Origin of the sequence: Bacillus sp. FSL M8-0266 (assembly GCF_038613425.1) — a bacterium.
In the GTDB taxonomy this organism is placed as follows: Bacteria; Bacillota; Bacilli; order Bacillales; family Bacillaceae; genus Bacillus; species Bacillus pumilus.
This window is the reverse complement of record NZ_CP152015.1, coordinates 3,509,651-3,565,914: the sequence shown is the minus strand read 5'-3', so window position 1 is coordinate 3,565,914 and position 56,264 is coordinate 3,509,651. Positions and strand designations below refer to the sequence as shown.

The 56,264-nt window shown below is 41.1% G+C and carries 62 protein-coding genes and 1 pseudogene (2 of these 63 running past the window's edge); 40 read left to right on the top strand and 23 right to left on the bottom strand.

The window, feature by feature from the left end; translation table 11 throughout:
- A protein-coding gene (locus MKY83_RS18420; protein ID WP_268508602.1) for a Rap family tetratricopeptide repeat protein crosses the window boundary here: on the bottom strand, positions 1-1,065 show its 5' portion. 21 nt of this gene lie to the left of the window's left edge; the window shows 1,065 of its 1,086 coding nt (coding positions 1-1,065); it begins with the start codon at positions 1,063-1,065; the stop codon falls past the left edge of the window.
- A gap of 527 nt (positions 1,066-1,592) precedes the next feature.
- On the opposite strand from MKY83_RS18420, the gene MKY83_RS18415 reads away from it, so the two are divergent.
- The 3 genes from MKY83_RS18415 (at position 1,593) to MKY83_RS18405 (ending at position 3,796) form a co-directional block, all read left to right on the top strand.
- Positions 1,593-2,357 carry a transporter substrate-binding domain-containing protein gene (locus tag MKY83_RS18415; protein ID WP_065097770.1) on the top strand — a complete coding sequence of 255 codons (765 nt, stop codon included), beginning with the start codon at positions 1,593-1,595 and terminating at the stop codon, positions 2,355-2,357.
- Positions 2,358-2,426: 69 nt separating this feature from the next.
- Complete coding sequence (locus MKY83_RS18410; protein ID WP_003215015.1) at positions 2,427-3,071, top strand: amino acid ABC transporter permease; 645 nt, start codon at positions 2,427-2,429, stop codon at positions 3,069-3,071.
- Positions 3,068-3,796, top strand: a complete 729-nt coding sequence (locus MKY83_RS18405) for an amino acid ABC transporter ATP-binding protein (protein WP_003215369.1) — start codon at positions 3,068-3,070, stop codon at positions 3,794-3,796. Before MKY83_RS18410 ends, MKY83_RS18405 begins: the two co-directional genes overlap by 4 nt.
- A gap of 77 nt (positions 3,797-3,873) precedes the next feature.
- Here MKY83_RS18405 and MKY83_RS18400 read toward each other — a convergent pair whose 3' ends face one another.
- On the bottom strand, positions 3,874-4,257 hold the full coding sequence (locus MKY83_RS18400; protein ID WP_003214664.1) for a VOC family protein: 384 nt from the start codon (positions 4,255-4,257) through the stop codon (positions 3,874-3,876).
- Between the two features lie 119 nt (positions 4,258-4,376).
- Here MKY83_RS18400 and MKY83_RS18395 point away from each other — a divergent pair, with 119 nt between their 5' ends.
- Positions 4,377-5,558, top strand: coding sequence for a class I SAM-dependent rRNA methyltransferase (locus MKY83_RS18395; RefSeq protein WP_065097779.1), 1,182 nt, complete (start codon positions 4,377-4,379; stop codon positions 5,556-5,558).
- A gap of 38 nt (positions 5,559-5,596) precedes the next feature.
- Here MKY83_RS18395 and MKY83_RS18390 read toward each other — a convergent pair whose 3' ends face one another.
- The gene (locus MKY83_RS18390; protein ID WP_044140267.1) at positions 5,597-6,277 is read right to left on the bottom strand and encodes a CidB/LrgB family autolysis modulator; all 681 of its coding nucleotides are present in this window, start codon (positions 6,275-6,277) and stop codon (positions 5,597-5,599) included.
- Positions 6,271-6,654 (bottom strand): CidA/LrgA family holin-like protein, encoded by a 384-nt coding sequence (locus MKY83_RS18385; protein WP_012011691.1) that lies wholly within the window; start codon positions 6,652-6,654, stop codon positions 6,271-6,273. The genes MKY83_RS18390 and MKY83_RS18385 overlap by 7 nt, the downstream gene beginning before the upstream one ends.
- Before the next feature lie 165 nt (positions 6,655-6,819).
- Here MKY83_RS18385 and MKY83_RS18380 point away from each other — a divergent pair, with 165 nt between their 5' ends.
- The 4 genes from MKY83_RS18380 (at position 6,820) to MKY83_RS18365 (ending at position 9,713) form a co-directional block, all read left to right on the top strand.
- Positions 6,820-7,707 (top strand): LysR family transcriptional regulator, encoded by an 888-nt coding sequence (locus MKY83_RS18380; protein ID WP_003214744.1) that lies wholly within the window; start codon positions 6,820-6,822, stop codon positions 7,705-7,707.
- Positions 7,708-7,724: 17 nt separating this feature from the next.
- On the top strand, positions 7,725-8,549 hold the full coding sequence (gene thiM / locus MKY83_RS18375) for a hydroxyethylthiazole kinase (RefSeq protein ID WP_044140266.1): 825 nt from the start codon (positions 7,725-7,727) through the stop codon (positions 8,547-8,549).
- Entirely contained in the window at positions 8,536-9,204 is a 669-nt protein-coding gene (thiE, locus tag MKY83_RS18370) for a thiamine phosphate synthase (protein WP_044140264.1), read from the top strand. The genes thiM and thiE overlap by 14 nt, the downstream gene beginning before the upstream one ends.
- A 134-nt stretch (positions 9,205-9,338) precedes the next feature.
- On the top strand, positions 9,339-9,713 hold the full coding sequence (locus tag MKY83_RS18365) for a nuclear transport factor 2 family protein (RefSeq protein WP_044140263.1): 375 nt from the start codon (positions 9,339-9,341) through the stop codon (positions 9,711-9,713).
- 26 nt (positions 9,714-9,739) lie between these two features.
- On the opposite strand, the gene MKY83_RS18360 is transcribed toward MKY83_RS18365, so the two are convergent.
- The 3 genes from MKY83_RS18360 to MKY83_RS18350 form a co-directional block, all read right to left on the bottom strand.
- Positions 9,740-10,078, bottom strand: a complete 339-nt coding sequence (locus tag MKY83_RS18360; protein ID WP_044140262.1) for a DUF4288 domain-containing protein — start codon at positions 10,076-10,078, stop codon at positions 9,740-9,742.
- Between the two features lie 335 nt (positions 10,079-10,413).
- Positions 10,414-11,958, bottom strand: coding sequence for a cation acetate symporter (locus tag MKY83_RS18355; protein ID WP_044140261.1), 1,545 nt, complete (start codon positions 11,956-11,958; stop codon positions 10,414-10,416).
- Positions 11,955-12,269: a DUF485 domain-containing protein gene (locus tag MKY83_RS18350; RefSeq protein WP_044140260.1), complete on the bottom strand. Its 315-nt coding sequence runs from the start codon at positions 12,267-12,269 to the stop codon at positions 11,955-11,957. Before MKY83_RS18350 ends, MKY83_RS18355 begins: the two co-directional genes overlap by 4 nt.
- A 331-nt stretch (positions 12,270-12,600) precedes the next feature.
- Here MKY83_RS18350 and MKY83_RS18345 point away from each other — a divergent pair, with 331 nt between their 5' ends.
- Entirely contained in the window at positions 12,601-13,218 is a 618-nt protein-coding gene (locus tag MKY83_RS18345; RefSeq protein ID WP_065097780.1) for a YkgJ family cysteine cluster protein, read from the top strand.
- Between the two features lie 259 nt (positions 13,219-13,477).
- Entirely contained in the window at positions 13,478-13,855 is a 378-nt protein-coding gene (locus MKY83_RS18340) for a hypothetical protein (protein ID WP_044140257.1), read from the top strand.
- A 466-nt stretch (positions 13,856-14,321) separates the two neighbouring features.
- Here the strand turns inward: MKY83_RS18340 and MKY83_RS18335 are convergent, their stop codons facing one another.
- Positions 14,322-14,900, bottom strand: coding sequence for a hypothetical protein (locus MKY83_RS18335; protein WP_126268974.1), 579 nt, complete (start codon positions 14,898-14,900; stop codon positions 14,322-14,324).
- Between the two features lie 607 nt (positions 14,901-15,507).
- Between MKY83_RS18335 and MKY83_RS18330 the strand changes: the two genes are divergently transcribed.
- The 3 genes from MKY83_RS18330 (at position 15,508) to MKY83_RS18320 (ending at position 17,419) form a co-directional block, all read left to right on the top strand.
- Complete coding sequence (locus MKY83_RS18330) at positions 15,508-15,675, top strand: hypothetical protein (protein WP_155758699.1); 168 nt, start codon at positions 15,508-15,510, stop codon at positions 15,673-15,675.
- A 342-nt stretch (positions 15,676-16,017) separates the two neighbouring features.
- Entirely contained in the window at positions 16,018-17,145 is a 1,128-nt protein-coding gene (locus MKY83_RS18325; RefSeq protein WP_065097782.1) for a RapH N-terminal domain-containing protein, read from the top strand.
- Entirely contained in the window at positions 17,135-17,419 is a 285-nt protein-coding gene (locus MKY83_RS18320; RefSeq protein WP_044140254.1) for a hypothetical protein, read from the top strand. The genes MKY83_RS18325 and MKY83_RS18320 overlap by 11 nt, the downstream gene beginning before the upstream one ends.
- Positions 17,420-17,666: 247 nt before the next feature.
- On the opposite strand, the gene MKY83_RS18315 is transcribed toward MKY83_RS18320, so the two are convergent.
- From MKY83_RS18315 to MKY83_RS18305, 3 genes are all read right to left on the bottom strand, one after another.
- Positions 17,667-18,335 (bottom strand): glycosyltransferase family protein, encoded by a 669-nt coding sequence (locus tag MKY83_RS18315; protein WP_044140253.1) that lies wholly within the window; start codon positions 18,333-18,335, stop codon positions 17,667-17,669.
- Positions 18,328-19,017, bottom strand: a complete 690-nt coding sequence (locus MKY83_RS18310; RefSeq protein ID WP_044140252.1) for a class I SAM-dependent methyltransferase — start codon at positions 19,015-19,017, stop codon at positions 18,328-18,330. The genes MKY83_RS18315 and MKY83_RS18310 overlap by 8 nt, the downstream gene beginning before the upstream one ends.
- A gap of 298 nt (positions 19,018-19,315) precedes the next feature.
- A complete protein-coding gene (locus MKY83_RS18305; RefSeq protein WP_003215413.1) occupies positions 19,316-19,456 on the bottom strand; it encodes an anti-repressor SinI family protein in 141 nt (46 codons plus the stop codon).
- 456 nt (positions 19,457-19,912) lie between these two features.
- Here MKY83_RS18305 and MKY83_RS18300 point away from each other — a divergent pair, with 456 nt between their 5' ends.
- Complete coding sequence (locus tag MKY83_RS18300) at positions 19,913-20,296, top strand: GtrA family protein (protein WP_034620336.1); 384 nt, start codon at positions 19,913-19,915, stop codon at positions 20,294-20,296.
- A gap of 27 nt (positions 20,297-20,323) precedes the next feature.
- Complete coding sequence (locus tag MKY83_RS18295) at positions 20,324-20,581, top strand: hypothetical protein (protein ID WP_003215318.1); 258 nt, start codon at positions 20,324-20,326, stop codon at positions 20,579-20,581.
- Between the two features lie 35 nt (positions 20,582-20,616).
- Here MKY83_RS18295 and MKY83_RS18290 read toward each other — a convergent pair whose 3' ends face one another.
- Complete coding sequence (locus MKY83_RS18290; protein ID WP_003214606.1) at positions 20,617-21,462, bottom strand: AraC family transcriptional regulator; 846 nt, start codon at positions 21,460-21,462, stop codon at positions 20,617-20,619.
- Between the two features lie 176 nt (positions 21,463-21,638).
- Here MKY83_RS18290 and MKY83_RS18285 point away from each other — a divergent pair, with 176 nt between their 5' ends.
- From MKY83_RS18285 to qoxD, 8 genes are all read left to right on the top strand, one after another.
- Positions 21,639-22,823, top strand: coding sequence for a galactokinase (locus MKY83_RS18285; protein WP_080772969.1), 1,185 nt, complete (start codon positions 21,639-21,641; stop codon positions 22,821-22,823).
- The gene (gene galE / locus MKY83_RS18280; RefSeq protein WP_044140251.1) at positions 22,823-23,815 is read left to right on the top strand and encodes a UDP-glucose 4-epimerase GalE; all 993 of its coding nucleotides are present in this window, start codon (positions 22,823-22,825) and stop codon (positions 23,813-23,815) included. The genes MKY83_RS18285 and galE overlap by 1 nt, the downstream gene beginning before the upstream one ends.
- A gap of 34 nt (positions 23,816-23,849) precedes the next feature.
- Entirely contained in the window at positions 23,850-25,370 is a 1,521-nt protein-coding gene (gene galT / locus MKY83_RS18275) for a UDP-glucose--hexose-1-phosphate uridylyltransferase (RefSeq protein WP_065097783.1), read from the top strand.
- Between the two features lie 4 nt (positions 25,371-25,374).
- The gene (locus MKY83_RS18270; RefSeq protein WP_065097784.1) at positions 25,375-26,457 is read left to right on the top strand and encodes an aminopeptidase P family N-terminal domain-containing protein; all 1,083 of its coding nucleotides are present in this window, start codon (positions 25,375-25,377) and stop codon (positions 26,455-26,457) included.
- Between the two features lie 516 nt (positions 26,458-26,973).
- Positions 26,974-27,930, top strand: a complete 957-nt coding sequence (qoxA, locus tag MKY83_RS18265; RefSeq protein WP_106066372.1) for a cytochrome aa3 quinol oxidase subunit II — start codon at positions 26,974-26,976, stop codon at positions 27,928-27,930.
- A 27-nt stretch (positions 27,931-27,957) separates the two neighbouring features.
- On the top strand, positions 27,958-29,916 hold the full coding sequence (gene qoxB / locus MKY83_RS18260; protein WP_003215069.1) for a cytochrome aa3 quinol oxidase subunit I: 1,959 nt from the start codon (positions 27,958-27,960) through the stop codon (positions 29,914-29,916).
- Positions 29,916-30,533: a cytochrome aa3 quinol oxidase subunit III gene (gene qoxC, locus MKY83_RS18255; protein ID WP_034321973.1), complete on the top strand. Its 618-nt coding sequence runs from the start codon at positions 29,916-29,918 to the stop codon at positions 30,531-30,533. The genes qoxB and qoxC overlap by 1 nt, the downstream gene beginning before the upstream one ends.
- A gap of 1 nt (position 30,534) precedes the next feature.
- Positions 30,535-30,915, top strand: a complete 381-nt coding sequence (gene qoxD / locus MKY83_RS18250; protein ID WP_007497818.1) for a cytochrome aa3 quinol oxidase subunit IV — start codon at positions 30,535-30,537, stop codon at positions 30,913-30,915.
- Between the two features lie 55 nt (positions 30,916-30,970).
- Here qoxD and MKY83_RS18245 read toward each other — a convergent pair whose 3' ends face one another.
- Complete coding sequence (locus tag MKY83_RS18245; protein ID WP_003215279.1) at positions 30,971-31,237, bottom strand: spore morphogenesis/germination protein YwcE; 267 nt, start codon at positions 31,235-31,237, stop codon at positions 30,971-30,973.
- 476 nt (positions 31,238-31,713) lie between these two features.
- Between MKY83_RS18245 and MKY83_RS18240 the strand changes: the two genes are divergently transcribed.
- The 3 genes from MKY83_RS18240 to MKY83_RS18230 all read left to right on the top strand — a co-directional run bounded on the left by MKY83_RS18240 (position 31,714) and on the right by MKY83_RS18230 (position 34,843).
- Complete coding sequence (locus MKY83_RS18240; RefSeq protein ID WP_185108040.1) at positions 31,714-32,925, top strand: FtsW/RodA/SpoVE family cell cycle protein; 1,212 nt, start codon at positions 31,714-31,716, stop codon at positions 32,923-32,925.
- A 110-nt stretch (positions 32,926-33,035) separates the two neighbouring features.
- A complete protein-coding gene (gene nfsA / locus MKY83_RS18235) occupies positions 33,036-33,785 on the top strand; it encodes an oxygen-insensitive NADPH nitroreductase (protein WP_065097787.1) in 750 nt (249 codons plus the stop codon).
- A 56-nt stretch (positions 33,786-33,841) separates the two neighbouring features.
- On the top strand, positions 33,842-34,843 hold the full coding sequence (locus MKY83_RS18230) for an LLM class flavin-dependent oxidoreductase (protein WP_106066026.1): 1,002 nt from the start codon (positions 33,842-33,844) through the stop codon (positions 34,841-34,843).
- A 324-nt stretch (positions 34,844-35,167) separates the two neighbouring features.
- Here MKY83_RS18230 and MKY83_RS18225 read toward each other — a convergent pair whose 3' ends face one another.
- Positions 35,168-37,594: a S8 family serine peptidase gene (locus tag MKY83_RS18225; protein WP_185108038.1), complete on the bottom strand. Its 2,427-nt coding sequence runs from the start codon at positions 37,592-37,594 to the stop codon at positions 35,168-35,170.
- A 499-nt stretch (positions 37,595-38,093) separates the two neighbouring features.
- Here MKY83_RS18225 and MKY83_RS18220 point away from each other — a divergent pair, with 499 nt between their 5' ends.
- The 7 genes and pseudogenes from MKY83_RS18220 to MKY83_RS18190 all read left to right on the top strand — a co-directional run bounded on the left by MKY83_RS18220 (position 38,094) and on the right by MKY83_RS18190 (position 44,545).
- Complete coding sequence (locus MKY83_RS18220) at positions 38,094-38,372, top strand: hypothetical protein (protein ID WP_044140240.1); 279 nt, start codon at positions 38,094-38,096, stop codon at positions 38,370-38,372.
- A 52-nt stretch (positions 38,373-38,424) separates the two neighbouring features.
- Positions 38,425-39,258 carry a PRD domain-containing protein gene (locus MKY83_RS18215; RefSeq protein ID WP_185108036.1) on the top strand — a complete coding sequence of 278 codons (834 nt, stop codon included), beginning with the start codon at positions 38,425-38,427 and terminating at the stop codon, positions 39,256-39,258.
- Between the two features lie 254 nt (positions 39,259-39,512).
- Complete coding sequence (locus MKY83_RS18210; protein ID WP_106066984.1) at positions 39,513-40,901, top strand: sucrose-specific PTS transporter subunit IIBC; 1,389 nt, start codon at positions 39,513-39,515, stop codon at positions 40,899-40,901.
- Between the two features lie 19 nt (positions 40,902-40,920).
- Positions 40,921-42,378 (top strand): sucrose-6-phosphate hydrolase, encoded by a 1,458-nt coding sequence (locus tag MKY83_RS18205; RefSeq protein WP_185108027.1) that lies wholly within the window; start codon positions 40,921-40,923, stop codon positions 42,376-42,378.
- Between the two features lie 500 nt (positions 42,379-42,878).
- A pseudogene (locus tag MKY83_RS18200) lies at positions 42,879-43,070 on the top strand (septation ring formation regulator EzrA); the annotation flags it as partial.
- 65 nt (positions 43,071-43,135) lie between these two features.
- Positions 43,136-44,251: a hypothetical protein gene (locus tag MKY83_RS18195; RefSeq protein WP_185108025.1), complete on the top strand. Its 1,116-nt coding sequence runs from the start codon at positions 43,136-43,138 to the stop codon at positions 44,249-44,251.
- Positions 44,252-44,296: 45 nt separating this feature from the next.
- On the top strand, positions 44,297-44,545 hold the full coding sequence (locus MKY83_RS18190; protein WP_185108023.1) for a DUF2651 family protein: 249 nt from the start codon (positions 44,297-44,299) through the stop codon (positions 44,543-44,545).
- 30 nt (positions 44,546-44,575) lie between these two features.
- On the opposite strand, the gene MKY83_RS18185 is transcribed toward MKY83_RS18190, so the two are convergent.
- The 3 genes from MKY83_RS18185 to MKY83_RS18175 all read right to left on the bottom strand — a co-directional run bounded on the left by MKY83_RS18185 (position 44,576) and on the right by MKY83_RS18175 (position 46,267).
- Positions 44,576-44,842, bottom strand: coding sequence for a YesK family protein (locus tag MKY83_RS18185; protein ID WP_342487556.1), 267 nt, complete (start codon positions 44,840-44,842; stop codon positions 44,576-44,578).
- A 125-nt stretch (positions 44,843-44,967) separates the two neighbouring features.
- Positions 44,968-45,114, bottom strand: a complete 147-nt coding sequence (locus MKY83_RS18180; RefSeq protein ID WP_155758700.1) for a hypothetical protein — start codon at positions 45,112-45,114, stop codon at positions 44,968-44,970.
- Positions 45,101-46,267 carry a Rap family tetratricopeptide repeat protein gene (locus tag MKY83_RS18175; protein ID WP_106066987.1) on the bottom strand — a complete coding sequence of 389 codons (1,167 nt, stop codon included), beginning with the start codon at positions 46,265-46,267 and terminating at the stop codon, positions 45,101-45,103. The genes MKY83_RS18180 and MKY83_RS18175 overlap by 14 nt, the downstream gene beginning before the upstream one ends.
- An 871-nt stretch (positions 46,268-47,138) precedes the next feature.
- On the opposite strand from MKY83_RS18175, the gene MKY83_RS18170 reads away from it, so the two are divergent.
- Positions 47,139-47,393 (top strand): hypothetical protein, encoded by a 255-nt coding sequence (locus tag MKY83_RS18170; protein WP_008359596.1) that lies wholly within the window; start codon positions 47,139-47,141, stop codon positions 47,391-47,393.
- A gap of 79 nt (positions 47,394-47,472) precedes the next feature.
- Complete coding sequence (locus MKY83_RS18165) at positions 47,473-47,955, top strand: hypothetical protein (RefSeq protein WP_113767848.1); 483 nt, start codon at positions 47,473-47,475, stop codon at positions 47,953-47,955.
- A gap of 45 nt (positions 47,956-48,000) precedes the next feature.
- On the opposite strand, the gene MKY83_RS18160 is transcribed toward MKY83_RS18165, so the two are convergent.
- Together MKY83_RS18160 and MKY83_RS18155 are read right to left on the bottom strand one after the other, a co-directional pair.
- On the bottom strand, positions 48,001-48,810 hold the full coding sequence (locus MKY83_RS18160; protein ID WP_113767847.1) for a bifunctional hydroxymethylpyrimidine kinase/phosphomethylpyrimidine kinase: 810 nt from the start codon (positions 48,808-48,810) through the stop codon (positions 48,001-48,003).
- A gap of 126 nt (positions 48,811-48,936) precedes the next feature.
- Positions 48,937-49,242, bottom strand: a complete 306-nt coding sequence (locus MKY83_RS18155) for a general stress protein (protein ID WP_065097796.1) — start codon at positions 49,240-49,242, stop codon at positions 48,937-48,939.
- A 128-nt stretch (positions 49,243-49,370) separates the two neighbouring features.
- Here MKY83_RS18155 and MKY83_RS18150 point away from each other — a divergent pair, with 128 nt between their 5' ends.
- Both MKY83_RS18150 and MKY83_RS18145 read left to right on the top strand, forming a co-directional pair.
- Complete coding sequence (locus MKY83_RS18150; RefSeq protein WP_126740954.1) at positions 49,371-50,198, top strand: glycosyltransferase family 2 protein; 828 nt, start codon at positions 49,371-49,373, stop codon at positions 50,196-50,198.
- Positions 50,195-50,875: a uracil-DNA glycosylase gene (locus tag MKY83_RS18145; protein WP_126740953.1), complete on the top strand. Its 681-nt coding sequence runs from the start codon at positions 50,195-50,197 to the stop codon at positions 50,873-50,875. Before MKY83_RS18150 ends, MKY83_RS18145 begins: the two co-directional genes overlap by 4 nt.
- Before the next feature lie 33 nt (positions 50,876-50,908).
- Here MKY83_RS18145 and MKY83_RS18140 read toward each other — a convergent pair whose 3' ends face one another.
- The gene (locus tag MKY83_RS18140; RefSeq protein WP_342488697.1) at positions 50,909-52,150 is read right to left on the bottom strand and encodes an aldehyde dehydrogenase; all 1,242 of its coding nucleotides are present in this window, start codon (positions 52,148-52,150) and stop codon (positions 50,909-50,911) included.
- A gap of 221 nt (positions 52,151-52,371) precedes the next feature.
- On the opposite strand from MKY83_RS18140, the gene MKY83_RS18135 reads away from it, so the two are divergent.
- The 3 genes from MKY83_RS18135 (at position 52,372) to MKY83_RS18125 (ending at position 54,487) form a co-directional block, all read left to right on the top strand.
- The gene (locus MKY83_RS18135; RefSeq protein ID WP_065097800.1) at positions 52,372-52,704 is read left to right on the top strand and encodes a YwdI family protein; all 333 of its coding nucleotides are present in this window, start codon (positions 52,372-52,374) and stop codon (positions 52,702-52,704) included.
- A 33-nt stretch (positions 52,705-52,737) separates the two neighbouring features.
- On the top strand, positions 52,738-54,045 hold the full coding sequence (locus MKY83_RS18130) for a purine/pyrimidine permease (protein WP_065097801.1): 1,308 nt from the start codon (positions 52,738-52,740) through the stop codon (positions 54,043-54,045).
- Between the two features lie 70 nt (positions 54,046-54,115).
- Entirely contained in the window at positions 54,116-54,487 is a 372-nt protein-coding gene (locus tag MKY83_RS18125; protein ID WP_126740952.1) for a DUF423 domain-containing protein, read from the top strand.
- Between the two features lie 40 nt (positions 54,488-54,527).
- Here MKY83_RS18125 and MKY83_RS18120 read toward each other — a convergent pair whose 3' ends face one another.
- From MKY83_RS18120 to MKY83_RS18110, 3 genes are all read right to left on the bottom strand, one after another.
- Positions 54,528-55,145 (bottom strand): cupin domain-containing protein, encoded by a 618-nt coding sequence (locus MKY83_RS18120; protein ID WP_126740951.1) that lies wholly within the window; start codon positions 55,143-55,145, stop codon positions 54,528-54,530.
- A 133-nt stretch (positions 55,146-55,278) separates the two neighbouring features.
- A complete protein-coding gene (gene gerQ / locus MKY83_RS18115) occupies positions 55,279-55,821 on the bottom strand; it encodes a spore coat protein GerQ (protein ID WP_065097803.1) in 543 nt (180 codons plus the stop codon).
- Between the two features lie 223 nt (positions 55,822-56,044).
- Positions 56,045-56,264, bottom strand: the 3' portion of a protein-coding gene (locus MKY83_RS18110) for a YIP1 family protein (RefSeq protein ID WP_260564464.1). 446 nt of this gene lie beyond the right edge of the window; only the last 220 of its 666 coding nucleotides appear in the window; its start codon lies beyond the right edge, outside the window; the stop codon is at positions 56,045-56,047.

Below are 56,264 nucleotides of genomic sequence, written 5' to 3'. Positions count from 1 at the left end.
CGCCTTGTTCCAGAAATAAGTGGATTCTTCATGAAGTCCCAGATCCGTTAAGTAAGCAGCTGCATCCTGACAGATGGCTTCAAGATCGACAAGAAAATTCATAGATTCTAATTGATCACAATAAGACTTGATTTGCTCTATCATGTTGTCTGGCTGAAGCATAAGTGTTTCTAAAATAGATAATTTAAGTGAAATATTTCGTTGCTTTAAAGTTTCTGCTTTTTGAAGTGAAAGCTGTACATAATAGTGGAACAAACCAGGCTTTTTCAGCTTGAATAGTGCTTTTGTGTAGGCATACATGGCTAGTAAGTAGCCGCCTGGAGAAGACGTTTCAAATGTCTCGATCAATAAAGCTTTTTCTAGGAGCGGCACAGCTGCACTGTATTCATTTCTAAGACTTTTAATAAAAGCTGCATTGCAATACGCATGACCAAGTAAATCTGGGTCTTCCATTTGTTCTAGTGAATGAATCACTTCTTCAAATAATGACTCTGCCTCATCATATTTTGATTGATCAGCATAATTCAAAGCGAGCATCATTTGACAGCTGATTGATTTTTTCACATAACATGGATCTGCGTCATAAATAGATGAAGCCATTTTCAAGTGGTGTATGGAGAGGAACGAGGATCTTATATTATAGTAAAGACACCCTGTTTTATAATGAAATTCTGCTTTTTCAATGTCATCGTGGACGAGATCTAATTTATCCTCTGCCAATTTTAAAAGGTGAAATGCCGTATCCTGATTGCCTCTGCGCATTTCATACATCCCTTTAAAGAAATAGAAATAGTAGCTGAGCATGTCATCTGTACGGATTGCATTTTCATCAACAAAAAGACTATGATCCAACGAGGCTGTATCTTCAATGAGATCCTTAAAACGGTACTCTAGCAATTGATAGTAAAGTAAGACGTCTTGATTCTCTTCCATGCGATCAAACGCTTGAAGAATCTCTTCTTTTAGCTGGATCGCACCTTGTATTTCTCTTTTTTTCATCATGACATACCAGTCATTTAACATATTCGCTACATCAACGGACGACAAAACACCTGTTTCTGCCAATTTATATCCTCCTTTCTTCATCTATCCATCTCGTTCGATTTCCGTTCATCTGAATTCACTTTCCATATTCAGTATCTTCTTATATTTTAAGCGCTCTCTCGCAATTTGTAAAACATGTTTTTTGATGTAAATTCAACCAATTGTGAAAGAAATAGGGATCAGGTGCTTTTTTGTATACGCTTACATATTTTTAGGTAAAAAGAGGGTTTTAGAAAAAATATATTACGATATCAATAGAGAGAAGAAGGTCATTCAAGCATCTGTTTTCGTATGTTAGAAAAAACGGTGGTTTTCAAGGTGATCTCTCGTTTTTTGTAAGGTTATCTCACATTATGATTGTGAATCGCTCTTCTTTTAGAATAAAATGAGTTATTCGCAAAAAAGTAAAATTTAAAGAGACTATTGATCTAGGATTGTATGGATCTTTGGTATTGATAAAAAGTATCACACACTATAGCTTTAGCGTGGTATAGTATTATTGGTATTGCGAATATTTAGACAAAACTGACAATAGGGGGTCGTGTTTTATGAAAAAATCGATGTTACTGATCATGGGACTCATTGTTGTGCTCGTCATGGCAGCCTGTGGATCAAAATCGGACAGCGGTTCGGGAGAAGGCAAAGGCACATATAAAATAGGGATAGATACAACATATCCGCCGTTTGAATTTGAAAAGGGCGGTAATTATGAAGGGATAGACGTTGATCTGATTAACGCCATCGCGAAAGACCAAGACTTCAAAGTGAAACTTGAAGCTATGGACTTCTCAGGCATTATTCCAGCAATGCAGGCAGGCCAGCTTGATGTAGGGATGGGCGGGATGAGTATTACAGATGAGCGTAAGAAGAAGGTGGATTTCTCAGATCCGTATTTCGACGCTGGATTGACAGTTGTTGTGAAAAAGGACAGCAGTATCAAATCAATTGATGATTTAAAGGGGAAAAAGCTAGCTGTTAAAAATGGGACGACGGGTGCAAAATTTGCATCAGATAACGCAGATAAATATGGGTATGAAGTGGTTCAATTTAATGACAGCCCATCGATGTTCCAAGAAGTTTCAAACGGAAATGCAGATGCCTTAATAGAGGATTATCCTGTCATTACGTATGCAATTGCACAACAAGATTTAAACTTGAAAACAGTTGGAGACCGATTGAATGGAGACCAGTATGGTATCTCTGTGATGAAGGGGAAAAACCAAGACCTATTGAAAAAGATCAATAAAGGTCTAGAGAACCTAAAGAAAAACGGTGAATATGACAAAATTATCGATAAATATTTGAAGTCATAACACAAGCGAGGCGCGCTTCGAGCGCGCTTTCTTTATGATGCGCTGTATGTGAATTAGGGAGGGAGAAACATGGACACGATTATTAATGCATTTCCGTATTTAATGGATGGTTTGCAAACCACTTTATATATCTTTGTTGTTGCTATCATTTTAGGATTTATCATCGGTTTAATAGTGGCATTATTCCGTCTGTCACCTTTTAAAATCTTAAATTTCATCGCACTCGTCTTTGTCAATGCCATCCGAGGCACACCATTTATCGTACAGCTATTCTTCATTTACTTTGGTTTGAATACACTTGAATTCATATCGCTTGATCGAGTGCCGGCAGGGATTATTACAGTAGCGATTAATGCAGGGGCTTATTTCTCAGAAATTATTCGTGCTGGGATTCAGTCTATTGATAAAGGACAAACAGAAGCTGCACGTTCCTTAGGTTTTACAGGGGGACAAAACATGCGCTTTATCGTCCTTCCGCAGGCATTTCGCCGCATGCTTCCAGCCATTACAAACCAAGCCATCATCAGCTTGAAGGACACGTCTCTCTTATCAATTATCGGAATTGCCGATATTATGCAGCGGGGACAAGTACAGGCATCGGCAACATTTGATCCTTTGAATGTCTGGCTCATTGTCGGTATCATTTATTTCGTGATCATTTATTTACTTTCTCTACTGGCTAGCTACGCAGAAAGGAGATTTGATATCAAATGAGTATGATTACGGTGAAAAATTTAAAGAAATCCTTTGGCGATCACGAAGTGTTAAAGGATATTAATGCAGTCATCGAAGAAAAGGAAGTAGTGTGTGTGATTGGTCCTTCTGGATCAGGTAAAAGCACGTTTCTAAGATGTCTCAATAAATTAGAAGATATTACGGCAGGTGAAGTCGTTGTCCACGGACATACGATTACAGATCCTAAGGTGAATATCAATAAAGTACGTCAAGAAGTGGGGATGGTGTTTCAGCACTTTAATTTATTTCCTCATAAAACCGTTTTAGAAAACATCACGATCGCACCGATGAAGGTAAAAGGTACCGACAAGAAGGCGGCAGTCGATAAAGCGATGGACCTGCTTGAAAAGGTTGGCTTAAAAGACAAAGCCAAAAGCTACCCTAACCAATTATCTGGTGGACAAAAACAGCGTGTCGCCATCGCAAGAGCCTTGGCAATGGACCCGAAAGTGTTATTATTCGATGAACCGACATCTGCTCTTGACCCTGAAGTTGTCGGGGATGTATTAGCAGTTATGAAACAATTAGCCGTCGAAGGCATGACAATGATTGTGGTCACACATGAAATGGGCTTTGCGAGAGAGGTAGGAGACCGCGTGATCTTTATGGATGGCGGATATATTGTCGAGGAAGACAAACCGGAGGCTCTCTTTGGAAACCCGCAGCATGAGCGTACAAAATCATTTCTTAGTAAGGTGTTATAAAAAAAGAGTAAGGGCATATGGATGCTCTTACTCTTTTTCTTTTATGGGGCATAGCCGGTCCCATTTCCTAGGAAATATTAGCGCTGGAAGAATTCGATCCATTCTTGGTCTGGCCCTCTGAAAAAGAAGTAGCAGTATCCATTTGGTAGCGTCGTAATTTCTTCATCAATTAATTCGATTTGCAGCTTTTGAATACGATTGAATTCAGCATGAATATTGTCTGTTGTAAAGGCAAGATGGTGAACCTTTCCTTCAGATGGCAGATCGCTGCTGTACCCTTGGATGAGCTCAATTTCCGTTTCTGCCTCATCTTTAAAGCCGAGAAATGCAAGCTCAATGATTCCGTTTGTATGAGTGATGCGATCCTTTAATTTCATGCCCACGACTTTTTCATAAAAATCAATGGACGTATCAATATTTGAAACCATAATACCTGTATGATCTAATCGTAATGTCGTCAAAAAAAGAGCCTCCTCTATGGTGTGTTGATATTTTTCTCCTCATCTTATCATAATAGAAGTAACGTATACATTCATTATGATAGGATAGAGAGAGTCAATTTAGGATAAGGATGACACGAATGAAAAAAATCTCATTAAAACAAACATTTGCAGAACAAGTGAAAAAGGGATATCCGCTCATTTCTAAAGATGCTGTATCACATGTAAACGGTGTGAAAGAAGGCGAGCTGATTGAATGGGTGGATGAGCGAGGCGCCTTTTTGGGAAAAGGATATTATGGTGTGCAAAATAAAGGGATCGGCTGGGTACTTACTATTGATGCTAACGAAAAAATAGACCACGCCTTTTTTGTCTCCAAGCTTGAGCAGGCAGAGAAAAGCAGAACGCATTTATTTCGTGATGCACAGACGACTGCTTTCCGTGTGTTCAACGGAGAGGGAGATGGCATTGGCGGGTTCACGATTGATCATTATGACGGTTTCTATCTCATCCAGTGGTATAGCGAAGGAGTGTATACATTCAAGGCGGAAGTATTGGCTGCACTTGAGCATGTATATCCAGACTATAAAGGCATTTATGAAAAGAAACGATTTGATACGTCTGGACAGTATATAGAAGATGATGATTTTGTAAAGGGAGAGAAAGGTGAATTCCCTCTCATCGTGAAAGAAAATGGCATGAACATAGCGGTTTACTTAAATGATGGTGCGATGACAGGCATTTTTCTTGATCAACGTCATGTGAGAAAAGCAATTCGAGATCGTTATGCAAAAGGAAAGACCGTGCTCAATACATTTTCTTACACAGGCGCTTTCTCCGTAGCAGCAGCACTTGGCGGAGCGAGCCGGACGACAAGTGTAGATGTCGCAAACCGCAGTTTGAAAAAAACATCTGAACAGTTTGAAGTCAACGATATAGATGTGGACGGGCAGGATATGAAAGTCATGGACGTCTTTAAGTACTTTCCGTTTGCTGCGAAAAAAGGATGGACCTATGATCTTGTCATCTTAGACCCGCCTTCCTTTGCACGCACGAAAAAGCACACATTTAGTGCGGCGAAGGATTATAAGAAGCTATTAAAAGAAGCCATCCAAATCACAGCTGAGAACGGCGTCATTGTGGCATCAACGAATAGCAGTGCATTTGGTATGAAGAAATTCAAAGGATTTATTGCGCAGGCCTTTAAAGAATCAGGGCAAACCTATCGTATCCTTGAAGAATATACACTTCCTGAGGATTTCCGTACGACGAAGAATTATCCTGAAGGAAATTATTTAAAGGTTGTCTTCATACAAGCATAAGAAAAAAGCCATTTTCCGATAAAGGGAAATGGCTTTTTTTATAAGGCAAACGACATGAGGATAGGCGCTGCACATAAAGTAATGATGGCTGAAAGAATCATCGACACACTTGAGATCGTCCCTGAGACGGAGCTCATTTCAAATGCCTTCGATGTTCCTGCCCCGTGTGCACCTGTACCAAGCAGGACGCCCATGGCAATGTCATTATCAATACGGAAATAACGAATGATCATTGGACCGATGATTGACCCAAACAGTGCGGTTAAAATGACGAATACTGCCGTAACGGACGGCATCCCGCCAATCATTTCTGACACACTCATCGCCACTGGTGTTGTGACCGACCTTGGGACAAGACTTTCAATAAGGCCTGTATCCAAATGAAACAACTTCGCGATAAATGCCGTAGATAGAATCGCAATGACAGAACCGCAAGCCACATTCAAAATAATTTCCACTGCATGCTTCTTCAGAATGTGAAAATACTTATAGAGGGGAATGGCGAAAGCAACAGTCGCAGGCTGAAGCATATTCGTGAGCCATTTCCCGCCTTGATTGTATGCGTCGTAAGGAATATTGACGATTAACAGAAAGACGACAAGGACAAGCGGTGTCACAAGTAATGGGGAGACATAGACCTTCGGGTGTCGTTTATACACCGCTTTTGATCCGAGATATAAAAGAACTGTTAAGATCAGAAATAGTGCGCCAACTAACATAGCTTTTTTCGCTCCTTTCTTTTCGCAATCATTTGCGTCATGATACCAGTCGAGAGCATGACGACAAAGGTACTCAGTAAGACGACAAGGACAATACTTGTACCAGATTGAGAAAGCAATGTTCCATAATCAATGACACCAACGGCCGATGGGATAAAGAATAGCAGCAGTTCTCCGAGCAGCCATACGGCACCAAGTTCAATCCACTTTAATTGAATAATTTTAAAATGAAGTAATAAGAAAATGACCAGAATGCCTAAAATCGTACCCGGTATTCTTAAATGCAAAAAGGCCGCGAGCACATTCATCAATTTCGCAAAAACAAACAAAGCCATAATCTGAAGGACAGCAATCAGCGGCGTTTTGAGCAATTTCACTTTCTGTTCACTCCTTTTTCTATATAAATTGTTCACTGTTTCACAAAAACATGACAACGTTCCAATTGATTAGCTTACTTTAAAGTGTACAGCACGTTCAGTTATAGGTAAAATACATATATCGAATAATTAGTATTCCTTTTGTCTATAGGAAGGATGAGTCATGTGGACATTAGACATTTAACATATTTCTTAGAAGTGGCGAGGTTAAAAAGCTTCACAAAAGCATCACAATCTCTTTATGTGTCGCAGCCTACCATTTCCAAGATGGTCAAAAATCTCGAGGATGAGCTGGGGGTGCAGTTGTTTTATCGGAATGGCCGGCAGGTTGAAATGACAGATGCTGGACAAACGATGTATACCCAGGCGAGTGAAATCACACAATCATTTCAAAATTTAACGAGCGAGCTAAATGATCTAATGAATGTCAAAAAAGGGCATATTCGCATCGGGCTGCCGCCGATGATTGGATCGAGTTTTTTCCCGAATGTCATGGGAGAATTTCGTCAGCAGTATCCTGATGTCACATTTCAATTAGTGGAGCACGGCTCTATTAAAGTAGAGGAAGGGGTAGAGGATGGTTCGTTAGATATTGGTGTCATTGTTCTGCCTGCAAATGATAAAATCTTTCATACGTACACCATTATTAAAGAGGACATGAAGCTCGTGACGCATCCATCACATCCGATGGCAGGTCGAGATAAGGTTGATTTAGCTGATTTAAAGGAAGAGTCCTTTATTTTTTTTCGAGAAGACTTTGTTCTGCATAGCCGGATATTGAATGAATGTATGAATGCGGGCTTCCGGCCCAATGTCATTTATGAAACGTCTCAATGGGATTTCATTAGTGAGATGGTAGCCGAGAACTTGGGGATTGGCCTTCTGCCTGAGCGGATCTGCCGTGATCTTGATCCTGAAAAGGTGAAAGTCATTTCCTTAAACACGTCGATCCCATGGCATTTAGGAGTCATTTGGCGAAAGGATCGCTATTTGTCGTTTGCGGCAAGAGAATGGTTAAAGCATACGAAATCCTATGTGTGGGGAGCAGAGTAAAAGGGAGGACGATATGGATGAAAACAAGTGACGTGTCTCATTTATTGGAAAAGGTTCGAGCGGAAAATCCACTCGTCCATAATATCACGAACCAAGTCGTGACGAACTTTACAGCGAATGGTCTGCTTGCTTTAGGCGCTTCGCCAGTCATGGCAAATGCCAAAGAAGAAGTGGCTGAAATGGCGCAATTAGCCGATGCGCTTGTGCTGAATATTGGCACACTGACCAAGGAGACGGTGGAGGCCATGATTCTGGCTGGACAATCTGCCAATAAAAAAGGGATACCTGTTCTATTAGATCCTGTCGGCGTTGGTGCGACAGCGTTTCGAATGAAAGCGGCAAAACAGCTGTTAGAGCAAGTGAACATGACAGTTGTCAGAGGGAACGCTGCAGAAATTGCTCATTTACTTGAAGTGGATGGCTGGGAGTCAAAAGGCGTGGATGCGAAAGCAACGAACGGAGATGTATCGGCACTAGTCAAACAAGCGGCGAGGACACTTCAGACCGTTGTGGTGATCACTGGGAAAGTCGATGTAGTGTCAGATGGAGAGGACGTGTTGTCTATTCATAATGGACATGAATGGCTCACCAAGGTGACGGGGACCGGCTGTTTACTGACGTCTGTCATCGGGGCATTTTGTGCAGCAGGTGAAAGGCCGCTTCACGCGTCGGCAGCTGCTCTATTGTTTTATGGTGTCGCAGCTGAAAAGGCAGCTCAGTACACCCAGAATAAAGGGCCAGGTACGTTTCAAATGGAATTGCTCAATGCACTCTCACACACAACTGGCGATGATGTGTTAACGATAGGGAAAATAGGGGGAATGTCACATGACAAAGGCTGATCAACAGCAAATTAAACAGCAATTATCGGTTTATTTTATTATGGGAACAGCGAATACAAGCCGGCAACCGCTTGATGTTTTGAAAGAGGCGATTCAAGGCGGGATCACCATGTTTCAATTTCGAGAAAAGGGTGAGGGAGCCTTGCAAGGAGAAGAGAAGAAACAATTGGCTCGCCAACTTCAAGTACTTTGCCAAGAAGCGAATGTTCCGTTTATTGTAAATGATGATGTGCAGCTAGCGATAGATCTTGATGCAGATGGCGTTCATGTTGGCCAGGAAGATACAAATGCAGTAGACGTCAGACAAAAAATAGGGAATAAAATATTAGGTGTGTCTACGCATAACCTAGATGAAGTAAAACAAGCCATGAAGGACGGCGCAGATTATGTCGGCATGGGCCCAGTTTATCCAACAGAAACGAAAAAGGATACACGCAGTGTCCAAGGAGTATCATTGATCACGGAAGTGCGTCATCATGGTCTTCATATTCCGATTGTTGGCATCGGGGGCATCACATATGGCAATGCAGCACCAGTCATACAAGCAGGGGCAGATGGTATTAGCATCATCAGCGCCATTAGCCAGAGCGCTGATCCTAAAAAAGCAGCAGAAGAATTGAAAGCACTTGTTGCATCAAAAAAAGTATCTCTTTAATCTGGAGGAGACATGGATTGACTCAATTCATGTCTTTTCTGATTTCGGGGAAAATAGACAGGTGTGAAACAATTGTGTACAATCAAATTGTTCGATTATTGTCGAAATGACAGGTAAATAAAGGAGAATGAACAATGGAAGTGCTCGATACGTATTTTCGCCGCTACGATGAAGCTGGAAAAGGGCAAGAACAAATGGATGAATTGCTCGCATTGTTTTCTGACGATGTCATGATTGTCTTAAATGGTACAGAGAAGCCTGGGATCCAAGCGTTTACACAGTTTTTAAACACATTTTTCCACGTGCATGAAGACATCAAGCATATGTGGGATGGATGGAAAAAAAGAGAAGACGGAAAGTATGAAACGAACTGGGCCGTTTGCGGGAAACTTTCGGATGGCCGTGTTTATACAGCAGAAGGAATTGATATTGCAGAACTGGACGACAAAGGAAAAATCGTTTATTTAGAAAACGTTCCGAAAAATCCAGAGTTATTTCAGCGCTATTAAAAAGCCGGCTCACCTGCCGGCTTCTTTTATTTGTCTAAAGAATAAGCCTCGATGGCTTCTTTCACCGAAGTTTCTTTATCAAAAATAAGGTGGCGGCTGTACACTTCACTTAAATGCAGTGGTTCTTGATCTAAGTCATCTAGAAGCTCAAAGACATCTAATATAGCTGCTAATTTTTTGGTCGTTTGTCCACCTGCCGCATTATCAAAGGTTTCTTCTAGAAAGCTCTTTTGGATGATATCTTTTACTTTACGATGGTTTTTTGCACGCACCAAAATGATCCGTTCTTCAAATATTTTATCGGGCATACTGCTTGGTGATGAGATGGATTCAAATAATAACTTGGCAGAATATATCTGACGCATCAGTAATGTCACTTCTTTCTTGCAGCTTTTTCATTGTACAAATATGAGTTCCTCAACGTGTGAATTGATTTCCAGTATGTGTATATCATGATAACATATGAGTGATGTGGTGTAGGAGAAATAGATCTATAACGGGGGGATAAGCATGAAGAAAGTGATTGATAATAGAGGAGAAGTGCATGAAATTTTGTTGATCATCGTCACCTTATGCTCTCTTATCACGTGTAGAAAATTGGCCAGGTTAGAAAAGTATAAAAATAAGTTGAAGGGTCAATTTATACCTTACTAAGGAAAAGAAGAACACAAAAAAAGCCGGCTCATCAGCCGGCTTTTCCTTAAGAATCAGTATCCATATGCATCCCTGTATGTGCCTTTACTTGTATTTCCGTAAAGGTGTCTTCATCTGCTTTTTCAGAGGAGGAGAAGATCGTGCCTAAGTAAGCGGCAAGAAATCCGAGTGGGATCGAGATAATTCCAGGGTTCGACAGCGGGATGAGCGGATCTCCTGTAAAGATGGCTGCTCCCGATGGGTCCCAGACGCTTGGGCTGAGCGAGACGATAATCAGTGCGCTCAGCAGTCCTACTAAGCTCCCTGCAATGGCACCTGTAGAATTAAATCGTTTCCAAAAGACAGTGAAGATAATCAATGGTAAATTTGCACTTGCTGCCACTGCGAAGGCAAGTGACACAAGGAAAGCAACGTTTAACGATTGGGCAAATAATGCGAGAATGATAGAAAGAATGGCCACGCCGATGGAAGCAAAGCGTGCCGCTTTTACCTGTTCCCGTTCACTCGCTTTCCCTTTGCGGATGATCTGACTATAAAAGTCATGCGCAAAGGCAGACGCGGCGGATAGGACGAGACCAGTTACCACTGCCAAAATGGTCGCAAAGGCAATAGCGGAAACAAAGGCAAATAACAAATCTCCTCCAAGGGCTTGGGCAAGCAGTGGAGCGGCCATATTTCCTGCTGCATCTGCTGCTGTGATCGCTTCTGTTCCAACAAAGGCAGCAGCACCGAAGCCAAGGAAAACTGTCATTAGATAAAAAATACCGATGATCCACGTAGCGGATAGAACAGATTTACGTGCAGAAATGGCATCCTTCACCGTATAAAACCGGATCAAAATGTGCGGCAAACCTGCTGTCCCAAGCACTAGAGCAAGGTTCAAAGACAGGGTCTCTAAAGGCACATCATATTTATTTCCCGGGTGAAGAAATGCCCCACCGAGCGGGGTCGCTGTTTTCATCTCCTCAAACATCTTCAGCAGGCTAAAATCAAACTTTGCAAATACAAGCAGTGAAATAATCAGTGTCCCAAGCATGAGAAGTACAGCCTTTGTAATCTGTACCCAGCTGGTTGCGATCATGCCACCAAACACGACATAAATGGTCATCAAGACACCGACGATCAGTACCGCAATCCAGTAATCAATGCCAAGAAGCAGCTTGATTAATGCACCTGCCCCAACAAGCTGTGCAATCATATAAAAAGTAGAGACTGTGATTGTGTTAAACGCAGCAACTCCTCGAATGGCAGGACGCTTAAATCGTGCAGCGATCATATCGGCCATCGTATATTTCCCTAGATTTCGAAGCGGTTCAGCTACAACGTAAAGTACGACAAGATACGCTACTAGAAAGCCAATGCTATAGAAAAAGCCATCAAATCCATTTAACGCGATCATTCCAGCGATTCCTAAAAATGATGCGGCAGACATATAGTCCCCAGCGATGGCAAGTCCGTTCTGAAATCCAGTCAGACCTCCACCTGCTGTGTAAAAATCGCTCGCATTGCTCGTTTTCTTCGCAGCAAAATATGTGATGACCAATGTGAGCCCTACGATCGCTATGAATAAAATAAAAGCGGTCATGCTCATTCGTCATCACCTCTCGATTCAATTTTTAAAGCGCTTACATATTTGTCGAACTGAGCTGCTTTTCTCGCATAAAGTCCACATAATACCCAAGTCATCACAAATTGTGTGAGGGCGAATAACCAAGCCCATGAGATCGCACCAATTGCCGGCTTGTTCAAAAAGGTGAAGTAGGATGTAGCAACCGGAAGTGAAAAGTAAAAGAGAAAAAAGAAAATCGTCATCGGTACGATAAATCTGCGTTTTTCCTCGAGAAGTTTTCGAAAATCCTCTGAAGCGGCAACCTTCTTATAATGAACTTTTTTGTCTGCCATTGTTTCCTCCTTTGTACGAATTAGGGACAAGGTACTCCAATGCATATGAGACGATCTGGTTGTTTATGACAGTATATCATAAAAAAGGCACCCGAAAAGGGTGCTGAGCCTGATCAAAACATGACTTTATCTTGAGGTATTGTGTTAAGTCGAGAAGGGGCAAGCATTCTATTATATGAAATATCGGCCTTGGAAGAGTGAAATATGGAAAGGTTACTGACCGTCTTGCAGGCGCAAGATGGTATTTTTTGCTTCGTACTGGCTTAGTAATCTATGATAAATTGTTTAGGAAATTAATGGGTTGATCCTGTTGTTAGAGGGGGAAAGGCAAATGGTTAAGGCAATCTCAAGAAATGACCCGTGTTTCTGTGGTAGCGGTAAGAAATATAAAAAGTATCATAAGGACATTCATCCTGAATCAAGGGCTGCACGGCTTATCGAAACACAAAAAAAGTACCAACGAAAAATAGAAGATTATCAAGAATCAACAGGTAATATTCCTCAATGTCAAGAGGGGTGTTATAACTGCTACTATGAGGATTTTTCTATAACTGAAATTGAGTTTGAATTTATTATGCATGAGTTGAAGACTTGGAGCAAAGATCGAGTAGAAAAAATATATGATACTGCTTTGGATCAGTGTGAAACAATTAAAAATGAAAGACCTGACACCTGGAGAAATTTAGAGATATATAAACCAAAAGACGATGGCACAATACTTGCTGAACAAATGAAGAAGCACATGACAGTTAGACTGAATAGCTTTCCTTGTCCACTACTTGATCCAGAAACAAAATTATGTTCAGTTTACGATTCTCGTCCGCTAGTTTGCCGTTCTTATGGTTCAACTCATCATAGAATCAATCAAGCTACTCGTGTTCAGGTATGCGAGTATATACCTCATTCTGTAGAACACGCTGCAATAACTCCTACTGTTGATGCAGTATAATCATTATGATAGCCCAATCAATTTTAATCAGTCACTTGAACAGGCAAACTTATACACTTTAAAAGGATTTAATCTGATTTAAACGAGATAAAAGACAATATTCGTGAAATCGTTTCGCTTGTATAGTTGGCCACACTTTTTCATTCGTGTTTTAGCTCATTTTGGATCTTCCAGGGCAGCTGTTTTGTTCGCATTCTCTCCACACAACAAAAAACTGAAATTCGTTATTTTAACATGAAACTTAAAGGAGGATTTAGACATGGCAACTATTAAAGAACAATATTTAGAGCAGCATACAGAATTTAAACCACCATTTCAAAAGGAAGAAGCAACAATCATTATTCAGGAACAGAGTAGCCAACCGACTTTAGACTTTGCTTTAGCATTGTTGCCGACATTAGGAAAGGTCACACGTATTACGCATTTTAGAAATGGTCAAAAAGTGAGATATTATACGTATGTGGAGACTGTTGCCTATAAATTATTTATTGACCAAGGTTTAGCCAGTAATTATAACGGCGAAGGCAGCCACGCTTTTCAGTCATTTTTAATAAATGTGGGAATTCCAGAAGAAGAGGTTTCTTTCATAACAAAGTCCAATGGTGAAGATGTGGCCGTAATTGAAATAGCTTTATAAAAAGGGTATTTTGAAGTCGAGGATCAAGGAGAAAATCGTATTATGGAATATAAATTAGTACCGGTACACGCCGGCATACCCGAAATGGAATAGTCGCGCGCTATAATCTTTATTGAAACATACAAGGATGGTATGTTAGATAAAGATGATAAAAATTCATTCCAGAGAGGTTTTCAACTGTGCCTTATAGATTTCGGATATAAAATAGTGGAAAAGTGAAAATCAACATAAGAAGCCGTTAATGGCTTCTTTTTTATGTAAAAAGGGTTGTTTTACTAGGAGAAGAATGTGAGGGCTTACCGATCGTCTGCACGCTGCAACACTTTCTATACGCTTACCACTAATTAATGCAGAACCAAAATATTTTCAGGAATTTCAAAAATTTTGTGTTGAAGTCTTATATTAAGAGTAAGCAGGCTCTTACTGGAGCCTGCTTTTTTTATTTATTGTTGCTTAACAGTTATTTTTAAGGTATTTTTACAGTATATGCTAAATTAACAAACATAATATTTACGCCTACATCAACTTTCTTATATTTGTTTTTAACTGCCCATGCAACAGCACCAGAAGTTCCAGCAGTAATAGCCGCAGCTGCTCCAGCACCCCATGGTCCGGCAGCAGCAATTCGACTTGTGTACCAACCGATATATCCGGCTGCAAATCCACCTGCTACTATGGCATTCATGCTTCTAACTTTCGGTCCTAATTTGAGGTGTAAACCTACAAAACCTAAAGTCTGCATGTCACCTTTTTTCTCATTCTCTTCAAAGCTAAATTCTTCTGATTTCATTGAAGTCATTAGTAGACTGTCGTGTTCTGAAATTCCCATTTCCATAAGGGTTTCTTTATCAGCTGTAAAATGAATATTTCCATCCTTATCTAATTCGAAGTAATTAGATAGTTTCTCTGCTAATTCCAATTGTTTTTTATCTACACTGACTGGAGGGGTCTCATTATTACCTTGACTGGCATGACTAATCATTGGAGAAGAGAAACCAAATGTAATAGTAAGCACACATAACACTACTAGAAATTTTTTAAACATACGTACCACTCCTATTTGTTTTTTGGGGTAACGCATACATGATATTTCCTTCTATTGGGGTGGAATACTTAGAGGTTAAGGAGAGTAATAAAATGTATTTATTCTTATTCACTTTGATTTATTGTGTAATCACACAGATGTTGAGTTTTTCCTTTGAGATGTCTTTTGGTGTGTACTTGATAGGTTTAGCTTTAATCAAAGGACTTTCTAGTGTGGAAATTAAAGACATCTTTAATTTCAAAAAGACAAGGGACGTGTTCAAAGAAAACAGATTTATAGATTCTTTGATGGAATTGTTTTCTTTGGTAATAGTGTTTATTAATGCATACATAATTGATTATGAACCATTCTCTCCCTTTGAGTTTGTTTATACTTTTTTCTTGCTTGTAATTCTGTATAGGTTCCTATTTTGGGGGATCATAAGAGAGTCAAAAAAATGGTTGCATAAAGAAGCATAGGAGACATGGATTTATAAGAATCACTCACTTTCTTTGATATATTTCCATGCTACCATTTATTTCTTGATAATTGGTAATGTGATGGAAATTTTCTTTTTGGGTTGCGGTGACCGCAATATAGGTTCTTTTATTAGGGAGGATAATTTATGATGACTGTAATACCAGTATTGATGATGTTAATTGGTGCTTCTTATTTTGCTGTTTATATGAAAAAACGTAAAAATAATAAAGAAAAAGAGATGGGTTATAAAGTTGTTTTTGCCGTTGTTTACTTTTTACTGAGTGTCCCATTTATCAATATGGTCATCACTGGATAATAAAAAACAGGCTGAAGAGCCTGTTTTTTTGTTTCTTAAAATACATGGCGCCTATTTCAAAAACACCACCAAGAGCGTTTATATTCGATTCTAAGCACCTTTATTTATGTTCGGGTATTTATCCATAGTGTGATGCTTCAAGAGCGCTTATATGGGATTTAAATGCACTTGCCATTTTAACTGCTGCGATAGCATCTAAAAACCGATATGTCTTGTGCTCTACTTGCTTAAAAAGTGCTTGCGCCATGCCGAAAATTTTACATATGAATGGATAAATAGGGATTTATTAGGAATTATTGTGCTAACATTTATTAAAAATTGGTTTTCTAGGGGGGATTGTAGATGGCGTCTATACCGTCTCCAGTTGTAGCGATCAAGATAAATGAATGGTATAAGCATATAAAAAGATTCAATGTTAAAGAGGCCCAAATACTAAGAGAAGAGGTTAGAAAAGATATCGATGTCATGGAAGAAGATGAACAGGCGGTTCTTTATTTTCAGTTGATGGAGTTCCGTCATCAATTGATGACAGACTATGTGCAGCCTTCTAAAGAACCACTTGAAAAATCGGATTACTTGAAAGCTGTAGAAGGACAAGGAAAGAAGATGTCAGCCATTCTTGAATACTATTTTAATTTTTTTCAAGGAATGTATGAATTCAAAAATGGTGAGTTTATTAGAGCTATTGTGTTCTATAAGCGCGCGGAAAAGCGCTTGGAGCAAGTAGGGGATGAGTTAGAAAGAGCGGAATTTTATTACAAATTATCAGAAGTGTTTTATCACATGAAACAGACACACGTGTCTATGTATTACGTTGGTCTTTCTTATGATACTTATAAGGCACATAAGAGTAATTCACTTTATATGATTCTAGAAATTAATTGTCTAACTGTTATGGCAGGTAATTTCATTGATTTTGAATGCAGAGAAAAGGCGCTTCCTCATTTATTGTCAGCTTTAGAAAAATCTAAGGCAATTTCTAATAAGCCAATGATTGTGAAGTCATTATTTAATACTGGGTGTTGTTATAAAGGATTAGGTGATTTTAATAGGGCGCTAGCTTATTTTAATCAGGTTATTCTAGAAGGAGAGCCTATTAATGCTACAGAGTTGCTTTTGGTTTATTATGAATTATCGTTATTTCATTTGAGTCAAAAGGAATTTATTGAGGGTGAAAGATTTTTCAAAAGAGGCTTGGAAGAAGCGAAGAATAGAAAAAATGATCTGTTTTTATCGTTGCTGATGGTATTGGAAATTTTATTTTTAAAAACAGCAAACCTAAGTGAAGTCTTGAGCTCGTTGGAAAAATTAGAGAATGAGAGGGGTTATCCATATATGGAAGACCTAGCGCTTGAAGCGGCTCGGTACTATAATGAGAATGGGCGTATGGATGAATCTGTAAAAATGTATGAAAAAGTGATGTACGCCCGAAAACAAATCCAAAGGGGCGACTGTTCATATGAATTTTAAAACGGTTCTTACTGGTTTTTTGAGTGCTTCAGCATTGCTAGGTGTGATCTCTTTATCATCTGTCGATTTTGATGTGAATTCAAGAAATGCTACTTCTCCAGAATCCACTGATCTGACTGTAAGGAATGCTACAGGCAGTAGCGTTACTTCTGAGGATTTTCCTCTTATAACTTTATCTCAACAAGATAACGATTTTGCTGTGAGGAATGGAACCCGTTCTAGTGAAAATCCTGATGTTCGTTTTGGAACACGTGATTCTAGATTATCTACTTGATGAATCAAACAGACCTTTAGGGTCAGGCTGTCGAGAAAATCTCGACAGCTTTATTTTCTCGGAAAGGTTATCGGTTCTACAAATCAGATCCGAAAGCATGTGCTCCGTGACCTTTTCTTGAAAACTGCACAAGATCTCAAAAGCACCAAAAGACTCATTCTCACCTAACATCATGATGTGGAAAATAAAAAAGAATGTAGAAAAACATGAGTTTCTCTACATTCTGGTCACCCGAAAAGGGTGCTTTCTATCGATAATTTGCAAGAAATGTTTGTCTCGCTTTTTCATACGCTTCCGCATCAAAATGATCTCCGCATTTGTGGATGCACCAAGGCTCTTCTTGCCTCGCAATTCCAACCTCATAGCCCTGTTGCATGAATTCAAAGGATTGCGAAACATCATAAAAATGAAAGCCATCAAAGAGGTCCTCACGCCACTTCACATCATATTGCGTCGCCATGAAAAGACCATCAATCGCCGAAGCGTTCATATAATCTTGCGCTTCTGCCTGTTGACGACCACTTTCAAACGAAAGCAGCTGATAGGTGTTGTGACGATATTCAATGACTTTCCCCCTGCAATCAGAACTCTCCCACCAAATCCCATTGTCAGGCACGCTTTCTGCACCTATGACCCCAATCATCCCAAGTGATGGATGCTGTAAAAAAAGCGGGATCAACTCAAGCAGCATATGCTGTTTGACAATCAAGGTATCTTGATGAAGATAAATTTTAAACTGAGCTGGATGAGTGATGGCTTCATTATAAGCAGAGGTCATACTGGATGCATGTCTAATTGGCAGTACCTCCACATGATATCCATGGGGAGCAGGAAGTGAAGCGAGCTGCCGAAAGCAAGCCTGAAACATGGCCTCATCATTTACACATAAAACAAACAGGATGGTGGGGTTACTCATGAAGCTGAACCGCCTCAACCACATACTGATAGGCGGTAGCGGCCTCATGAAAATCTGAACGAATGCCATGCTTCATGAGTAATTCATGTAAATCAATCATTATGCTCTCATAGGAAGGATGCTGTACGCGAATGGTTTCGAGTTCGCGAATACGAAAGCCTGCTGAATGAAAGAGTGCATGAATTTCATGAAGAGTGAAGAAACGTAAATGAGTTTGATCCATTAATCCTGCATCTGAATAAGTGAATCTGCCGGCTAATAATTCTAAAACGGTTGATATGTGACCGATATTCGGAATGGATGACAGGATGGCTCCTTCTTTTTTAAGGAAAGGTTTGACCTTCTTTAAAACGGCCCACGGATCCAATAAATGTTCAAGGACATCTCCGAATATAATGCAGTCAAATTGTTCCTGTTCGTAAGGGAGCGTCATCTGTTCAATATTTCCGCATAGCACATGATCTAGCTCTTGCTCAGCCTCTTTTGCTGCATTCTCAAACGATTCAATTCCATAAATGGTCCGGCCCTTTTGTTTCAGGACTTTTCCAAGCTTGCCTGTGCCGCATCCGATATCCAATAAAGACGTCCATTCCTCACGAATACGGCTGACAATGACCGGGTTCACGCCATGATAATACTGATCCTTTTTTTGGTGATAATAGGAAAGGGAATCTGAACTCACGCTCTACCCACCTTTCTGCTTTCTCATTGTTTTCATGCTTAATATATGGGTGGGGAGCTTGGTTTTATAACGAGAGAAGAACAATTTTTATGAATGGTGGCTAAAAAGGGATCATATAAAGAACGGGAAACGGACTGTCCTCCTAATATAGAAAGACAGAACCCCATGAGTGGAAGGGATTGGTATGAAGGGGTGTTCTACTGTAGCGTATCGTCATGAAAGGATTTTTAAAAGGTCAATTGACAAGTCAGAACTTTTAGCCAAAGCAGTCTGAAAGACAAAGGATAACGGCGTTGATTTACGGTTTGTTTATCATCTTCTGATCACCGTTGGATGTTAAAAAAGCTTGTATTTCTTCGATGGCTAGTCCAATTTTTTTCGCTTCCTGAATCAAATAAACCCACTCTTCGTCAACTCTTCTTTTCACTTGCGTATCCATAATATCCTCCAGTTCAATAAGACATATTCATCTGCAACCAATGACTTGAACAAACCGTCTAGTAACTGTACGTGTGGATGAAAACAGCGCAAAATAGATTTTGTCGAAAAATGATGACATTTAACCTATTTTGTAAAATCTATCACCTACCACGTTCCTAAAAAAATGACTAAAAAACCCATAAATATTGATTTCTTACTTCTAATAATAAACAATTGTAAAGTCAGTTAAAAGATTATAAATTAAAATAATGAAAAAGACCTAAAACATTTGGCTTATATAAACCAATTAGGTTGACATTTGCCATCGAGTAGAACAAATTTCATCTGTGCAGGACGTACATATTGTTCGTTTGGGAAGTTCTTCTCAAGATGGTATTCTAAAAGAAACAGAAACCACCAAGAAGGAATGAAGAAAGACATGTATAGCCTTTTTCAAAAGTATCAAGAAGTTGTCATGTATCTTGTGATGGGTGTGTGTACAACCATTGTCAACATAGTCAGCTTCTACTTATTCGTTGAGATGTTTTCCATGGATTATAAAACAGCTACAGTTGTTTCATGGGTATTTGCTGTTCTCTTTGCTTATATCACCAATAAGAAGTATGTCTTCAAACAAAAGGCTCGTGATACGAAAAGCCTTATGCGTGAGCTTTCTTCATTTTTTAGTGTTCGTCTCATGTCTCTAGGTGTAGATCTAGGGCTGATGATTTTATTTGTGACCCAAATGGCGCTCAATGAAACTGTCGCAAAAATTCTTGTCAACTTTGTGATTGTGGTCGTGAATTATGTCGCCAGTAAATGGTTCGTCTTCAAGAAAACAAAAGAAGATGCGATTTAACACATGAAAAAAGATAGGTGATGTGAAATGAGCAGCAGGCCAGACGAATTATATGATGTCATATATCAACAAACAGAAAAGCAGCATGAACAAGTGCTGAGGCTAGTCAAAGAAATGACCGCACATCCAGAAGCGTTTTCGGAACAAGAAAAGGAAAAGATCAACCGAATGGACATTGCGCTTCAAACAGCAACGGACATTTTGGAAAACTTAATGACACCTGACACGCAAATGACCATTGTTTTAAGACAAGGGAGAATCCATGTTGACCTGACGAAAGCGTAAAAGAAGCAGCCAATTGTGAAAGCGGCTGCTTTTTATTATGCATCGCTTGTTTCCCGCAGTTGCTTTGGAGACATGCCGATTTTCTTTCGAAAGACTTTATTCAAGTAATTCGCATTTCTGTAGCCGCACTGTATGGCGATTTCTTCAATCGAGTATTTTGTTGTTTTCAGTAACGTTTCCGCCTTTTCTAACCGGATATTGGTTAGATAGTGAATAGGTGTGAAGCCAGTGGCCTTTTTGAATTCCCTCGTAAAATGACTTTTGGATAAACGTGCCGCAGCTGCCATATCGTCCGGGCCAATTTCCTCGTGAAAATGATGGCTGGCAAACAAGGCCGCTTGAACGATGGGCTCGGGCCATTTCTCCATTTGTCCCTCAAGCTTTGGCAAATATGAATACAGTTCCATGACAAATTGATAAGCAAGGCTAGACCCCTCAAATGGATTGGTAATCCGTCTTTCACTGGCTTCATCATAAATGGTCTTGAGCAGGCGGATCGGTCTGGAATTCGGATGAAAACGCATGACCTGCTTTCCTTGGTCAATAAATTGGTCAAAGCAAAGATCGCAGGCTTCCCCGTAAAGCGTTAAATAGAGAAATTCCCAATGCTCACTGTCTTCTGGAAAATAATATTGGTAGGCACTTGGGCTTTTCACGAGAAAGGCCTGACCCGGCAATACTTTGAAACGTTTCTCTCCGATTTCAATCATGCCATGTCCAGACAGTGTGAGCTGAAAGATGCACTTGCCCTGATCCTTCCGCTCCACGCCATTCCAGCTATATAACGAAGAAGATTGAACTTCCCAGCCAACAGACCAGATTTGTGCTGGCAATGTCACATCAGAATGGTGAAAACGAAATGCAAATGCTTCTTTCTTCAAATTGGAAACCCTCCTTCACAGCAAAAAACAACCTTTTTCTATTTAGAATCATGTTACACCTCATATCACATCGTACCATTCACAGCAAAAAAAGGGTATTTTTTAACGATTTTTTTACCATTGAACTGATGCTGCTGGGACAACTAAAATAAAAAGTATCAGAAGAGAAAAGGGGAATGGATATGATCGATACGTTACGCGCGGCATTTCACCAGCAATTTGGAGATAGAGAAGAACTGCGCTATTTTTTTGCCCCAGGAAGAGTGAACTTGATTGGTGAACATACAGATTACAATGGAGGACATGTGTTTCCATGCGCGCTTACTCTCGGGACGTATGCTGCTTGTGCAAAGCGGTCAGATGGCCGCGTGAGAATGTATTCCTTGAACTTTGATCGTGATGGTGTGAAAGAATTCAATCTTTTTGAAATCGCTTACGTAGAATCGGACGGCTGGGCAAATTATCCGAAGGGTGTGTTCAAACAGTTTATAGAAGCAGGAATGAAGATAGAAGAAGGCTTTGACATTGTGTACAGCGGCAATATTCCAAATGGCGCAGGTCTGTCTTCCTCTGCCTCCATAGAGCTTGTCACCGCTGTTCTCATCAATGAATGGTATTCATTCAGCGTTTCAAATGTCCGTCTTGCCCTTCTTTCACAGCGTGCAGAGAATGAATTTATTGGTGTCAATTGCGGGATCATGGATCAGTTTTCGATTGCCCTTGGAAAAGAAGATCACGCCATTTTGCTCAATTGTGACACCCTTGCCTTTGAATATAGTCCGTTTCGGCAAGAGGGACTGGCGCTTGTCATCGCCAATACAAACAAAAAGCGGACACTGGCTGATTCCAAATACAATGAGCGCCGGGCAGAGTGTCAATCCGCTTTAAATGATCTTCAGAAAGAAATCGACATCACCCACTTATGTGAGCTCACTGCGGATGAATTTGCAGGGATTGCCCACTTGATTGAAGATGACATCTGCCGCAAACGGGCAAGACATGTCGTGACGGAAAACGAGCGAACGATGAAAGCAGTAAATTTTCTGAAAGATGATAAAATGGAAGAACTAGGTGGGCTCATGAAGGCTTCTCATCTTTCTTTAAAGAATGATTATGAAGTAACAGGACTTGAACTAGATGCACTGGCTGAAGCAGCTTGGCGGCACCCGGGGACGATTGGCTCCCGTATGACAGGTGCAGGCTTTGGCGGATGTACGATCAGCATCGTGAAAGAAGAGCTGCTAGATTCATTTATAGAAGAAACTGGTGCGATATATCAAGAGAAAACAGGTGTTCAAGCCTCTTTTTACACAGCTGGAATTGGAGGCGGCGCAAGAGGACTCACAAAGGGGGAAGTGTGATGACAATTTTAGTTTGTGGAGGAGCAGGGTACATAGGCAGTCATGCGGTGGCGGCTCTTCTAGTGAAAGGCGAACGAGTAGTGGTAGTAGATAATTTGCAGACAGGCCACAAAGAAGCTGTTTTGGAAGGAGCTGTCTTAGAGGAGGGTGATTTACGAGATCACGCCTTTTTAAGACAGGTGTTCAAATCGCATCAAATAGAAGCGGTCATGCATTTTGCGGCAGATTCACTCGTCGGGGAGAGTGTGACAGATCCGCTTAAGTACTATGACAACAACGTCGGCGGAGCAACTGCTTTACTACATGTCATGAATGAATTTGATGTGAAACATATCGTCTTTTCTTCAACTGCTGCTGCATACGGTGAACCGAAGCGGGTGCCGATCGTTGAAACGGATGAAACGAACCCAACGAATCCATATGGAGAAACGAAACTAGCGATTGAAAAAATGCTGAAGTGGTCTGAGCAAGCGTATGGAATAGAGTACGTGGTACTTCGCTACTTTAATGTAGCTGGTGCTCATACAGAAGGACTTGTCGGAGAGGATCATCAGCCTGAGACGCATCTCATTCCAATTATTCTGCAAGTTGCTCTAGGAAAACGGGATCAAATGATGATTTATGGTGATGATTATGAGACAGAGGATGGCACGTGTATTAGGGATTACATTCATGTGATGGATTTAGTAGAGGCACACATCTTAGCTGTTGACCGGCTGCGTGCTGGAAAAGGCAGTGCGACCTACAACTTAGGGAATGGAACAGGGTTCTCCGTGAAGCAGGTCGTAGAAGCTGTTAGAAAAGTCACGGGGCATACCATCCCGGCACAAGTGGCAAAAAGACGCGCGGGAGATCCAGCAAAGCTGATTGCTTCTTCTGAAAAAGCACTGCAAGAATTGGGATGGACACCTCAATATGCTGACCTTCACACGATCATTCAGAGTGCGTGGGATTGGTTTCAGAAGCATCCAGATGGTTACCAAAGTGAATAAAACGTAAAGGCAGGCAAGAGAGGGGACAGAGGGAATGGCGATTGATATTTTTGAAAAGCTGGAACAGCTGATTCAATATGGGATCAATAAAGAGCTAATGACATCACTAGATATCGAATATACGAGAAATCGACTGCTTGAGGTACTCAGGCTCGATGAAGCGGAAGCAAGAACAGTCTCAGGAGAAGAAGACCTTGAAGACATCTTAATGCCGATGCTCGATTGGGCAGTAGAAACAGGGATTATTCCTGAAGGGACAGATACGTATCGTGATTTACTAGATGCGAAAATCATGGGCTGCTTGGTGGCTCCTCCAAGTGTTATCTATGCGAAGTTTGAAGAGAGACGCAAGCAAGAGGGACCGAAGGCAGCTACGAGCTGGTTCTATGAGATGCAGCAGCATGCCCACTACATTCATACAGGCAGGATCGCCAAAAATGTACAGTGGTTTACACCAACAGACGATGGCGTGCTGGAGATCACCATTAATCTATCAAAGCCAGAAAAGGACCCTAAAGCCATCGCTGAAGCGAAGAAGCTCAGTCAAAAGCAATACCCTCTTTGTCTCCTTTGTAAAGAAAACGTTGGGTTCGAGGGGCGGATCAACCATCCAGCGAGACAGAATCACCGGATTATTCCTGTGACACTCTCAGATGAATCGTGGTTTCTGCAATTTTCACCTTATGTGTATTACAACGAGCACTGTATAGTGTTCAAAGGCAAACATGAGCCAATGAGCATCACCAAAAAGACCTTTGAACGACTGCTTTCCTTCATATCTATATACCCGCACTATTTCATTGGATCGAACGCCGACCTTCCGATTGTCGGAGGCAGTATATTAAGTCATGACCATTTTCAAGGCGGTGCGCATGAATTTCCGATGGCGAAAGCAGAGATGGAAGAAGTCTTTTCTCTCAAAGCCTTTCCAAATGTGCGAGCTGGCATTGTGAAATGGCCGATGTCTGTGATCCGACTTCGAAGTAATGAGCGGAAGTCGCTCGCAGACGCAGCAGACTTTATCTTACATGAGTGGAAACTGTATTCAGATGAAGTGGTGGGGGTCATCGCTCATACAGGAGAGACACCTCACAACACCATTACACCTATTGCGAGGCGTCACGGGGATGACTATGAATTAGATTTAGTGCTTCGTAATAACCGTACAAACAAGCAGCACCCGGACGGCATTTTCCATCCGCACGAAGAAGTCCACCATATTAAAAAAGAGAATATCGGATTAATTGAAGTCATGGGCCTTGCTGTGCTTCCTGGTAGATTAGCAGAGGAAATAAGTCAATTAAAAGAGGCTTTGCTATCTGAAAGTCCACTTGAAGAAATCAAAGCCCGTCCTGCTATCATGAAGCACGAGGCTTGGGCGAAGCGGCTGCTTGAAGAGAACACCTTTACAGAGGACAATACCGAAACCATTTTACAAAAAGAAATTGGCTTTATTTTTTCTCGAATTCTCTCGCAGGCAGGTGTGTTTAAAAGAACTGAGCAAGGGAAAACAGCTTTTAACCGTTTTATTCAAATACTTCAAACAGGCAGGTGATTAGATGATTGAACAAGTAAGAGAATTAATGGAAGAAAAGCAGCTTGATGGTGTTTTGATTCAAAAGCGAAATAACTTCTCCTGGCTGACAGGCGGAAGAAGGAATCATATTGTGTTAAATACGCCAGAGGGCGTGTGCCAGCTGCTCGTCTTAAAAGACGACCTCGTCCTCATTGTGAATCAAATGGAAGAAAAGCGGATCATTGAAGAGGAAATGGCGTACGTCGATCATCCGTTTCAAGTGGTCACAATGGATTGGTATGAGGATGAGACCCCATACATTCAAGAACTCACAAAAGGTAAACGAATTGGGACGGACATTCAAATAGATGGATTCGAATGGATCGAACCGGATTTGTCGCATGTTCGCTCGATCCTAACCGCCTCACAGCTCAGACAATATGAAACACTGTGTCATGAAACAGCGGTCATTGTAGAAAGTGTCTGTCAAGAAATCGTTCCAGGGCAGACCGAGCACGAGATTGCTTCGCTTGTTGCTCAAAGAGCCATTACACAAGGGATGACGATAGAAGTCCTGCTTCTGGCAACCGATGACCGGATCCATCAATACCGTCACCCGATTCCAACAGATAAAGCTCTTCAAAAGCACGCGCTTGTTGTTCTCTGCGCGGAGCGGCACGGGCTCGTTGCGAATGTCACAAGGTCTGTTTACTTTGGTCAGCTTCCGAAGGAGCTTGAAGAGAACAAAGAGCGTCTAGCACGAATTGACACGGTCATGAATGCCGCCACTCGTCCTGGGGGAACATTAGGAGATGTTCTGAAAGCAGGTATTGCTCAGTACGAAAAAGAGGGCTTCCCTGATAGCTGGAAAAAGCTTCATCAAGGGGGAAAGACGGGATTTGTATCTAGGGAAATCATTGCTGTTCCCTCATCGAAGGAAGAAATTCAGCTTCATCAAGTGTTTACATGGAACCCTTCATTGCCTGGACTGAAATCAGAGGATACGATTGTTGTAGAAAAAGAGGGCAACCGATTTTTAACGTATACAGGCAAGTGGACGTACATGGACATTGAACATGAAGGGAAGATCTATAGACGACCTGACATCTTAGTGAGAGATGAATAAATGCAGAGTGCCGGCGCTGAGCCGGTTTTTTGCTGGAAGTCTTTAGCGAGATTCCACTAATTCAGCATCATTACCAATTCTTACAGCGTATACACAGAGGATCGATACTTTCTTTTCTTGTGAACTTGCGTTAAAATGAGTAAGGTTTTTGTTAAATGTAGGGATACCTATTTTGAAATTGTTTACCTAGATAAAATTTCATTAAGTTAAATTGAAATTTGACCAAACTTTTTTATTGTGGTAAACCTAAATTTGACAAAGTTCTTGATTGTTTGTCCTTTGCCTTCAACTCTCAACTTTTCAAAATCCTAGAAATTTATTGTGTGTGCAATAATATAAATTTATGTCGAATTTATGACATTTTAATAGAAATCTGTTGAAAAATAAATGAACTTTTGAAAAAAGGGAAGCTAACTGTAACAGATTTTGATAGCATTACAAAGGGAAGAAAAGTTTTCGAAGGCAGATGGCTTTTCACAATTATTCAGCAATTTATACATTATCTAAGGAAGGATGGTGATCTTCTTGTTCAGAGCCATTAAACCTATGCTTTTATTAGCGATGCTCGTGAGTGTTTTTGTATTAGGAGGTTGCAGCAATATCGCTGTTTTAGATCCTAAAGGACCTGTCGCAGCACAACAAAAAGACTTAATCCTTTTATCCATCGGATTCATGCTCTTTATCGTTGGTGCGGTATTTGTACTGTTTACCATCATTTTGGTTAAATACCGCGAGCGTAAGGACGTTGGAAACGCCTCTTATAACCCAGAAATACACGGGAACACGCTTCTAGAAGTTGTCTGGACAGTGATCCCAATATTAATCGTTGCTGCCCTTTCAGTTCCAACTGTAAAAACAATTTACTCTTTGGAAGAGGCACCTCAAGCAACAAGCCATAAAGATCCTCTTGTCGTTTATGCTACAGCTGTTGATTGGAAATGGATCTTTAGCTATCCAGAGGAAAATATTGAGACAGTGAACTACTTAAACATTCCAAAAGATCAGCCGGTTTTATTCAAAATCACTTCTGCTGATACAATGGCATCACTATGGATTCCTCAGCTAGGCGGGGAGAAGTATGCGATGGCTGGAATGGAGATGGAACAATATCTTCAAGCTGATCAAGTTGGCACATATGAAGGAAGAAACGCCAACTTCACAGGCGAGGGCTTTGCTCAGCAAAAATTCAAAGTCAATGCGATGACGCAGTCTGACTATGATAAATGGGTAAGCAAAACGAAAAAAGAAGCACCAAAGTTAACGAAGAAAACGTATGACTACTTGATGCTTCCTGATGCTGCAGATGTGCAGACATTCTCATCAACACATTTATCCTTTGCGAAGCATGGAGAGGATTCTGAATACGCACTCCAAGCACGCAAACGTTTAGGTTACAAATCAGTTTCTCCGCATTCCAAAACAGATCCTTTCGAGAATGTGAAGAACTATAAAAGAAAACTAGATAATGAATAAACTGACTAAGGAAAGGAGGAGGCCGTTATGCATTTGAAATGGGATGAGTTTTTTGTAACTGGAGACCCATTAATTCTTGGTGCGCAAATATCTATCGCTCTTACTTCCATTGCTATCGTGTTTGTTTTAACCTACTTTAAAAAGTGGAAATGGCTCTGGAAAGAATGGCTAACATCAGTTGATCATAAAAAGCTTGGGATCATGTATATCCTTGCTGCTGTGATTATGTTCTTCCGCGGTGGGGTAGACGGACTGATGATGCGCGCACAGCTGGCGCTTCCTAATAATACGTTTTTAGATTCCAACCACTATAATGAAATTTTCACAACGCATGGTACGATCATGATTCTATTCATGGCGATGCCATTTTTAATTGGTTTAATCAACGTCGTTGTACCTCTTCAAATTGGTGCACGTGACGTTGCATTCCCTTATTTGAACAACCTGAGCTTCTGGACATTTATGGTCGGAGCGATGCTGTTCAACATTTCCTTCGTCATTGGAGGATCACCAAGTGCAGGCTGGACGAGTTACATGCCGCTCGCCGGAAATGATTTCTCACCAGGACCTGGACAGAACTATTACTTGCTCGGGCTCCAAATTGCAGGTATTGGTACACTTATGACTGGTATTAACTTCATGGTGACCATTTTAAAAATGCGTACAAAAGGTATGACGCTTATGCGTATGCCAATGTTTACATGGACAACGTTGATCACGTCTGTCATCATCGTATTCGCATTCCCTGTACTAACAGTTGCTTTAGCACTTATGACATTTGATCGTTTATTCGGTTCTGCATTCTTTACACTCGAAGCAGGCGGTATGCCAATGCTTTGGGCGAACCTTTTCTGGATTTGGGGACATCCTGAGGTATATATCGTGATCCTGCCGGCTTTCGGTATTTTCTCAGAAATCTTTGCGACGTTCTCAAGAAAACAGTTGTTTGGTTACAAAGCGATGGTTGTATCGATTGTGGCAATCTCTGTTCTTAGTTTCCTTGTGTGGGTTCACCACTTCTTTACAATGGGGAACAGTGCAGCGGTTAACTCATTCTTCTCGATTACAACAATGGCAATTTCTGTACCAACAGGTGTGAAAATCTTTAACTGGCTCTTTACGATGTATCGAGGCCGTATCAGCTTTACTTCACCAATGCTTTGGGCACTTGGTTTCATCCCGAACTTCGTTATCGGTGGTGTCACTGGGGTTATGCTTGCGATGGCAGCTGCGGATTACCAGTACCATAACACGTACTTCCTTGTATCCCACTTCCACTATGTATTAATCGCAGGTACTGTATTTGCATGTTTTGCTGGTCTTGTTTTCTGGTATCCAAAAATGTTTGGTTACAAGTTAAACGAAAGAATCGGCAAATGGTTCTTCTGGGTATTCATGATCGGATTTAACATCTGTTTCTTCCCGCAGTACTTCTTAGGACTGCAAGGAATGCCAAGACGTATTTATACGTATGGACCAGAAGATGGCTGGACTGCACTAAACTTTATTTCAACAATTGGTGCATTTATGATGGGTGTCGGATTCATCATCCTGTGCTACAACATTTACTACAGCTGGAGACACGCGAAACGTGAAGTGTCTGGCGACAGCTGGGGAGAGGGACGTACTCTTGACTGGGCGACATCTTCTGCAATTCCGCCGCATTATAACTTTGCAGCACTTCCAGAAGTGACAACACCAGATGCATTCCATCATTGGAAGCAAAACAATGTAGACGTTCATCCTGAAAAAGAATTCAAGAAAATTCACATGCCGCACAATTCAGGCAGACCACTTATCATGTCTGCATTCTTCGGACTTGGTGCATTCGGCCTTGTATTTGAATGGTACTGGATTGGCGTTATTGGTTTAATCGGTGTATTCGCAACAATGATTTTACGCTCATTTGAATATGACGATGGCTACTATATTCCTGTTGAAGAAGTGATTGAAACAGAGAAAAAGAATAAGGAGGCGCAGAAGTAATGGGACATAATGATAGCAGCTATGCAAATGCACCGCTTGAATATCAGTCTGAAACGGGACGTTTAAACATCCTTGGTTTCTGGATATTCCTTGGCGCGGAAATCGTGTTATTCTCAACACTTTTTGCGACCTACTTTGTTCTTCATGGCAGAACAGCTGGCGGCGTTTTACCAGCTGAGCTGTTTGATATGAAGCTTGTATTGATCATGACATTCCTGCTATTGGTTAGTTCATTTACATGCGGGATTGCCGTTCATGAAATGCGCCGTGGAAGTACAAAAGGGGTTGTCATTTGGACGATCCTCACACTGCTTCTAGGTGCAGGCTTCGTTGGGTTTGAGATTTACGAGTTCTTCCATTATGTACATGAGGGTGCGAGCATTCATACAAGTGCGTATTGGTCTGCATTCTTTGTACTCTTAGGAACTCACGGATTACACGTATCCATCGGTATCTTCTGGATTACCGGGGTCTTGTTCCAAATTAAAAAACGTGGATTAACTCCACAAACAGCATCGAAGATTTTTATCTCAAGTCTATACTGGCATTTCCTTGATGTTGTATGGATTTTCATCTTCACAGCTGTTTACTTGATCGGATTAGGGGGGCTTTTGTGATATGGCTGGAAAAACACATTCCTCAGCAGAGCACGAACACTTCCCTTGGAAACACGTAGTTGGCTTCATCCTATCCATCGTGCTAACCATCTTAGCATTCTGGATTGCCATTGGAGCTGAAATTGGCAGTTCTGCAAAACTATGGATTATCTTTGGTTTTGCCTTCATTCAAGCGTTCTTACAGCTATTCATGTTTATGCACATGACAGAAAGCGAGAACGGAACTGTTCAAGTCGGAAATACATTGTTTGGTCTGTTTTGTGCGATTATCTTCGTTATCGGATCTGTTTGGATCTTTGCGGCTCACTACAGCCACGGAGAGAACAGCAAAGACGGTTATTCACCTTCTGCACCAAAGCAATCTGAGCATTCAGAGAAATAATAAAAAACCACTCATCTCTCAAAGGTGAGTGGTTTTTATCATGATGTTGTGTTATTTATCTGGTGCTGCTGAATCTTTTGCGAATGAATGGAAGTCCATAAATGAGGAACGCTGCAATGTGTGCCAAAATGACATTAATGGCAAAGAATGCGATCATGAAGGTATGTCCTGCTGGAGATAAACTGCTTGTCATGTAAAGACCGAAGAAAATCCACATAATCATAATGGGTGGAATAGAAGCTAGTGCAATTTTTCTGTTTTCAAGCCATAAAAACAGGGGTGTAGCCGTTGCAATACATAGGTACGCAAAGAACATATCCATCGTATCCAACTCCTTTGTAAGTTGATGTTCAATTCAAATGAGAGGTCAGGATGCAATTGTGTCTGTTTTTAGGAGATATTGTGAACATTTTGTTACAAGTATTATACCACAATTGACTTTGAAGTAAACTCAATAATTGGAAAATGGGCCTTATTCCGTAGAAAGTGGCTTTTTCCTTTTCACTCCGTACAGCTTATGCTGGCTTAATAATTGCTTGTCATATCGCCACATAGGTCATTGAATTTTCCCCTTAATATCTGTAAAATAATCTTTTTAAAGGACTCATGATCGGTTGAATGGTAAGAGTATAGAGGGATTTTTTCCTATTGTTAGGATGAAAAGTATTTCATTTTTTGAAAAATGGTTGGAACCTTTCGGATGTATCTTCCGTCATATTTAAGGTGAGTTGCTTTTGTGAAAAATTCAATCTAATATAAATAAGGGCTTTTATGTTTTGTAATAAGGGTGGTTAGTTCATGAACAAGCAGAATACATCTCCGTACTATCAAGGGGATTTAATTTTTATATTTTTAGCCTTCTTTGCCATCAGTGTCATTTCTATATATGCTGCGGGTCAGTTTGAACAATATGGTAGTGGTGCATGGACAAGGCAAATCATTTATTATCTCATTGGAGCAATTTGCATTGTAGCCATTAATTATTTAGACCTTGAACAGCTTGAAAAGTTGAGTATATACATCTTTCTAGGTGGGATACTTCTTCTAATTATTTTAAAATTGAGCCCCGCTCAGATAGGGGGTAAAGACTTTGCCCCTATAAAAAACGGAGCCAAAAGTTGGTTTATAATTCCAGGGGTTGGAACACTTCAGCCTTCAGAGTTCATGAAAATTGGTTTGATTATGATGCTCGCGTCTGTCATTGGAAAGTCTACACCTAGGGGAAAAAGGACATTAGAAGATGATATTATTCTATTATTAAAAATTGCCGGTGTAGCAGCTGTTCCAGTTGGACTGATTTTCTTACAGGATGCAGGTACGGCAGCTGTCTGTATGTTTATTGTCGTTGTGATGGTGTTTTTATCAGGGGTCAATTGGAAGCTGATTTCTCTCATCGGTTCTGTGGTTGTGCTTTTAGTTGCCGCTGTGTTAGCCGTGATCATACTTTTCCCTGATGTTGCAAAAACAATCGGCATTCAGCAGTATCAGATTAACCGGATTACCGCTTGGCTGCCTGATAGTTCTACGTCAGCCAACCAAGCGCAGACTCAGGATGCGTCTGGGTCTGATAAATACCAAGTAGACCAGGCCATTATGGCTATTGGTGCTGGACAGATTTTTGGGAATGGGGTTAAAAACTTAAAGGTCTATGTCCCAGAAGCACAAACAGATATGATTTTCTCCATTATAGGAGAAGCCTTTGGTTTTATTGGCTGTGCGTTTGTTGTGATCATGTTCTTCTTCTTGATCTACCGGCTTGTCGTGCTGATTGATCGTATCCATCCTTATAGCCGATTTGCGTCATTCTTTTGTGTAGGATATACAGCACTTATTGTGATCCATACGTTCCAGAACATTGGAATGAACATAGGCGTAATGCCTGTAACAGGGATTCCGCTCCTATTTATCAGCTTCGGAGGAAGCTCTGTTTTATCTGTTCTCATTGGATTCGGGATTGCTTATAATGCAAGTGTTCAATTAACGAAATACCAAAGTTATTTATTTAAATAAAACGGGTAAGGGCAGTCTAAGCATAGACTGTCTTTTTTTATTCGAATTTTAATTTTTGAAAAGCCATATGTTTTTGTCTTATGATAGTAGAAGTGAAGGAGGTCTTCGAATTGAACAAAACGATAGAAACGATATTAAATCATCGGTCCATCCGTTCGTTTACAGACGAGCGTTTGTCCGAAGAAGAGGTGCTGACACTCATTAAAAGTGCACAGGCTGCTTCGACATCAAGCTATGTACAGGCGTACAGTATTATTGGTGTGACAGATCAAGAGAAGAAGGCCAAGCTTGCTGAACTGGCTGGGAATCAGCCATACGTTGAGAAGAATGGGCATTTCTTTGTCTTCTGTGCAGACTTGAAACGCCATGATGATATTGCAAAAAAAGCAGGGAAGAATCATCAGGAGGCGCTTGAGAATACGGAAGCCTTTCTCATTAGCGTCATTGATACGGCGCTCGCTGCGCAAAATATGAGTATAGCTGCAGAATCAATGGGACTTGGGATCTGCTATATTGGCGGCCTGCGCAATCAACTGAGAGAAGTCTCTAATTTGCTTGAAACGCCATCATATGTGCTGCCATTATTTGGTCTGGTTGTCGGACATCCAGCGAGTCAATCGTCACAAAAGGAACGACTGCCAGTTGAACTCATTTATCATGAAAATTCATATCAGCAAGATGAAGCACATGTGGATCGTTATATAAAAGAATACGATGACCGTATTTCATCTTATTATGAAGAACGAACAAACGGAGAGAGAACAGATACTTGGTCTAAGCAGATGCTTCGCGGCTTTAGTCAGCCAAAGCGTGCCTTCCTTGGAGAATTTGTGAAAGAGAAGGGCTTTAATCGAAAATAAATAAGACATCCCCCTTTCAATGGAGAGAGGGGGATTTCTGTAAGAGGTGCAGTAAGATGAAATTAAGTATACTGGATCAATCTCCTTTAATTGGAGATGCAACACCTGCTGAAGCCTTGATGCAAACGGTTGAATTGGCAAAGCAGGCAGAGAATTGGGGCTATCACCGTTTTTGGGTATCAGAGCATCACTTTTCAAACCGGCTTGCAGGATCAAGTCCAGAGGTGCTTCTCGGTCATTTATCAGCCGTTACGTCACATATACGTATTGGCTCAGGCGGTGTGATGCTGCCCCACTACAGCGCCTATAAAGTAGCAGAGAACTTCAGGGTTCTTGAAGCACTCGCTCCTGGCAGAATCGATCTTGGAATTGGACGTGCTCCTGGTGGTATGCCCATTTCCTCCATAGCTCTTCATCATGGTGAACGAAAACGTCTAGGTGATCAATATCCTGAGCAGGTAGAAGAGTTGAAGGTCTATTTACACGACCTAGCGGATGAATTTTACCCGCTGCCCCATTTAACCGCTTCTCCGAAGGTAGAGACTGCACCAGAGGTATGGATGCTTGGTTCCTCTGGAGGAAGTGCAAGACTTGCGGCGAAAGCAGGTGCAGGCTATACGTTTGCTCTATTTATCAATGGCGAAGGCGGAGAAGATTCTGTAGAGCAATATATCAACCGGTTTGAACCTTCAGCATTCGGTGATGAGCCGCGCGTCAGTCTGGCGGTCTTCGTTTTATGTGCTGAAACAGAGGAACAGGCAGAAAAACTGGCAGTCAGCTTAGATTTATCCTTACTCGCCAATGAACAGGGGCAAAACCTTGGGGGCTTTCCTTCATATGAAAAGGCACAGGCTTATTCCTATAGTCCATATGAACAAAAACGAGTGGCTGCCAATCGTCAAAGGATGGTGGTTGGGACGCCATCTTCTGTGAAAAAGCAGTTGACGGCACTAACGAAGGCTTATCGTACAAATGAAGTGATCGCCGTGACCATCACTCACCGCATGCAAGACCGGCTCACATCGTATCGTTTATTAAAAGAAGCCTTTGATGCATAACGTATGTATGTCTGTTTACCGTCCACGCAGCCAGTAGAGAGGGAAGAGGAGCATCATGATGAAAATAAACGCGGCTGTCACCAGCAAACTAAGCGGGTAAATGAAGGACACATAGACCGTTAGCTCGCATGCTTGATGAAAAGGACGAGGATGTTTCGCGTGGAAAAGGGTGAGAAAATACACCAAGGTGATCGTTAGAAAAAAAGCAGTAAAAAAAGAAACGATCCATAGCAATATCAACATCAGTCTCTCTTTCCTCCATATATGATCGAAAAGCCTTGATGAGCATATCCGCTCATGCAAGGCTTTTCTTGTGATTCACGTTTATTCAGGGTGAATTTCGAAAGGTTCCTTCGTTTGAACAGTGTCGGATTTCCCTTTCAAACTGGCATACGCAAGCATTGTATACTCACCAGGTTCGAGCTTTTGACCTTGATTGATCGTGCCATTCCATTTTACGCGGTATTCTCCTTTATCAACATGTTGATAAACACCTGCTTCACCTAAATATTCTCCATCTGTCGAGTAGACGAGGAATGCAAGGTTTTCAGCTCCGCCAGGAAGATAGCTGCTAATGACATAGCTTCCAGCACGGTTATCCGGCTCTACAGAAACCGAAGTGACGCGAGGATAATCAGGCTCTTTTACAATCAATAAAGTCGGAATCTCTGTGACCTTTCTGCCATTTTCGCGAAGGGTAATGCTGCCTTGGTACGTTCCTTTTTTCGTTTTACCGTATTTCACTTGTACCGCGGAAGTAAAGGACCCAGTGGAATTCCCTTTGACAGTGATTTTTTTCGTTCCATTTGTGCTGATGCCGCTGCCATCGAATTTGTAATCAATGGTATACGTTTTCGGTGCTTTTGAAAGGTTTTCTACCTTGAATTTCTTCGTTTTGATTTGAACGCCTTTTTCTTTCAAGAAAGTGCCGTAAGAATAACTCGCATCAGAAACGATAGATGACGCTTGGAGTGATTCGATGATGCGAACACTGCCTGTCCCTTGTGTGTTGTGAGGGAATGGACTGCCGTTTGCGTCAAATAGTTTTTCTGCTGTATTCATCAGCAATGCTTTGATTTGTTCTGTTGAGTACGATGGTTTTGCTTGCTTCATGATCGCTGCAACCCCAGCCACATGAGGTGAAGCCATGCTTGTCCCTTGCTTTGAGCCATATCCGTAAGGCTGAGAAGCATCATGCGTTGGGATTGTACTCACAATGCTGACGCCTGGCGCTGATAAATCAGGCTTAATCATCCACGTATCCACAACTGGTCCGCGAGAGGAGAAGTCAGCGACTTGCTCACTAAGTTCTTTGACAAATTGAATGGAGAAAGTTGTTGTATTGTTTCCAGCCTCAATGGCTTTGACAAGCGCCGCTCCTTCAGCTTTTGAAAGCTTAATCGTTGGAAGAGCAAGTCCCGGTACATCGACTGGAATTTCTCCATCGGTGTTGTTATACATCACAACGCCGATTGCACCAGCAGCTTTTGCATTGTCGACTTTATCAACAAAGGCAATGGCTCCTCGTTCGATCACGGCAACCTTTCCTTTCACGTCGATGTCTTCAAATGCTTTTTCGTCACCGATACCTGCATGGACGAGTGTGACTTGTTTTTGGTCAAGTGCTTTTAAATCACTCTCTTGGTAGTAACCCATCACTTTTGATGTAGAATAGTTCGGGAATTTTACATTGTAAAGGCTGTACGGAAGCTGAGTTGCTCCGACAGAAATGGCATCTCTTGACGTGCCGGGAGAACCGACTGTCCAGCTGTTCGGACCACTGTTTCCATTCGATGTGACAGCGACAACGCCTTCAGACATGGCCCAATCGAGTGCGATGCTTGTGGCATAATCAGGGTTATTCACACTGTTTCCGAGAGAGAGGTTCATGACATCTGCTCCATCAGTAACAGCCCGGTCGATGCCTGCAAGGACGTTCTCAGTTGTCCCAGACCCGCCTGGCCCAAGTACACGGTAGGCAAGAAGCGTGGCATCCTTTGCGACACCTTTAATTTGTCCATTGGCAGCAATTGTTCCTGCGACGTGTGTGCCATGGTCTGTTGATTCGCCTCTAGGGTCTCCTTTAGGTGTCTCTTGCGGAGAATAATCGTTATCAACAAAATCATAGCCTTTGTATAAACCGAAGTTTCCTTTTAAATCAGGGTGGGTATAGTCTACTCCAGTATCAATGACAGCGACTTTTACCCCTTTTCCAGAGTAGCCGGCATCCCAAGCTTTTGGGGCACCGATAAATGGAGCGCTTTTATCCATAAGGGGGGAGACATCTTCGTTTGGAAGCTGGATGCTTTCTTTTTTCACTTCATCTGTTTGATATGTAACATCCGGATAAACGGCTTTTACTCCGTCAACTGCGAGCAACTTCGGAATTTCGTTTGCAGGAAGTTTCATAGAGAAACCAGAGAAGACTTTTTCATATTCTTGACGAACACTCGCTTTATCAATTTCTTTGAGTGCTGCATTTTTTACTTTTGTTCGAGATTTTTTGAGGGAGGCCTTTGTTTGAGCTTTGCCTTCTTGCTTTGCTTCAACTAAGGATTTTTCCTTTAATTCAACAATGACAGTGGTATGTTTTCTAGATTTGACATTGATTTCACCGAAGATTTCTGCTTTTTCCAGTTCCACCTGTTTGTTCGATGGAGCGGCACTAGCCTGTTGACCTGTAAAGAATGTGGATAAAATAAAAATAGTGGAGAACAATAGAACAGAAGAACGAGAGATGACCTTTTTCATTAATTTTCCCCTTTCTAGCTGTGTTTTAGGGAGATAGCCTTTCTTTTTGTGGATAAATAGGAAAGATTCACTGCCCGTTATTAAGTATTCAATACGTTGAAAACAATTCCTTTACTAAAATGGTCTTATTTTACATAGTCACAAAGAACTATTTTGTTTATAAAGTCTCACTTATGCACAAACTCCTGTTGATAACTCAATTATTTAGGTACATATATGGAAAACAAAAAAATCTCATACACAAAATCTAGTAATGGGGTGTTGATATGTGGATAAACCCTGTTGATAAGGTGTGCTTATCTTTTGGATATAGTGTGTATAAAATTTTTATTCAAACATCCACTTACATGATGAACTTCTGCACTTTTCAACAAAACTTCTGAAAACTAGTTTGTTTTTTCACCCAGATTGTGACAAATCTCTCTTTTTTCTCGGGATATGATAGGAGCAGTTGTTTTGCTAGAACTGCTAGATTCTAAGAAAAGCGGAGGGATGTTCAGTGAGGAAATTCAAAAACTGGTTGAGTGTATGGTTTGGTTTCATGATGAATGTGCTTGTGAATCCTGGTGTGATGATGAAGCAGCAACGTTTTCAGGCGGCCGCGGTGGATGAACGTTTCTTTCAAGTGGTGAAAGAGAGAGAGCTAGAGAAGCTGGCAGAAGAAAAGAACAAGAAGCGCAGGTCAGAGAAACCGTTTAAGCAAAGTCTGATGATGCTTGATGAGAAGACGACGAGAGAGGCGCGTGCTGGTCCGCTCTTACCTTTACATGAGAGATGAAACAGGGTAAAATCCCACATAAGAAACGTTATCTGGTGGGAGAGGATACCCCTTGAAGATATATAAGATATTGAATAACAATGCAGTGATTGTAAAGGAGGGTGATCAGGAGAAAATTGTGATGGGTCCCGGAATTGCTTTTCAGAAGGGGAAAAATGACGTCGTTCCCGTTCAAAAAATAGAGAAAATCTTTGTTGTGCGTGAAGAAAATGAGAAATTCAAACAAATTCTTGCGACATTGCCCGAAGCGCATATTGAGGTGGCAGAGCATATCATCAGTTATGCGGAGGGTGAACTGATGATGCCGCTTAGTGATCATATCCATATATCACTGACTGACCATTTATCCTTTGCCATTGAGCGTATTCAAAAGGGCATTGTGCTATATAATAAATTGCTTGGTGAGATCAAAGTCTTATATAAGCAGGAATATGACATTGGGAAGTATGCCATTCGTTATGTAAAGGAGCGGCTCGGGGTTGAACTGCCGGACGATGAGGCAGGGTATGTGGCACTCCATATTCATACGGCCAAAATGAATACGGAGTCTATGAAAAAGACCGTGAAATATACAACGATGATCAAAGAAATGATCGAGCATATAGAAAGCTATTTTCAGCATTCAATTGATGAGGATAGTATTTCCTATCAGCGACTTGTGACACATTTGAGGTATGCATTAGGCAGGTTGGAATCAAATGAGGCATTTCAAATCATGGACGATGACATGCTGAGTTTTATCCAAACAAAGTATGATTTGGCTTACCGGTGTGCACGTGGACTCGCTGATTTGTTGAAAAATGAATATGAACTTCATCTCCCTGAATCGGAGATCGGCTACATCACGCTGCATGTCCAGCGTCTGCAGGATGCCGAATTGGTTTAGTGTTTGTGCCTGCATGCAGGCTTTTTTTTATGCACACTACTCTAAATAGTGTATATGGGTCAATAGATTCGAAAAAAGAGGTTGACGCAGGTCACACTCTTATACTATGATGAAAGCGTAATCAAAACTTGATATCGTGGGATTGTGACTGTCAGGCAGGCAAGACCTAAAATTTGCGTAACGAGGGGACGTGTATGTCCTTTTATCGTTAGTGAATTTTAGGTCTTTTTTGCTTTAAAAAAGGAGGAGACAACATGGATTATCAAAAAACAGCCAAAGAATTAACAGAACTATTAGGCGGCAAAGAAAATGTCATCAGTGCCACGCATTGTGCAACAAGACTCAGATTGGTGATGAAAGATGAGGAACTAATTGACAAAGATGCCATTGAGGAACTTGAAGGGGTAAAAGGGGCTTTCTCAAGCTCGGGGCAATTCCAAATCATTTTTGGAACGGGAGCGGTCAACAAAGTATATGAACCATTTGCTCGTGAGACCGGCCTTGAGACAGACGACGAGAAAGAAAAACCTGTCAGCCATGATGAAGCAGTGAAACAAAAAATGAATCCACTTGCACGTTTTGCAAAGACGTTATCAAATATTTTTGTACCGATCATTCCAGCCATTGTTGCAAGCGGTTTATTAATGGGGCTTTTAGGTATGATGAAAGCCTTCAAATGGGCTGACCCAAGCTCCGCGATTTTTCAAATGCTTGATATGTTCTCAAGTGCAGCCTTTATCATTTTGCCCATTTTAATTGGTGTCAGTGCAGCGAAAGAGTTTGGTGGAAATCCGTATTTAGGAGCCGTTATTGGGGGGATTATGATTCACCCGAACCTGCTCAACCCGTGGGGACTGACGGATGCGAAACCAGAGTATATGCATTTATTCAATTTTGATATTGCTCTTCTTGGTTACCAAGGAACAGTCATTCCAGTGTTATTGACTGTGTACATCATGTGTCTTGTTGAAAAGAATTTAAGAAAAGTGGTTCCGAACAGTATTGATTTACTTGTGACCCCATTTGTGACGGTGATTGTGACTGGATTTGTGACGTTTATTGCTGTTGGACCGCTTGGAAGAATGCTCGGTACAGGAATTTCGAATGCACTGACATTTATTTATGATCACGCAGGGTTCTTAGCAGGGCTCATTTTCGGAGGAGCCTACTCTCTCATTGTGCTCACAGGGGTCCATCATAGCTTCCATGCGATTGAAGCAGGATTGCTGAATGATATTGGGCGTAACTATTTGCTCCCAATTTGGGCGATGTCCAACGTAGCGCAAGGCGGAGCAGGCTTGGCGGTTTTTTTCTTAGCGAAACGCGCGAAAACAAAAGAAATCGCACTTCCTGCAGCCTTCTCAGCTTTCCTAGGGATTACCGAGCCTGTTATATTCGGTGTCAACCTCCGCTATCGTAAGCCGTTTATCGCCGCGATGATTGGAGGCGCATTAGGCGGGGCATTTGTTGTCTTCACAAAGGTAGCAGCCAACGCCTATGGTTTAACGGGTATTCCGATGATTGCGATTGCAGCGCCATTCGGTGTGCAAAATGTGGTAAATTATGTGATTGGTATGTTAATCGCTGTTGCTGTTTCATTTACTCTCACCATCATCTTCAAAGTAAAAGAAGTCGAAAAATAATCAAGGAGTGGTCACAGTCATGACAACAACTGACGCAGCACTTCGTCAAAAGGTAACAGAACGTATTCGAAACTATGAGCATTTGGTAAAAAAAGATGTGTATCGCCAGCATTTCCATTTAATGCCGCCAGTTGGTCTTTTAAATGACCCGAATGGGTTGATTCAGTGGAAAGGGATTTACCACGTTTTTTATCAGTGGCAGCCATTCAAAACGGGACACGGCGCAAAATTTTGGGGCCACTACACATCGACAGATTTAGTGAATTGGCAGCACGAGGAAGCCGCCCTTGCGCCAAGTGATTGGTTTGATCAAAATGGCTGTTATTCTGGCAGTGCAGTCATTGACGATGGACATATGTATGTGATGTACACTGGCAACGTTCGCGATGAGCAAGGGAACCGCGAGACGTATCAATGTTTAGCTGTTTCAGAGGATGGCATTCATTTTCAGAAAAAAGGTGTCGTGGCGACGCTGCCAGAAGGATTCACCGCCCATTTTCGTGATCCGAAAGTATGGAAGCGAAATGGCAAGTGGTACATGGTTCTAGGTGCACAAAGCCTGAACCTGAAAGGTAATCTTGTCTTGTTTACCTCTGATACTTTAGACAATTGGACGTTTCAAGGCATCATTGCAGGCAGTGGGAAAAATGGATTAGAGGATTTCGGCTATATGTGGGAATGTCCAGATCTATTTGAATTAGATGGCCGAGATGTATTGATTGTGTCGCCACAGGGATTAAAGCCAGATGGCTTAAAATATCATAATACACATCAATCAGGCTATTTTGTTGGGAGATTGGATGACCATACTTATCAATATACGCACGGAGCGTTTGAGGAGCTGGACCGAGGCTTTGACTTCTATGCGCAGCAAACCTTTCTAGACGAATCAGGCAGACGCATTTTAATTGGATGGATGGGAGTGCCTGATCAAGGAGAAGAGCATCACCCAACGATTTCGTATCAATGGATACACTGCCTCACCATTCCGAGAGAGCTGCGTTTAGATGATGACGGACATCTGATTCAAAAGCCAGTCACTGAGCTTCAGGCGATGAGAACCAACGAACAAGAGCATATTTTCCATATCAAACGCTCCGTTCAATCGATTCCTGTAGATGATATTACGAGCGCAGAGTTATTCATTGATCAGATTGATACACAAAAAGGGTTTGAATGCTGTATTCGAGCGGCAGCCCGTATCATTTATGATAAAGGTGAGGGCAAACTGACACTAGAACGAGATCGATTTGAAGATCGATCAAAAGAAGTTCGAGAAGTAGCAATAGATGAATTACACGACCTTCACATCTTTATCGATGCATCGTCAATTGAGATTTTTGTAAATGGAGGCCGAAAAGTATTGACTGCTCGTTACTTTCCTTCCCCGGGAAATAAATCAATCTCGATCAGTGGCAGAAATGAAACAAAGCTTAAACTAAAAACATGGCATTTACAAAGAGAAGCAGGTCAATGATCTGCTCAACAAGTAGAGAAAACGTCTACGTCTCCTACAAGTGATGATCAGTATGATGTGAAATTGAATTTTCCGGTTGATAAGTACAAGAAACAGCGCAATGCTATAAATAAGGGAGCTCTTCAGCCGCCTGCACAATTGATAGAGAAGATGTCGATTAAAAATAGGAAATGTCAAACAAGAAAAAAGAGATGAATCATGAGGTTGTATAGGTAGAAATCAACCTGTTGAAATATTACTACTAAAGCTAAAGAAGAGCGAAAAAGAAGCAGGAAGGGATAGCCTGCTTCTTTTTATTTTGTGCAGTGATTAAACCTCTATTTTCCTTAAAAGCGCAGAGGAAGTGTTTGTACATGCCCAATGAAAGAAATACAATAACAGCGTTCCATTGTTGGAAAAGGAACGGGGAATTGAAGGTTAAACCCAAACCTTTCAAGAGACATATTCTAAAAAGACTAATAGGATATATGCTACAGGGTGATATTGTCTTGGTTTTCTAAGACAAAAAGAAGCCATACAATTTGAACTTCTTTGACAAGAAAACTACAAAAAAATTCTATTGCTCTCAATTAGCTTGGAGGGCTTGGAAAAATCAAGGTCATGATATTGACAATAATAAAAAAGATTCAGTTGTGTCACCGATGGAATTAGTTAGCTCTAACAACACGAAGGTCTTTTATCATAAAAAGTAAGTTAATAAGCAGTCGGGGATTTCCCCGATTGCTTTGCTTGTTTAAAATTAAAAGGAGATGATTGAATGAAATACTTTAAGTTGCTTTTATCAGCTTGTGCCATAGCATTAATATGTACAGCATGTTCAAAGAAAGAGGAGGCTGTGGGAGACTCTTCTAAGGGAGAATTGAGCAATATGAAAGATAGTAAATTTGCTGTAATTCATTCAAAGATGATGAATAGGGGATGCGAGATAGTAAACTATAACGATATAGGGAGTAAGCTATCAAGCGTGTCATTAAAAGACTGCGTGGGATTTACTTCGTCTACTCAGAGTGATAATAATATGTACTTCTCATCTAATAGGTCTAATTATCATGTCTCGATAGATAAGAATAATGGCAAGGTAAACCATCTACAAACAAAATCACTTTCAAAATCTACAGAAGACGAGGGAGCATTTTTTATTAACTACTCTAATGGCTATGTTCTACATGATATAAACGTTGGCTATGTAGAAGGTGGATTAGCAGGAGAGTTAGTTTATTGGGAAGAAGACAGCGGAAGTAAAGAGCAACTCAAATTCAACGGAGAATTGAGGACAGCTATATTTGACCATAAAAAAATATATGCCATTTTGAACAATGATGAACATATCATATTATCCTCTATAGACCCAAAAAGTCATAAGACTAAAAGAAAGAAACTGGACATTGACTCTGTTTTTTATCCTGACAACAATGAATCATTAAATAATTTAAACAATAAAGAATTAATGATTGCTGTAAATGATGATGTCGATAGTAAGAAAAATTCTATGTTAATTATAATCAACAAAGAAACTCTCGATAAGAAAAGAGAAATCGTAATGGATAAGGGGTTCACTATCTACAAGATTCATGTAGATAAAGATAAAATTACGATAATATCCCATGAAGGAGAAGTTAAAATGTTTAACAGAGACTTCAAAGAGATATCTTCTGAAAAAAATCCACTTAATTTTAAATCAGATGACGAACGTTTAGAAGAGGTCAAGATTTTAGACGGCAAAATTTATGCATTGGTAAGAATGTTTGATAGAGATAAGGATGGAGTTATTGGCAGAATTATTGAATATAATATTGAAAGCAAAGACTCTAAAGAGATATCTCTAAAATCTGATAGAGATTGGGAAATGACAAGCTTGGAAGTTGTAAAATAACTGACGAGGAGCGTGGAGTAAATCAACTTACATTATCTTGAACCCATGAGGCTTGTGTTATTCACAATGCCATTGTTGTATTTGGCTTGGGGGATTATTGGCTATTTAATCTTTAAGAAGGTTCATGTGGTTTTAACTATCACATTTATAACTTCAACCATTTTTATATTTGCCTATACTGGGTTTGACATGTCAAATATGTATTGGGTAGGGGTGGTGACTTTTTTATGCATGTGCACCTCTGTAATTACAAAAATTATTCGAGACATGTATATTCGCTATAAAAAAGCATAATCAACAAGCTTATGTCCACAAACATAAGCTTTATTTTTGTTTCATACCACTAAAATAACTCAAAATGCTTGTAATAATTAAAGTGATAACTGATGAAACTAACAAAGAAATGCTGATCGCTCCTAACCCTAAACCTTCCCATCCTCCCACAAAAAAGCTTATGAGCAATAAGATGATACTTACCATCATTAAAACTGCTGGAAATCCATACTGGAAAGATGACTGGTTTTTTTTAAAGATTAAAGAAACGCCTAGTATAATAACTGTAAGGATAGTTGTCAGTAGCCAGAAAGACATTTGTTTTTCCCCCTTGAAAGAGATGATGAAAGAACCCTAATGAATAACCAGGGTTCTTTTCAATATCGTATCACTGATTTAAGCTGTTTACCAAAGCAGCCAGTCACAGAACCTTTTCTTTGATCTTATATTTTATTTCCAGCTTCTTTCCCTACACTCGATGTAATCACTTTGTCAGCCACTTCATGTGAGACAGCAGCAGAATGAAAAATTGGTAACGCTAATGCTACAGTTACAAGCATGATGGGAACAAAAATTTTACTCTTCAACATATAATAATTCCCCTCCTTGAATTAACGACTTTGCTTCAAGAGCTCTTTCATAAAAAACGACAGCAATTTCCAACTGCCCACTTCTATTATAGTATCGTGCAGCTTCAAAAGCTAGTTGATACACATCTTCGTAAAGATTTTTGCTTTGTAGAGTATCAAGCCAATGTTTTAACTCTGTGATCGCATTTGGTGTCTTAGATTGAAAATAAAGGAAATATAAAAATTTCATTTCTGCTTCATAAATTATGTCATCCAGTTGTTGGGCCGCCGAGACCCCTTTCTCAAAAGTTTCGGCTGCTGGAACAACCTGTCCTAATTTCAAGAGAGTGTATAACTTGTTAAAATAGGATTTTGGAACATGTGATGTTTCATTCTTTTCAAAAAGTTCACAAGAAGTATCAAAATGGGACAAGGCTTCTGTATATTTTTCTAAGTGGAAATAACACTTGCCTAAGTTAAAGATCGTAGAGGATATAAGGTATTCGTTTTTCGTCTGCTGTGCAAAAGAATGGGATTTTTCAAAGTAAGTAAGTGCATCAGCATATTGTAGCTTAGATAGATAATTTCCAGCGATGACTGAATAACACCAGGCTATTTTTTCTTGCATTAATGGTTGTTCTGTAAATAGACTCAATGCTTTATGTGCAAACATGACAGAAATTTGATACTGGTCTATATGGTAGTACACTTCTGATAACTTGTAGTAAAATTCAGCCTTTTCAATAGGGTCTTCAACATCCACAAGAATTTTTTCAGCACTTTTATAAGAACTGATCGCCTCGTCAAATTGTTTTTTCCTAAATTCGTGCATTCCTTTAAAAAACCAGAAATAAAAATCTAACATCTTTTCAATTTGATCTTTGTCTTCGTGAAGTGATTGATCAATCTTATGTTTCTGCTCATTTATCTGAACCATATATTCATCTAACTCTTGGCTAGATAACTTAGGCTTGAGGTAGCTTAGCATTAAGTCATGTCGAAATTCTAGAAGACTAAAATATAATAAAACAGTTTGATTTTCCTCCATACTGTCAAAGAGTCGTTTAACATCCGCTTTTAAAAATTCAGCATCAGTTATTTGATCTTTTTTGATGGCTGAATACCATTCATTCAGTTTGATCGCAACCTCGTCATAAGTGATAGAACCACCCATATATACGCCCCCTTCATATTCCTATAAAACCAATTATATACAATATTTTAACATGTCTAACTATTCTAAAATCGAACAGATGCGCTATTTATGTAAATTTTCGGTATACCGCAAAATCAAGCTGACTCTAAGAGGGAAAATGAGTAATTCATATAACATATGACATGCTACACATTACTTATTTTTACATAAATGTTGGAAAATAAATCGTCATCTGCGATAATAAGTCTAAATTGTGGTGAATAGAAAGGGGCAGGTAATTAATGAATCACTTTAAAGTTATGATATTGAGCCTTACCTTATTAATGGGGATCACAACTAATGTACATATAAATTCCTCAAATGATTTTCAAACCGCAGAAAACGGATACTTTGGATAAGCATTAGGAGAAGTAGACTCTCCACAAGTTTACTTTTTCTATTGGGTTTTCTAGTGTTAGCAAAAAGGCGTACTGGAATAAAAAGCAACTCCATTAATGATTGATTGAAAAAAGAACAAAGAAAAAGCCCTGTCCGCAGGGCTTTTTTGTTCGTCTTTATTTAGTTCGATGCTTCATTTTATGAATTGTTCTATAAGCCGATTCAACGCCAATGAAAACGACAAAGAATATAACTATCCAACTGAACAGGTCAGCCCAAACATTGGACATGTTTAGCTGGGGTTAGCCCATTCCATTATACCGCTCTGGTTTTAATAGTGAAATCAACCTGTATCTTATAGCCTATAACATGTATATACAAGGTTGGCTGGAAGCGGTTTGATGACGTTTTACATATATGATAACAGGTGGAATTATGGTATCATTTTAAAATATATACAGCTGAGGCTGACGTTTATCCAAATGCGGTAGGACAAAAAGGGGTTGTTTACTTGAATTCAAAACAGCAGCCGACGACTAGAAAACGCTTGGAGACAATGGCAGATCATGTTGAAGATAAACGTGAAGAATATAAAGAATTGCTCATTCAAGTCCAATCTATTCTCGGTGAACCTTCTCTAGAGCAGGAAGAATTAAAAGAGAAGCTGTCAGATACGTATAAACAAATGAAAGAATATGCCTTATTTGTTGAATCTATTGAAGCCTTTATTCGAAAAATGGCGAAAGAATCTGATCAGCAAAAGTAGGTATCCTTTATGGATAAAAGAGTGTACCCATACGCGGGTATGCTTTTTTTCATGAAATAAAAATGAAAAGTGTCGTCAATTGAAGATAGAAACGTATATTTATTTGGAGGACAAGAAGAAGTTTGTACCCATTGATGATATTGAAAAGATCAAAACATTCGTTGCTACGAAAGAAGATTTTATGGAACAAGGGTTTACAAACCTTGAAGGCACAATTACGTTCGATCATGAGGAAAAGGGGAAAATAGAGGATTTCGAAAATCCAGATTCTATTGAAGAGTTGTGGCATTATTACACAAACATTTTTGAGAAATATGTGGAAGAAGGGTATGGAAAAATATATTATCCAAGTGTTCCATTAGAGATACAGTTAGAAAAAAGATCTGATCATGAAGTGATGTTATCGCTTGATAATCAAACCTTAATTGCAGAGTATAAAGAACTTGTGCGTCATTTTATTGAATCTGGTCGTGAGTTCATTCGCTTTCTAGAAAACATAGCACCGCAGGTAGATCATTCTGGTTTCACCAATCAATTGAACGATTTAGAAAAAACATGTTAAAAACAAAAACCGATTCACCCAAAAGGCGAATCGGTTTTTTCTACTCTACTTATCAAAACGATGAGCAGAGTGCTTTGTTGGTCCGATGTATTCATTTAGCTGGAAAGAGCCTTTGATGGCAGCTGTGATGAATTCTTTTGCTGCATAAATGGCTTTTTTCACGTCTGAGCCGTTTGCTAGTTCAGCTGTGACTGCTGCTGAGAATGTGCAGCCTGCGCCGTGTGTGTATTCTGTGTCGATCTTCTCTGTTTCAAGTCGTTCGAAGGTTTGTCCATCATAAAGCAAATCGATCGCTTTATCTGGGCTTAGCTTACCGCCTCCAGTGATGACCACATACTTGGCACCAAGTTCGTGAATGCGTTTTGCTGCTTCTTCCATTTGTTCGATCGTTTTGATCTCACCGATTCCGCTTAATTGACCTGCTTCGAAAAGGTTAGGCGTAATGACGGTTGCCAGTGGCGTGAGCTTTTCGCGCAGTGCTTCCGCATGCTCCGGATATAGCACTTCGTTCGCACCCTTACAAACCATAACAGGATCAATGACGACATTTTTTAGGTCATATGTTTTGATGGTGTCCGCTGCAAGTTCGATCACGTCGACTGTTGGGAGCATACCCGTTTTCAGTGCATCTACCCCAATGCCTTCTACAATGGTAGAGAGTTGCGCACGAATCGTCGCCGTATCAATTGGAAACACCTGATGATCCCAATGGTTATGTGGGTCCATTGCAACGACAACGGTTAAAGCTGTCATCCCGTAGACGTTTTTTTCTTGAAACGTTTTTAAATCTGCTTGGATACCTGCACCGCCGCTTGAATCCGAGCCTGCGATGGTGAGTGCTTTATTCATAGACATAGTTGCTGAACCTCCAATGTGATGTGTAACAGTTACTGTTCTATCCCTTATTATAATCAGCTTTTCCGTTTATCACAATGAAACGACATAAAAAAGCGTTCCACCTTAGGAAGAACGCCTTTCCCCTTACCTTTTACAAATCACCAATTTCCCCTTTTTCAGTTCGTCTAAAAGTGTTAAAGCTAATTCCTGATCGGCGCCAACCGACATCATTTTGGCCATGAGCTCGTCATCCCGGGTGCGGATGACATTGGCAATTTGATCTAAAATCCCTTGATCGACCGCTGTCATGCTTTTGGCATTCGTATGCTCTGTGACGGTATCAGAGCGTTCTGGATCGTACGCAAAAACAAAAATATCATCCTTTGGTGAACGTATTTGTTCAATGGTCTGTTTCGCTTCTTTGCTATTTTCTACTGTGAAATATTCCATCGTGATCACTCCTTTTCATCAAAAATTCCCATTTTCCCGTCACATCAAACCGCCTTTTATATCATGAGAAGAACGTCATTTTATGTTTTAATGGAAAAAGACGAATCTATTAAAGGAGTTAGCTGAATATGAAGATTTCCTTATTAATTGTGACACATAACCGGCTCAGCGCACTGTGTGAGCTGCTTGAATCTATTACGAGACAAACCGTACAGCCTTTTGAAATTGTGGTTGTGAATGATGCAGGAGAGCGCGTCGAGATCATTCAGGAACTCTACCCCGAACTTCCGATCCGCTTGATCCATTTAGATGAGAACGTCCAGCATGTGAATGCTAGAAACGTGGGGGTGCGGGAGCTGACAGGCGATGTGATCATGCTGAGTGACGATGATGATTACTTTACACCTTGTCATATTGAACGTATGAGTAAGGCGCTGGAGGACGCCGATTTTGTTTTTTCTGATGCTGAAATTGTGTCATTTGAAGAAAAAGGTGCGACCCGCTTCCCGGTGTCAAGACGTCTGTTTGCGTATACAGCTGCTATTGAGGATATGCGTGTCTTTTCTACATACGTTCCTTCCGGCAGTATGTATAAACGCTGTATACACGATGAGATTGGCTATTTTGATCCAGCGATGCATCATTACTGGGATTGGGACTTTTTCTTACGTGTCACGCAGCACGCCCGGGTCAAACGAGTGCCGGCTGCCAGCGTGATCTATGCGTTTTTTGATGGCGGAGGGAATCAGTCTAGTGATCTTGGTGAGACAAGGAAGAACTACTTAGATGATCTAAGTGAAAAGCATGGGCTGGGTGACCTTCCGACAGCGAACTTTGCTGTCTTATTAGAAGAACCAGCGATGAAAAAACGAGAATCAGAGAGTGAGATTGTGTGGGACGGAAAACCGATGATCTCAAGACTAACGCAGCAGACACAAGGAGGAGAACCCCAATGAAGCCATTTTTAAATGATAGCTGGTGGGCTGTGATGAAAAGTGAATTTGAACAGCCATATTATCAGGAATTACGTGAATGGATGAAGGAAGAATATCGTACGCAGACCGTTTTTCCGAAACCGGATGACGTTTATCGTGCGCTTCATTTGACGTCATATGAAGAGGTCAAAGTGGTGATTTTGGGACAAGACCCGTATCATGGCCCAGGTCAGGCACATGGATTAAGCTTTTCTGTTCAGCCTGGTGTGAAGCATCCGCCATCGTTGAGAAATATTTTTCAGGAGCTAAAGGATGATCTTGGCTGTCCTGTTCCAAATCACGGCTCACTTATGAGCTGGGCAGAGCAAGGTGTGCTGCTCTTAAACACTGTGCTGACCGTAAGAAAGGGCGAGGCGAATTCTCATAAAGGCAAGGGCTGGGAACGTGTGACAGACCGCGTGATTGATGTGCTGAATGAACGTGATCAGCCCGTCGTTTTTGTGCTGTGGGGAAGACATGCTCAAAATAAGAAAGAACGGATTGATCAAAACAAGCATTTCATCATTGAGTCCCCTCATCCAAGTCCTTTTTCTGCAAGAAACGGCTTTTTTGGCAGTCGTCCGTTTTCAAAGGTAAACGCGTATTTAAAGCAAATGGGGACAGAAGAAATTAACTGGTGTATCCAAGATATTGAATAAAAAGAGGACGAGGGGAGAGACCCTTCGTCCTGTTTATTTTAAAAATTTACGAACCAAGTCGAGTCCGTTTTTCGCATTTGGATAACGGAAGGAAAAATCGAAGCGATTGGTTTGGCGCAGGACGCTTTTTTCATGCGTAAACGTAAAGAAGCTTTCTTTCCCGTGATATCGTCCCATGCCGCTTTCACCCACGCCTCCGAATGGCAGGTAAGGAGTAGCGACATGCATGAGCGTGTCATTGATACATCCTCCACCAAATGAGAGATGGTCTAGAATATAGGCTTCTGTTTCTTTACTTGTTGTAAATAAGTAAAGCGCAAGCGGCTTCGGTCTAGCTTTGATCATATGAGCTGCCTCGTGCAGAGAATCGAAGGTCATGACAGGCAGAATCGGTCCGAAAATTTCCTCCTGCATGACGGGATCTTCCCATGTGATGTGGTCTAAAATGGTCGGAGCGATTTTGAGCTCGTGTTCATTGCGCTGTCCCCCCGTGACGATCGTTCCATTTGAGAGGAATTGTGAGAGCCTGTCAAAGTGACGCTGGCTGACATTTTTCCCAAAGTGCGGATGTGTTTCCGGTTGTTCGCCATAAAAGTCACGGATACAAGCTGTCATTTCCCGCAAAAGTTCTTCTTTAATGGATTCATGAACAAGCAAATAGTCTGGTGCAATACACGTTTGGCCAGCATTGGTGAATTTGCCGAACGTGATTCGCTTTGCCGCTAATTTGATATCTGTATCAGGCGTGACGATGCAAGGGCTTTTTCCGCCAAGCTCAAGTGTGACTGGGGTCAAATGCTTTGCGGCGGCTTCCATGACGATTTTGCCGACTGCCACACTTCCTGTAAAGAAGATATAATCAAAGGGCAGTTTCAACAGCTCTGTACTCACATCTACACCGCCTTCTACGACAGCTGCATGGTCTTCTTGAAATACACGTTCCACCATTGCACTGATTACTTCTGAAACTTGCGGCGTCAGCTCAGACGGTTTTAAAATAACGGCATTACCCGCAGCAATGGCACCAACTAATGGAGAAAGGGCCAATTGGAAAGGATAGTTCCAAGGAGCAATGATGAGCACACTTCCATAAGGTTCCTTCATAATCATACTTTTCGACCCGATATGAGTGAGGGGCGTTCGCACGCGTGTTGGCTTTGCCCATTTGTGGAGGTGCTTGATGGTATGATTGATTTCTTCATACACCATCCCGACCTCTGTTGTGTAGGCTTCCTGTTCGGATTTATGTAAATCATGGGCCAAGGCTTGTAAAATATCCTTCTCATGCTGTTTTTTGTTTCTGAAAAAGTGTTGTGAGTTTGTCCATTATTCAATCCTTTCATAAACGATGTTGTTTCTTTTATTATGTGTGAATGACGATGCCGGGTCAAATAGGAGAGGCGTGAGCGCACTGCTTTGAAAAAATGAACCATTTCGTTTGTTCATTTGGTAAAATAATGTTGAAAGACGATTTTTTTAGATTGGAGGGTCTACCCTTGAATATTCATATATCAAGCCTGCTCCAAAAAATGGAGGAAGCGGTTCAAAAGGCGAAACAAAGTGGAAATGATGAAGAGGTGAAACGTCAAGTGGCGGCGATTTCTTCACTATGTGATGTCATTCTCGATGCACCATCACAGGTGCAAATGCCGCAAGCGCCGATTATCTCGCCACCTTCTTCGATACAGACACCGCCCGCGCCGCCCGTATCCTCAGATCAAGCCATGCTTGAGAAACTGATGGGTGCGAGTGGTGCGAAGAAATTTCAGCATCAAGAAGAGGGGCAAAAAGAGAAGGATGGGAACGGCGACTCTATCTTTGATTTTTAATGGTCTTGTCACGACAAAGGGAAGGTGATCGGTTTGAAACTATTTTTGGGCGCCATTCAGTGGATGGCATTTTTTATCGCAGCTTCTATTGCTGTACCAATTGCGATTGCACAAGCATTTGAATTGAACCAAGTACAGTCAGCAGAGCTGATTCAAAGTACATTCTTTTCACTTGGTCTTGTGGCGATGGTGCAATGTTTATGCGGCCATATGCTGCCGATCAATGAAAGTCCAGCGGGGCTTTGGTGGGGTGTGTATACCCTTTATGCAGGTATGACAGGAACCATCTTTGCGACGTATCCTGAAACTCTGCAAGCACTACAAGGGGCTTTAATTTTTAGTGCCGCTTTCTTTTTTATTTTTAGTTTATTTAAAATCATTAATTGGCTCGCGTCTTTATTTACGCCAGTCGTCACAGGCATTTACTTGCTATTATTAGTTGTCCAGTTAAGTCAGCCGATCATGAAAGGGCTGATGGGCATCGGCTATCGGGGAAATCAGGTGGATGGGCTTGTCTTTTGCTTGTCGATCTTGATTATTGTTCTGACCTTCATGATCAGCCGCTCAAAATGGCATTACTTAAGGCAGTTTTCTGTGTTATTTGCCCTTGCAGGAGGCTGGTTGTTATTCGCTCTACTCGGGTTGGCAAAGCCGGTTCGAATTCCAGAAAAAATCATCGAGTTTCCGAAGCTGTTCCCATTCGGCATGCCAGTCTTTGACAGTGGATTGCTTGTCACGTCCTTTTTCATTACGATATTACTCATTGTGAACATGCTGGCAAGTATTCGCATTGTGGAAAGTTCAGTGAAGGCATTTGGTGAACTGCGTGAGCGGAAGAGAGCTCGTCCGGCTGGTTTTGTCGCAGCATTTGGCCACTTACTGAGCGGATTGATCGGAGCGATTGCGCCTGTACCTATTTCCGGGGCAGCAGGATTTATCCAGACAACGAAAATTCCATCGAGAAAGCCATTTTTCATAGGAAGTCTGCTCATTGTACTCATTAGTTTATTCCCGCTGCTCATGAGCTTTTTCTCCGCATTGCCATCACCTGTGGGGCTTGCTGTAAACTTTGTGGTGTTCTCCTCGATGATTGGAATTGCGATGTCTGAGTTTGATCAGTATGAGAAAGAAGAAATTCCGCGGATTCGCTTTGTCCTAGGGATTGCCGTTTTAGCAGGTGTAGGGGCGATGTTTGTACCGCAGGAGGCCTTGAAAGGCATGCATCCTGTGCTCATTTCATTATTAAGCAATGGACTTGTTCTAGGTACACTCATTGCGATCGCGGTCGATCAAGTTCTGTTACGAAAGAAAAAGAAATCCGACAATCTCGTGTCAACGTAAAGGGAAAGTTGAATATCGTCTGTCACCCGCGCTATGATAAATATAATTGACGAGATAAGGAGAATGACGAATGAAACTATTTTTCATTTTAGGTGCGATTAATGCGATGCTAGCTGTTGGACTCGGAGCCTTCGGTGCGCACGGTCTTGAAGGGAAAATCCCTGAAAAGTATATAGAGATTTGGAACAAAGGGGTTCAATATCAGATGTTCCATGCGATTGGACTATTTATTGTCGCCTTTCTTGCAGATAAGCTGTCAGGTGTTTCTCTAGTCCCAACCGCTGGCTGGGTGATGCTTGCAGGTATCCTTTTCTTCTCAGGAAGCCTTTATGTCCTAGCATTGACTCAGGTGAAGATTCTAGGTGCCATTACCCCAATTGGCGGAGTGGCGTTTATTGCTTCTTGGATCATGCTTGTCATTGTAGCAGCAAAAAATTTATAAGCTAAAAAACCGATGCTCTGTGAGGGGCATCGGTTTTTTTTTAATTCCAGTAAGGGGCGTAGTTTGGCGGTGCTTGATAATAAGGGATGTAGTGAGACGGAGGGACAGGGTTCGTTTGTGCTTCCTCTTCTCTGTGGCAAAATGGTCCGATAAACGCACTTGGCTTCACAGGCTGCGTCGCCTGTTTCCACTGTGTTTCGTTCATGCAATACGTATGTGCCATGATGTGAGCAGGGGTGAGGGTGAGAAGGTCTGAGCCTAGGATCACTTCTGGCGTAGATGCGTTAAAAATGGCTAACAAATGAGTTCTGTCTTGAAGGGCAACTTCGTAGTGCCACCAGCCTTGAGGTACGTTTGCCACCTGTCCTGGGGTGATGGTATAGGTGTGCAGTTTTTTTGTAAAAGGATTCAGCATCGAGACGGCAGCAGAACCGGCTATACAATAAACAAGCTCTGCGGCATTTTGATGATAATGGGGCTCTACGACTTTGCTTTTACTCAAATATATATCCAGCAGAGATACTTGATCCAACGAATTTAGTTGGTTTTTCCCTAAAACGTTAATCAGGTTATGCTGATCGTATTTCACAAGTGGACTTTGATTCAGGTCGTATGAATATTTAACATTTGGTGATGTATAATCCAGCTCAACAGTCATGAATGTCACCTCTAGGTGTTTGATAAAAACTACTAGGCATCTTATGAGCAGCACCCTAGAGTTGTGACAAAAACCTAGTCAAAAGAAAAAAGCAAGGGCGCCTGCTCCTTGCTTTTGCGATATGTGGCGTTATCTACCTCGGAGAGTACGTGGACATGGAGTATGGATAGTCGTATTGAATTTCCCCATCAAACGTAATGTAATCAAGATAGATCGTTAATAGTAAGTATCGTGTTCCCGTCTTGTTATCACTAATGATAATGTGGTCACGTCCTGCAGCTTCAATGACGCCTCTGAAAATCTTCGAGTTCCATTCCTTACTTGCCTCAAACGTCATATAAATCGTGGCTACCTTGCCGCGGTTCAATCGTAAAATATTTTCAATATAGGACTGCTCGATTGGCAGCTGACCAGTGACATTCTGCTGATAAATCGGCCCAGAAGGAATTTGATACGGCTGCCCGCCGCTCTGCGTGCCCTGCCCCCCTTGTGAAGAACCAGTAGACGGCATTGGTGAAAATCCCTGCTGCATTTGTCCTTGCATTTGACCCTGCGTTTGGGGAGGGACTGAATAACCCATCTGCTGCGCAGGATACGGATTTGCTCCATATTGTTGCTGGCGAAAATCTTGACCTTCGAAACCCGAACCTTGCCCAAATTGATTTTTCAATTTCATAACGTTCCTCCTCTTTCCTCATGGTGTTCTAAACAGAAGGCGCTTGAGCACCTGTTGTTTCCATAGCATTCTTTCTCTCTTTCACACTATGAGACAGGAGGGGAGAATATGTACATTGAACGAAAAAAAGGAACTGTGGTGCAGTTCCTTAGGCGCGGGCAAACCCTCGCATTCTTTGTCAGGTCTGCGCTTCGTTGCTCACGAATATGATGTGCAACCTTCCTTACATCATCCAATTTACAGCGCGCTGGACACCAAATAAAAGAGTAATGATAAGAAAACATGTAGCAAGCGGTGTGATCACAATGAGAAAGGCTTGCCATAATCTGAGCTTCATCACAGCGGCAATGCCTAAAACAGCCATTCCCAATATCCACGTCTTTGCATAAGCATCAATCAGTGTTAAAAGATCGAGATAATACCAAACCTCATAATGCTGATCT

Coding starts and splice junctions, on each gene's coding strand:
- MKY83_RS18160 (WP_113767847.1), bottom strand. CDS start 48,810: ATGTCTATGAATAAAGCACTCACCATCGCAGGCTCGGATTCAAGCGGC.
- gerQ (WP_065097803.1), bottom strand. CDS start 55,821: ATGAAATTGAAAAATCAATTTGGGCAAGGTTCGGGTTTCGAAGGTCAA.
- MKY83_RS18355 (WP_044140261.1), bottom strand. CDS start 11,958: ATGAGCATGACCGCTTTTATTTTATTCATAGCGATCGTAGGGCTCACA.
- MKY83_RS18205 (WP_185108027.1), top strand. CDS start 40,921: ATGACAACAACTGACGCAGCACTTCGTCAAAAGGTAACAGAACGTATT.
- MKY83_RS18315 (WP_044140253.1), bottom strand. CDS start 18,335: ATGAGTAACCCCACCATCCTGTTTGTTTTATGTGTAAATGATGAGGCC.
- MKY83_RS18295 (WP_003215318.1), top strand. CDS start 20,324: ATGAGCAGCAGGCCAGACGAATTATATGATGTCATATATCAACAAACA.
- MKY83_RS18230 (WP_106066026.1), top strand. CDS start 33,842: ATGAAATTAAGTATACTGGATCAATCTCCTTTAATTGGAGATGCAACA.
- MKY83_RS18145 (WP_126740953.1), top strand. CDS start 50,195: ATGAAGCCATTTTTAAATGATAGCTGGTGGGCTGTGATGAAAAGTGAA.
- MKY83_RS18155 (WP_065097796.1), bottom strand. CDS start 49,242: ATGGAATATTTCACAGTAGAAAATAGCAAAGAAGCGAAACAGACCATT.
- MKY83_RS18320 (WP_044140254.1), top strand. CDS start 17,135: ATGAATTTTAAAACGGTTCTTACTGGTTTTTTGAGTGCTTCAGCATTG.
- MKY83_RS18175 (WP_106066987.1), bottom strand. CDS start 46,267: ATGGGTGGTTCTATCACTTATGACGAGGTTGCGATCAAACTGAATGAA.
- MKY83_RS18190 (WP_185108023.1), top strand. CDS start 44,297: ATGAGGCTTGTGTTATTCACAATGCCATTGTTGTATTTGGCTTGGGGG.
- MKY83_RS18150 (WP_126740954.1), top strand. CDS start 49,371: ATGAAGATTTCCTTATTAATTGTGACACATAACCGGCTCAGCGCACTG.
- thiE (WP_044140264.1), top strand. CDS start 8,536: ATGACAAAGGCTGATCAACAGCAAATTAAACAGCAATTATCGGTTTAT.
- MKY83_RS18335 (WP_126268974.1), bottom strand. CDS start 14,900: ATGTTTAAAAAATTTCTAGTAGTGTTATGTGTGCTTACTATTACATTT.
- MKY83_RS18350 (WP_044140260.1), bottom strand. CDS start 12,269: ATGGCAGACAAAAAAGTTCATTATAAGAAGGTTGCCGCTTCAGAGGAT.
- MKY83_RS18225 (WP_185108038.1), bottom strand. CDS start 37,594: ATGAAAAAGGTCATCTCTCGTTCTTCTGTTCTATTGTTCTCCACTATT.
- MKY83_RS18185 (WP_342487556.1), bottom strand. CDS start 44,842: ATGTCTTTCTGGCTACTGACAACTATCCTTACAGTTATTATACTAGGC.
- galE (WP_044140251.1), top strand. CDS start 22,823: ATGACAATTTTAGTTTGTGGAGGAGCAGGGTACATAGGCAGTCATGCG.
- MKY83_RS18240 (WP_185108040.1), top strand. CDS start 31,714: ATGAACAAGCAGAATACATCTCCGTACTATCAAGGGGATTTAATTTTT.
- MKY83_RS18300 (WP_034620336.1), top strand. CDS start 19,913: ATGTATCTTGTGATGGGTGTGTGTACAACCATTGTCAACATAGTCAGC.
- qoxC (WP_034321973.1), top strand. CDS start 29,916: ATGGGACATAATGATAGCAGCTATGCAAATGCACCGCTTGAATATCAG.
- MKY83_RS18245 (WP_003215279.1), bottom strand. CDS start 31,237: ATGGATATGTTCTTTGCGTACCTATGTATTGCAACGGCTACACCCCTG.
- MKY83_RS18330 (WP_155758699.1), top strand. CDS start 15,508: ATGACTGTAATACCAGTATTGATGATGTTAATTGGTGCTTCTTATTTT.
- MKY83_RS18180 (WP_155758700.1), bottom strand. CDS start 45,114: ATGTTGAAGAGTAAAATTTTTGTTCCCATCATGCTTGTAACTGTAGCA.
- thiM (WP_044140266.1), top strand. CDS start 7,725: ATGAAAACAAGTGACGTGTCTCATTTATTGGAAAAGGTTCGAGCGGAA.
- MKY83_RS18305 (WP_003215413.1), bottom strand. CDS start 19,456: ATGGATACGCAAGTGAAAAGAAGAGTTGACGAAGAGTGGGTTTATTTG.
- MKY83_RS18125 (WP_126740952.1), top strand. CDS start 54,116: ATGAAACTATTTTTCATTTTAGGTGCGATTAATGCGATGCTAGCTGTT.
- MKY83_RS18395 (WP_065097779.1), top strand. CDS start 4,377: ATGAAAAAAATCTCATTAAAACAAACATTTGCAGAACAAGTGAAAAAG.
- MKY83_RS18405 (WP_003215369.1), top strand. CDS start 3,068: ATGAGTATGATTACGGTGAAAAATTTAAAGAAATCCTTTGGCGATCAC.
- galT (WP_065097783.1), top strand. CDS start 23,850: ATGGCGATTGATATTTTTGAAAAGCTGGAACAGCTGATTCAATATGGG.
- MKY83_RS18390 (WP_044140267.1), bottom strand. CDS start 6,277: ATGTTAGTTGGCGCACTATTTCTGATCTTAACAGTTCTTTTATATCTC.
- MKY83_RS18345 (WP_065097780.1), top strand. CDS start 12,601: ATGGTTAAGGCAATCTCAAGAAATGACCCGTGTTTCTGTGGTAGCGGT.
- MKY83_RS18195 (WP_185108025.1), top strand. CDS start 43,136: ATGAAATACTTTAAGTTGCTTTTATCAGCTTGTGCCATAGCATTAATA.
- MKY83_RS18285 (WP_080772969.1), top strand. CDS start 21,639: ATGGATATGATCGATACGTTACGCGCGGCATTTCACCAGCAATTTGGA.
- MKY83_RS18415 (WP_065097770.1), top strand. CDS start 1,593: ATGAAAAAATCGATGTTACTGATCATGGGACTCATTGTTGTGCTCGTC.
- MKY83_RS18365 (WP_044140263.1), top strand. CDS start 9,339: ATGGAAGTGCTCGATACGTATTTTCGCCGCTACGATGAAGCTGGAAAA.
- qoxD (WP_007497818.1), top strand. CDS start 30,535: ATGGCTGGAAAAACACATTCCTCAGCAGAGCACGAACACTTCCCTTGG.
- MKY83_RS18340 (WP_044140257.1), top strand. CDS start 13,478: ATGGCAACTATTAAAGAACAATATTTAGAGCAGCATACAGAATTTAAA.
- MKY83_RS18270 (WP_065097784.1), top strand. CDS start 25,375: ATGATTGAACAAGTAAGAGAATTAATGGAAGAAAAGCAGCTTGATGGT.
- MKY83_RS18360 (WP_044140262.1), bottom strand. CDS start 10,078: ATGCGTCAGATATATTCTGCCAAGTTATTATTTGAATCCATCTCATCA.
- MKY83_RS18120 (WP_126740951.1), bottom strand. CDS start 55,145: ATGACTGTTGAGCTGGATTATACATCACCAAATGTTAAATATTCATAC.
- MKY83_RS18210 (WP_106066984.1), top strand. CDS start 39,513: ATGGATTATCAAAAAACAGCCAAAGAATTAACAGAACTATTAGGCGGC.
- MKY83_RS18325 (WP_065097782.1), top strand. CDS start 16,018: ATGGCGTCTATACCGTCTCCAGTTGTAGCGATCAAGATAAATGAATGG.
- qoxB (WP_003215069.1), top strand. CDS start 27,958: ATGCATTTGAAATGGGATGAGTTTTTTGTAACTGGAGACCCATTAATT.
- MKY83_RS18410 (WP_003215015.1), top strand. CDS start 2,427: ATGGACACGATTATTAATGCATTTCCGTATTTAATGGATGGTTTGCAA.